This window comes from Acidisphaera sp. S103 (assembly GCF_009765975.1).
GTDB lineage: Bacteria > Pseudomonadota > Alphaproteobacteria > Acetobacterales > Acetobacteraceae > Rhodopila.
In genome coordinates this window covers 172,543-220,729 of sequence record NZ_LMUJ01000064.1, presented here as the reverse complement: position 1 = coordinate 220,729, position 48,187 = coordinate 172,543, and the positions used below count along the sequence as shown (strand labels likewise).

Annotated in this window: 28 protein-coding genes (1 of these 28 cut by a window edge); 16 read left to right on the top strand and 12 right to left on the bottom strand. The window is 67.8% G+C overall.

From position 1 onward, the window contains the following. The 6 genes from GSQ89_RS23150 to GSQ89_RS23125 all read right to left on the bottom strand — a co-directional run. The coding region (locus tag GSQ89_RS23150) for a condensation domain-containing protein (protein WP_254073321.1) at positions 1–748 on the bottom strand (748 nt) is incomplete at its 3' end. Positions 749–810: 62 nt separating this feature from the next. Next, a complete protein-coding gene (locus tag GSQ89_RS23145) occupies positions 811–5,247 on the bottom strand; it encodes a non-ribosomal peptide synthetase (RefSeq protein WP_158929669.1) in 4,437 nt (1,478 codons plus the stop codon). Next, positions 5,244–11,612, bottom strand: coding sequence for a type I polyketide synthase (locus GSQ89_RS23140; RefSeq protein WP_158929667.1), 6,369 nt, complete (start codon positions 11,610–11,612; stop codon positions 5,244–5,246). The genes GSQ89_RS23145 and GSQ89_RS23140 overlap by 4 nt, the downstream gene beginning before the upstream one ends. Then, positions 11,609–18,925: a type I polyketide synthase gene (locus GSQ89_RS23135; protein WP_158929665.1), complete on the bottom strand. Its 7,317-nt coding sequence runs from the start codon at positions 18,923–18,925 to the stop codon at positions 11,609–11,611. Before GSQ89_RS23135 ends, GSQ89_RS23140 begins: the two co-directional genes overlap by 4 nt. After that, positions 18,922–27,186 (bottom strand): type I polyketide synthase, encoded by an 8,265-nt coding sequence (locus GSQ89_RS23130; protein ID WP_158929663.1) that lies wholly within the window; start codon positions 27,184–27,186, stop codon positions 18,922–18,924. The genes GSQ89_RS23135 and GSQ89_RS23130 overlap by 4 nt, the downstream gene beginning before the upstream one ends. Positions 27,187–27,254: 68 nt before the next feature. After that, a complete protein-coding gene (locus GSQ89_RS23125; protein WP_174254913.1) occupies positions 27,255–27,470 on the bottom strand; it encodes an MbtH family NRPS accessory protein in 216 nt (71 codons plus the stop codon). Positions 27,471–28,386: 916 nt separating this feature from the next. Between GSQ89_RS23125 and GSQ89_RS23120 the strand changes: the two genes are divergently transcribed. From GSQ89_RS23120 to GSQ89_RS23095, 6 genes are read left to right on the top strand one after another with little or no spacing between them, the layout of a single operon-like run. After that, positions 28,387–28,914 (top strand): YcjF family protein, encoded by a 528-nt coding sequence (locus GSQ89_RS23120; protein WP_158929661.1) that lies wholly within the window; start codon positions 28,387–28,389, stop codon positions 28,912–28,914. Between the two features lie 18 nt (positions 28,915–28,932). Then, positions 28,933–29,139: a hypothetical protein gene (locus tag GSQ89_RS23115; protein WP_158929659.1), complete on the top strand. Its 207-nt coding sequence runs from the start codon at positions 28,933–28,935 to the stop codon at positions 29,137–29,139. Positions 29,140–29,145: 6 nt separating this feature from the next. Further along, positions 29,146–30,777 (top strand): ATP-binding cassette domain-containing protein, encoded by a 1,632-nt coding sequence (locus tag GSQ89_RS23110; RefSeq protein ID WP_158929657.1) that lies wholly within the window; start codon positions 29,146–29,148, stop codon positions 30,775–30,777. Further along, positions 30,774–31,859, top strand: a complete 1,086-nt coding sequence (locus tag GSQ89_RS23105; RefSeq protein WP_158929655.1) for a prohibitin family protein — start codon at positions 30,774–30,776, stop codon at positions 31,857–31,859. Before GSQ89_RS23110 ends, GSQ89_RS23105 begins: the two co-directional genes overlap by 4 nt. Beyond that, entirely contained in the window at positions 31,840–32,616 is a 777-nt protein-coding gene (locus GSQ89_RS23100; RefSeq protein WP_158929653.1) for a thioesterase II family protein, read from the top strand. Before GSQ89_RS23105 ends, GSQ89_RS23100 begins: the two co-directional genes overlap by 20 nt. 3 nt (positions 32,617–32,619) lie before the next feature. Continuing rightward, entirely contained in the window at positions 32,620–34,299 is a 1,680-nt protein-coding gene (locus GSQ89_RS23095; protein WP_158929651.1) for a cyclic peptide export ABC transporter, read from the top strand. Here GSQ89_RS23095 and GSQ89_RS23090 read toward each other — a convergent pair. The 3 genes from GSQ89_RS23090 to GSQ89_RS23080 are packed head-to-tail and all read right to left on the bottom strand — an operon-like array spanning position 34,273 to position 36,531. After that, a complete protein-coding gene (locus tag GSQ89_RS23090) occupies positions 34,273–34,953 on the bottom strand; it encodes a 4'-phosphopantetheinyl transferase superfamily protein (protein ID WP_158929649.1) in 681 nt (226 codons plus the stop codon). The genes GSQ89_RS23095 and GSQ89_RS23090 overlap by 27 nt on opposite strands. After that, entirely contained in the window at positions 34,950–35,765 is an 816-nt protein-coding gene (locus tag GSQ89_RS23085; RefSeq protein ID WP_158929647.1) for an amidohydrolase, read from the bottom strand. The genes GSQ89_RS23090 and GSQ89_RS23085 overlap by 4 nt, the downstream gene beginning before the upstream one ends. Positions 35,766–35,769: 4 nt before the next feature. Further along, the gene (locus GSQ89_RS23080; protein ID WP_158929645.1) at positions 35,770–36,531 is read right to left on the bottom strand and encodes a hypothetical protein; all 762 of its coding nucleotides are present in this window, start codon (positions 36,529–36,531) and stop codon (positions 35,770–35,772) included. Between the two features lie 284 nt (positions 36,532–36,815). Here GSQ89_RS23080 and GSQ89_RS23075 point away from each other — a divergent pair, with 284 nt between their 5' ends. The 10 genes from GSQ89_RS23075 to GSQ89_RS23030 all read left to right on the top strand — a co-directional run bounded on the left by GSQ89_RS23075 (position 36,816) and on the right by GSQ89_RS23030 (position 46,880). Further along, the gene (locus GSQ89_RS23075) at positions 36,816–37,721 is read left to right on the top strand and encodes an NAD(P)-dependent oxidoreductase (protein WP_158929643.1); all 906 of its coding nucleotides are present in this window, start codon (positions 36,816–36,818) and stop codon (positions 37,719–37,721) included. Positions 37,722–37,740: 19 nt separating this feature from the next. Further along, a complete protein-coding gene (locus GSQ89_RS23070) occupies positions 37,741–38,520 on the top strand; it encodes an SDR family NAD(P)-dependent oxidoreductase (RefSeq protein WP_158929641.1) in 780 nt (259 codons plus the stop codon). A gap of 53 nt (positions 38,521–38,573) precedes the next feature. Beyond that, positions 38,574–39,737: an acyl-CoA dehydrogenase family protein gene (locus GSQ89_RS23065; RefSeq protein WP_158929639.1), complete on the top strand. Its 1,164-nt coding sequence runs from the start codon at positions 38,574–38,576 to the stop codon at positions 39,735–39,737. A gap of 65 nt (positions 39,738–39,802) precedes the next feature. Further along, entirely contained in the window at positions 39,803–40,369 is a 567-nt protein-coding gene (locus tag GSQ89_RS23060; protein WP_158929637.1) for a carboxymuconolactone decarboxylase family protein, read from the top strand. Positions 40,370–40,408: 39 nt separating this feature from the next. Next, positions 40,409–41,617, top strand: a complete 1,209-nt coding sequence (locus tag GSQ89_RS23055; protein ID WP_158929635.1) for an acyl-CoA dehydrogenase family protein — start codon at positions 40,409–40,411, stop codon at positions 41,615–41,617. A gap of 179 nt (positions 41,618–41,796) precedes the next feature. After that, complete coding sequence (locus tag GSQ89_RS23050; RefSeq protein WP_158929633.1) at positions 41,797–42,624, top strand: amidohydrolase; 828 nt, start codon at positions 41,797–41,799, stop codon at positions 42,622–42,624. Positions 42,625–42,648: 24 nt separating this feature from the next. After that, positions 42,649–43,485: an SDR family oxidoreductase gene (locus GSQ89_RS23045; RefSeq protein WP_216856342.1), complete on the top strand. Its 837-nt coding sequence runs from the start codon at positions 42,649–42,651 to the stop codon at positions 43,483–43,485. 89 nt (positions 43,486–43,574) lie between these two features. Further along, positions 43,575–45,173, top strand: coding sequence for a GMC family oxidoreductase (locus GSQ89_RS23040; protein ID WP_158929631.1), 1,599 nt, complete (start codon positions 43,575–43,577; stop codon positions 45,171–45,173). 69 nt (positions 45,174–45,242) lie between these two features. After that, positions 45,243–46,031 carry a class II aldolase/adducin family protein gene (locus tag GSQ89_RS23035; protein WP_158929629.1) on the top strand — a complete coding sequence of 263 codons (789 nt, stop codon included), beginning with the start codon at positions 45,243–45,245 and terminating at the stop codon, positions 46,029–46,031. 51 nt (positions 46,032–46,082) lie between these two features. Then, positions 46,083–46,880 (top strand): ThuA domain-containing protein, encoded by a 798-nt coding sequence (locus tag GSQ89_RS23030; protein WP_158929627.1) that lies wholly within the window; start codon positions 46,083–46,085, stop codon positions 46,878–46,880. A 206-nt stretch (positions 46,881–47,086) separates the two neighbouring features. On the opposite strand, the gene GSQ89_RS23025 is transcribed toward GSQ89_RS23030, so the two are convergent. The 3 genes from GSQ89_RS23025 to GSQ89_RS23015 form a co-directional block, all read right to left on the bottom strand. After that, the gene (locus tag GSQ89_RS23025; protein ID WP_158929625.1) at positions 47,087–47,551 is read right to left on the bottom strand and encodes a nitroreductase family deazaflavin-dependent oxidoreductase; all 465 of its coding nucleotides are present in this window, start codon (positions 47,549–47,551) and stop codon (positions 47,087–47,089) included. 71 nt (positions 47,552–47,622) lie between these two features. Beyond that, positions 47,623–48,072 (bottom strand): hypothetical protein, encoded by a 450-nt coding sequence (locus tag GSQ89_RS23020; protein WP_158929623.1) that lies wholly within the window; start codon positions 48,070–48,072, stop codon positions 47,623–47,625. 7 nt (positions 48,073–48,079) lie between these two features. Continuing rightward, positions 48,080–48,187: the final stretch of a GMC family oxidoreductase gene (locus GSQ89_RS23015; protein ID WP_158929621.1), read on the bottom strand. The gene runs 1,491 nt beyond the window's last position; only the last 108 of its 1,599 coding nucleotides appear in the window; its start codon lies off the right edge, out of view — the gene reads right to left on this strand; its stop codon occupies positions 48,080–48,082.

The following is a 48,187-nucleotide window of genomic DNA, read 5'->3' as shown; positions in this document are numbered from 1 at the left end:
CCGTTCGCCCCACCCCCGCCAGCGCATCGCGCCAGAAAGCCAGTCCCGCCCGATCCTGCCGTAAGGCCTGCGCCGCAACCAGGTCAGGCAACTGCACCCGTAGCGGCGGCAGCATCTCGCCATCATAGGACCGCCCGAGTTCGTCGAGGAAGACCGGCAGCGACCACCCGTCGAACGCGATATGATGGAATGCCGCCAGCAGCGCATGACGTTCGGCACCCAACCGCACCAAGCGAGCCCGCAGCAGCGGCGGTGCGGTCAGATCGAAGTGCCGCCGGTTGTCCTGCGCCGCCAGTTCGGCCAGCACAGAGTCAGGATCGGGCATCGCCGACAGATCGGTGACCGGCATCGCGAACAGCACCAGCGCATGCACCACCTGGTACGGTTGCCCGTCGCGTTCGACAAACGCGGTGCGCAATGCCTCATGCCGATGCACCACCGCCTGCAACGCCAGCCGCAACCGTTCCGCATCCAACGGTCCGTCGATCCGCAGGTTGACTGGCGTCACATAGCCATGGCCCGCCAGTCCGGCCCGCTCCACGAACCACAACCTGGCCTGGCCGGGCGACGCCGGCAGCCCTTCCGCCGGCCGTGCGACGGGACGCGACAGATAAGTAATGATTTCGTCACGCCGGGCGCGCAATTGCTCGATCGCCGCCGGGTCGAGCGCGCCCCGCGGCGCGTTGTAGCGCAAGCGGCCGTCGGCCAGCGTCAACTCGATTCCCTGGTCGCGAAGCCGGGCAACCAACGCGGCCACGTCCATTGACTGTGAGGGCAGGGGGGGTGTTCGCGATAAATCCGATGCGACGTTCAAATCTCACCCTCCTCACGCCCTGCCCGCAGCGCATCGATCTCACCCGCCAGCCCGGCGACCGTCGGTGTCCGAAACACCGCATCGAGCGCCAGACGCATGTCGAAACGATCCCGCAACCGCGACACCAGCCGGCTGGCCAGCAGCGAATGCCCGCCGAGGGCGAAGAAATCGTCGTCCGCGCCGACCCGGGGCGCGCCCAGCAGATCTCGGTAGAATTCCGCCACCACGTCCTCGGTCGGTGTCAGCGATCGCATTCCGACGGGTGCGGATGCTGTCACCGAGGCGGCGAGCGCCCGCATATCCAGTTTCCCGGCGCTGGTCAGCGGCAGCCCGGGGACGCGATGAATGGCGGCCGGCAGCATCCAATCCGGCAGCAGCGCCGCCAGATGCACCCGCAGTTCCGCCGCGTCCCAGGTGGCCAGCGGGGCGGCGGGAATGGAGGCCAACGTCAGCGGATCGGCGGCGATCGGCTGCATCGGGATCAGTGCCGCCTCCACACCGAACCGGAACAGCGCGTCGAGGGTCGTACCCTCGCCATGCGCGACCGCCACTTGCCAGCCCGGCGGGGCCAGCCGCCGCAAAGACGCCGGTGTAAAGCCAACCCCCGCCGCGCCAGGGCGAGCCGCCCCACGCAGCCCCGCCACCGTTCGTGCCAAGCCGGCCAGCCACGCATCCGCCAGCCCGCGGAACCCGACCGGCGTCCCGTTCCGCAACATCGCGGCAATCGCCCCCGCATCCAGGCCTTCGCCCCGATGCCACACGTCAGGCGACCGATCGGCCGCGGCGGGACCCCCGCTGCGGGTGAGGACCACGGTGTATCGATACCGCGTCAGTTCGTTATCTGCCTCAAACAACTGGGCGGACACAGCGACCTCGGATATCTCTGGCATCTGTCCAGCCAGGGCGGCGAAAAACGCCGGATCGAGGTGCAATTCCGCGTCGGCGCGTATCCCTGCCTCTGCCTCGGCAAGCACCGCGTCGGCCGGCGTGGATCGGGCCAGGGCGAAATCGATGTGAAACAGGTCCCGCCGGCGCAAGTTACGCAGATCGGCCAGCACCACGCGTCCACCGGGCCGAACCCGCGCCAGCGCCCCACGCAGCACACGCACCAAATACGCCGCATCCGGGAAATACTGGACGACGGAACTCAGCAGCACGCAGTCGAAATCGTCCGGCATGCCTTCCAGGTCGTCGGCGGCCCGCTGCTCCAGCCGCACATTGGTCCAACCGAGCCGATCGAGCTGCGTCTGAACGCTCGCTTGTGCCGTCTTGCTGATCTCGCAACCGATATAGGCCTCGACCCGCGGCGCGATCGAGAACAGCAGCATGCCGGTGCCGTGACCGATCTCCAGCACCCGCCTTGGGCTGCCGGCCAGCGTATGATCGACGATTTCTGTGGCCCAGGCGCGCATCACCGGTTCCGCGATCGGCTCGCCCGTCGCGGTGTTCCGCCAGCCGGCGGTGTCGAACAGCGGATCGGCCGAGGTGCCGGTTTTTCCGTAGATACGTTCGTCAAACACCGCAGCCCAGTCGGCGACCCGCCCATCCGCGTCCGTCGCGGCGCGCGGCACGGCATAGGCGACCAGCCGCCGGCCGGCGAGACCGTCCTCGACCGCCACGGCGGCGTCCGCCACGCCGGGATGGCGGCGCAACGCGGTTTCGACCTCGGCCGGTTCGATACGGAACCCGCGAATTTTGACCTGCCGGTCCACCCGTCCGAGGAACTCCACCGAACCGTCCAGGCGGCGGCACGCGACGTCGCCGGTGCGATACAGACGCGCCCCAGGCGGCCCCCAGGGATCCGGCCGGAACCGGTCCGCCGTCAGTCCCGGCGCGCCGATATACCCCCGGGCCATGCCTGTTCCGGCTATCAGCAACGCGCCGGGAATGCCGAACGGTGCTGGTGTCTCCAGGTCTCCGGTTTCGACGATGTGCAGTTCGGCACCGCGGATCGGTCCGCCGATCGGGATGGTCACCGCGTTCTCCGCGACCGCCGTCACGTTGTGCCAGGACGCGAATGTGGTGGTCTCGGTCGGGCCGTAGACATGCAGCAGCCGGCCGGGCGGACCGGCGATCAGGATGCGGCGCACCAGGGCGGGGTCGCAGGCCTCGCCGCCGAACAGCAGGGTGCGCAGCCCAGCGAAGCCGTCCGGCGCGTCCTCCGCCACGCGATGCAGCAGCGCGGTCGTTACAAACGCAACCGACACATCCCCATCCCGCAGTGCCGTTGCCAGCGCCCCAGGCTCCAGCACCGCCGAACGCCCGATCACCAGGATCGTTCCACCATTCAGCAGTGGCCCCCAGATCTCGAACGTCGCGGCATCGAATGCCGGGCTCGCCAGGTGCGCCACCCGATCGCCCGGTTCGATCCGCACGTAGTCGGTGTCCAGTACCAGATGGGCAACCGCCGACTGCTGCACCGCGATGCATTTGGGCACGCCGGTGGACCCGCTGGTGAACGCCAAATAAGCCAGCCGTTCGGGCCCCAATCCGTCGGCGACAGGACCAACCGAAGCCTCCGTCTGGTCCGCGAGCGCCGCGTCATCCAATATCAGGTGGGCACTCGCCGCGGCCATCGCCGCCTGCCGCCGCGCCGCGGGCCAAGCGGGGTCCAGTGGCAACAGCGCACCGCCGGCTTTCGCGACCGCCAGCGTGGCAATGACACTCGCCGCCGAACGCGCCAGGCACATCGCGACAGGCGTTTCCGCCGTCACCCCCAGCCCGCGCAGCCTCAGCGCCAGCGCGTTGGCCCGACGATCCAGGGCCACGAACGACAGCGTGGTCCCGCCATCCACCACCGCCACGGCGCCGGGATCACGCCGCAGGGCAAGGGCGAAGAGATCGGGAAGGGTAGGGGCCGTCGGCATCACAGTGCGGCCTGAGGTATCCCTCCCCGTGTCATGGCCGGGCTTGGCCCAGCCATCCACGTCTTGGGGTGGTGATCCCGGTAAAGTCTTGGGTGGCCGGGGCAAGCCCGGCCATGACACGGAGGGCGGGACTGAGGGCATGCTCGGCCACGACGCGGCGGGAAGTGGCGCAGTGTAAGAGCCATCCCCCAACCCAAGCCGCATCGCCGGCGCCGATGGTGCCGCCACCGCCGACTCCAGCAGCGCCGTGAAATGGTCCGCCAGCAGCGCCATCCGGTCCGCGTCGAACCGGTCCGCATCGTAGATCAGCCCGCCCAGGATTTGGTCGCCGTCACGCCAGGCATGGCATTCCAGGTCGAACCGGGCCGTCGTTTCCGTCGTCGTCAGTGCGCCCACCCGCAACGAGGGCGACAAATCCGGCAGCCGGAACGGCGCCTGCCAGGCGAACATCACCTCGAACACCGGGTTACGAGCCAGCAACCGATCCGGCTGAGCGCGTTCCACCACCTGCTCGAACGGAATGTCCTGCGCTGCCATCGCCTCGGTCACCGAACGCCGCACCCGCGTCAGCGACTCCACGAAGCTCGGTTTTCCCGAAAAATCCGCGTCGATCACCAGGGAGTTGACGAAGAACCCCAGCAGATCCTCGGTCGCCGCGCCGTCTCGTCCGGCAATGGGACATCCGACCAGCGGATGCGCCGCCTGCTCATGACGTGCCAGTAACAACAGGAAACCGGTCAGCAGCAGCGTGAACGGCGTCACCCCCTGCGCCTGGCCAAGCGCCAACAGTCGAACGGACAATTCGGGAGTCAACGCAAACCGCTGGATGCGTCCCTGACGAGGCCGCCCGGCCGGCGGCACCCGATCGCCTCGCAGCTTGAACGCCGGCAGCGCCGCGATCCGAGCCGCCCGTTCCGCCAGCCGTGCCTGCTGCGCTGCCAACCGGGCTGGACTGCGCTGCCACACGGCGAAATCCGCATACTGCACGGGCAGCGGCGGCAGCGGCGATTCCAAGCCGGCGAGGCAAGCCGGGTACAACGCCGCCAGATCACGCCCGAGCACGTCGACCGACCAGCCATCGAACGCGATATGATGCACGGCAATGGCCAGCACATGCCGCTCGGTTCCCGTACGCCACAGTCTGGCCCGCAACATCCGCCCCTCGGCCAGCGGGATCGCGGTCGCGGTGAATGCCGTGGCTGCTGCCATCGCTGCCTCCGGATCGGCGTCATTGCAATCCAGCGGCACGGCATAAGCCGGCCCCTCTTCCTGCAGTGGCTCCCCGCCCCGTTCGACGAACCGGGTCCGCAGCACCGCATGCCGGCGCACCACCGCTTCGAGTGCCGCCCGCAGCGCCGTGGGATCGAGCGGTCCCTCCAGGGTCGCCACCAGCGGGATCACATAGCCGCTGCCGGTATGCCCCAGATGATCGAGGAACCAGATCCGCCGCTGCGCGAACGACAGCGGCAACGGCCCGGTCCGCGGTGCAAGCGGTATACCGCCCACCGCCTTTTCCCGCAGCAGCCGGCTCAGCAGGGCGCGTCTGTCTTCCGTGGCAGCGCTCATTCCGCTGCCTCCGACAGGACGCGCAACGCGGCCTCCACCTCGGCATCCGACATCGCGGCCACCTCGGAGGAGATGCCTGCCGGCTCCAGCAACGTGGCTACTTCCGTGGCCAGAGAGGCAGCACTCGCCTCGCCAACCAGGTGAACCAGCGGCAGATCGACACCCAACCGGTCGCGCAACCGGTTGCGCAGGGCAATCGCCATCAGGCTGTCGAAGCCGAAACCGGCCAGTGGCGCGTGGGTATCCGGCAGTGCGGCCATGCCCAGCACCTGCGCCGCCAACAGCGCAACGGTTTCGCCCAGATCAGCGGTCTCCGGCAGCACAAACCCCGCCGCCCGCGCCGTCACCAAATGCCGCAGCAACGGCATCGGACCCCGGGTCTCCCCGAACGCTGCCCAGTCCACCGGCAGCACCACCGCCTGCGTGGCATCCTCGGCCAGCAGCCGCTCCAGCACGCTCAGCGCGTCGTCCGTCCCCAGGCCGGAGACGCCCGTCATCGAGACACCCCCGCGAGCGGCGGCAATCCCCGTCTCCCGCCATATCCCCCAATCGATTGACAGGGCATGCAGGCCCAGGCCGCGGCGATGCCACGCCACCGTATCCAGCACCGCGTTCGCCGCCGCGTGATTCGCCTGCCCGGCATTCCCCATCACCCCGGCAACCGAGGCAAACAGCACGAAATGATGCGGCGGCAGCCCGACCGTGGCCCGGTGCAGGTGCAACGCCCCCGCCGCCTTCGGTGCCATCACCTTGGCCAGCATCGCCGCATCCATGTGCCGCAGTGCCGCATCCGCCACCACCCCGGCGGCATGTACCACGCCCGCCAGACGGGTGCGTTGCGTGATACCCTCGACCAGACCAGCCACCTCGGCGGCTACCGAGACATCCGTTCGGGGCAACGCCACCGACACCCCGCGTTCCCGCAACCGCTCCACCAGCGCCAGAGCCTCAGGCCCTGGTGCCGAGCGTCCGGCTAACACCAGATCGCGCGCACCCCGATCCGCCAGCCACGAGGCAACCGCCAGCCCCAGCCCGCCACGGCCGCCCGTGATCAGCCACGCCCCGTCCTTCAGTGCCAGCCGTTCGGCCGGCTGGGGCCAAGGACGGCGGCGTAAGCGCTGAACATACCGGATTCCACCGTGCCAGGCCGTCCGGTCCTCGTCATCCTCCGCTGCCAGTGCCGCGACCAAGGTGGCGGCAGGGTCGGGATCGGCCGGATCGAGGTCGATCAGCCGGCAAGCCCCGCCGTCTTGCTCCAGACCGGCAACCAACCCGAGACCCCAAAGCGGTGACCCCGCGAGACGCGTCCCATCCCGCCAGCCACAGGTCGCCAGCCAAACCCGTCGATCCGTCGCCCCTTGCAGCAACGCCAGCGCGTCTGCCGCGGCAGCCTGCATCCCGTCTGCCGTATCCGGCCGCCCGAGCGCCCGCAGATCCAGCACGACGTCGCCATCGGCCAAATCCCGTCCGCCGATGCGATCGCGAACCGCCCGAACCACGTCGCCATCGCCGAGCACCGCCACCCGTTCGGATAGCAACGGCCGCTGAGCCACGATCACCGCCTGATCCAGCAACAAAGCCTCCGGCGACCGCAGCACCGCCGTGTCCCTCAGCCCGGCCGCGTCCACAGCCGCGCGCCAGGCCTGTACCGGCAGCAGCGGATGATCCACCCGCAGCGCATCGTCGAAGCGCCACCAGCCATCGGTCAGGCCGAACGTCGCATCCACCCAGGCCGCCGGCTTGATGCCTTCCAACAACGCCAGCCAGCCGCCCGGCGCCAACAGTCCGAACAGATGCGACAGCGCCGCCGGTATGTCGCGGCAGGCGTGCAGCACATTCGCCGCCACGATGATGTCGAACTTGGCACCGCCGAATCCTTGCGTCGTGGGATCCCGCTCCACATCCAGCACCTCGGTGCGAACCTGGGGGAACCGAGCGGCCGCCCTGGCCAGTAAGGCCGGCGAGACATCGGTGAACACGTACTCGGTCCCCGGCGGCAACGCGGCCAGCATCGAAGCTGTCGTGCCACCGGTGCCGGCCCCAACCTCCAGCACGCGCAACCGGTTCGACTGACCCGCCGTCGCATCGCGCAGCAACCCCGCGAGCAACCCATTCATCCGCCGCGCTGTCGGCGCTTCGGCATACAGCCGCCCCGCGCTATCGTCGGCGAATAGCGGCGCCAGCGGATCTATCTCACCCCGCAGAATGGCCGGCAGCGCCGCCCCGCAGCGCCGTAGCAGAGCGAACTCGGTCGCGGCCTCGGGATGGGCAGCCGCGAGCCGTTCCCCCAGCACATCCGCGGGAACCGCCGCGGCCTGCCCCAACGCCCGCAAATGCCCAGCCGCCCGCATTCGGTTCGGAGCCGTCACTTCGCCCGCCGCTTCCGCCGCGAACGCCCGAGCCAACCGGTTCAGGGCGTCACGCGCCGCGGCAAGATCCGGCATTTCCGGGTCTGCCGCGGGCACACCCGCAATCGCATCCGGCCGAGGCAGCCGGATCGGCTGCGCCGGTTCCCAAACCGGCTCATACAGCCACCGTTCCGGTGCCAGACTGTCGTAAGGCACCGGTTTGGCAAGAACGTCCAAAGCCGCCTGGCGCAGTGTGGCGGCAGCCTCGTTCGTGCGTCGAGCGGAGAACAGCAGGTAGCGGGCACCACCCTCCCGCAGCAGGCGTCCCAGCCGCACGAAGCCGCGAAACGCTTCCTGCACGGCCAAACGACGGTCCGGCGGCAGATCGGCGCCAATCCGATCCACGTTCGCGTCGAAATCATCATCATGCAGGAAATCGGCGACCGCCTCGCTCAGGCAGGTGGCTGTCTCCAGCCGCAGCCCGGCACTGGCCAGCCACCCCGCCCAGTCTTCGGCCGCCGGCAATTCCGACAGAGTCTTGCCATCGGCAATGGCCGTTCCCGCCGCCATCAGATCGGCCAGGACCAGGTGTCCCCCCGGTGCGATCACCGTCTCCAGGCGACGGAACAGCGCCCCCGGATCGGCCATGTGATGCACGGCTTCAAAACCAACGATCAGATCGAACGACCCGTCCGGCGTCTCGCGCGTCGAGTCCCGGTGATAGACCGCAACCCGGTCATCCACCCCGCGCGCCGAGGCCAGCCGGTGTGCGACCTCCGCCTGTTTGGCCGAGGCCGTATGACCCACACCCCGCAATCCGGGAAAACGCCGGGCCAGGGCAACCAGATCGCCCCCATACCCGCACCCGAGGTCGAAAACCCGTTGCACACGCGTCAGATCGACATCCCGGAACGCCAACGTCCGCATCCGCCGCTGCGCCGCCAGCATCAGCTCCAGATGGTCCGGATTCTGATCCGGATCGCGAATGGTTTCCAACCAGGAAAACCCCGGCACGACCGCCGCGAACGGCGCATAGGTCAGATGCAGGTCCATCGCCGGATCAGCCAGCCCGCGCGCTGTCAGCGCCGCATAAGCCGTCGTCAGATCATCATAAAATGCCCCGACATCAGCCGCTCGGTTGTCGCCCGACAGCCACGACACTGGCTGATCAACCCAGTAACGAACCCGATCCCAGGTATAATTCGGCAGCGACACGATCCGATGCGGTTCCGGTAGCACCCGTGCCCAGGCCGGCTCCACTCCCCGCACCCAAAGTGCCGCCGTCGCCCGTTGCACCGCGACCGGATCGGGGACGTCCGGCGACAACCCCGCCACCGTCGGCAATCTCGGCCGCAACCGTCGCGCCAAACCCGTCAGCGTCGGATGCGGCCCGATCTCCATCGCTACAGGCTCGTCCTGGGCGGTCTGTTCCACCGCTCGCACAGCATTGTCCAAAGCCGCGGCGAACCGCACCGGCTGGCGCAGATGCCGTGCCCAGTGCGACGGCCAGTCGACCTCGCCCAGTATTTCCCCGGTCAGGGTGGATGCCAATGGGATGCGCGGTGTCGCGTGCCGAATGCCTGCCGCCAGGGCCGCCAGTGGTACCATGGCCGGCTGCGTCAGCGGCGAGTGATACCCTTGCCCCCCGGCCAACCGCTCGGTGGTATGCCCCGCCGCTGCCAGCGCCTCGCACAACGCCGCCAATCCCTCGGGATTGCCCGAGACCGTGCTGCCCGCCGCCCCATGCAGCGCAGCCAACCCCACCTCGGCCTCCAGCCCCGCCGGCAATCCCATGAGCACGGCGGTGACTTCGGCTTCGGAGGCGGTCGTCGCCGCCATCCCTCCCGGCGCCAGCGCGTCGCACAACTGCCCCCGCCCGGCGACCAGACGTGCCAACCCGTCCAGATCGAGCACACCGGCGACATAGGCCGCCGCGTATTCCCCCAGCGAGTGCCCCAGCACCGCTGCCGGCACCACCCCGCGCGCCCGCCACAGTGCCGTCAGGGCCACCGCGAGCGCGATATGCGCCGGTTGCGCCAGGCTGGGCCGCCGTAGCCACGCGGCCGCCTCCGCCCCGTGCAGCACGTCATGCAACCCGGGCGTCCCGTGTGGCAGATACCGCGCGAACGCCGCGCAGACGCCATGCCACGCCTCGGCGAACGCCGGGTCCCCCAGCAACCCCCCGCCAGCCCCCGGACGCAATGCCCCCTGGCCGGTGAACAGCCACAGCACTGGCGCCGGGGCGGAGACCGCGGCTCCACACTCGATACCCCATGCCGAGGAAGAGCCATCGCGTCCGGTCGGGGAAGACCCCCCACGCAGCATCGCCGCCGCGTCAGCCGCACTGGCTGCCACCACCGCCCGCCGCCACGGCAGCGCCGCTCGACCGGTCGCCGCCGTCCAACATGCCGCAGCCCAGTCGTCAGCCGAATTCGTCGAAATCCGGCCTGCCTCGGCTCCACCGATCGAGGCCAATTCTGCCAGCCGTTCCGCACTTGCCGTCGCCAGCCCCGCCAGCGACGCCGCACTTCGTGCCGACAGCACGAACACGCCCGTCCGATCAACGGCGGCATCAGTCTGGCCATGACGGCCGTGCGGCATATCCGCCAGGGCGACGACACCTCCTCGCGCCAATCCTGCCGGCGCTGCCCCCAACACCGCGTGCGCATTGGTCCCGGAGAGCCCAAACGAACTCACCCCCACCAGCGCGTCCGCTGCCAGCGGCACCATCTCCCCCGGCAGCGCCAGCCCGCTAGACCCCCAATCCACGTGCGGCGTCGGCTGTCCGGCGAACGGATGTGGCGGCACGACCCCGTGATGCCGCACCAGCGCCGCCTTGACCAAGCCGACCAGCCCGGCCGCGCTCTCGGTGTGCCCCAGATTGGTCTTCGCCGATCCCACCAGCAGCGGCGCCTCGCGACCCCCGAACACCGCAGTCAGTGCCCCCGCCTCGATCGGATCGCCCAGCGGGGTCCCTGTGCCGTGCGCCTCGATATACCCGACCGAGGCCGCAACCGCCCCGGCATCCGCCAGCGCCGCCCTGATCACCGCCGCCTGCGCCGGCCCGTTCGGCACCGTCAGCCCGCCCGAGGCTCCATCCTGCCCCAGCGCACTGCCTTGCAGCACCGCCCAGACCTGCCCGGGACTGGCCTCCGCCAGCCGTCCCAGCACCACCACGGCGCAGCCCTCGGCCCGCCCATATCCGTCCCCCAGCGCCGAGAACGCCTTGCACCGTCCATCCGGGGCCAGCATCCCCGCCCGTGACAGTCCCACCGAGTTGGCCGGCGTCAGGATCAAGTTGACTCCGCCCACCAGCGCCAGTTCGCACTCCCCGGCACGCAACGCCCGCAACGCCAGATGCAGCGCCACCAGCGAGGAGGAGCAGGCGGTATCCACCGACACCGCGGGGCCGGTCAGTCCCAACGCATAGGCAATACGACCCGAGGCCACCGAATGCTGCGTGCCGGAGGCATGATAGGCATCGATCCCGCGCAGCCCACCTGCCGCCGCCAATTGCCCGTAATCGGACCCGCAAATGCCGACATAGACGCCCACTCGTCGGCCGCGCAGCCGCAGCGGATCGATCGCCGCGTCCTCCAACGCCTCCCAGGCGCACTCCAGCAGCAGCCGCTGCTGCGGGTCGAGGCCTACCGCCTCCCGAGGGCTGATCCCCCAGAACGCCGCATCGAACCCGTCCACCGGCCCCAGCCAGCCGCCCCGCAGCGACCGCACCGTCCCCACCCGAACCCCCGACGGATCATGCAGATCGGCCAGTGTCGCCGCATCCACCCCCCACCGTTCCCCAGGCAGCTCCGACGTCAGGTCCGAACCGGATGACAACGCTGCCCAGAAACCCGCCGCGTCACAAATCCCACCCGGCAACCGCAGACCTATCCCCAGCACGCCGATGGGCGGGCGTTCACCCCGCCGCAACGACGCGACCTCCGCCTCGAGTTGCTCGATCCGCGCCAGTGCGCGCCGCATCCGATCCGCCTGAACGCTGGTCGAACCGCTCATCGGGCCAGCGCCCCATCCAGCCGCATATCCAGCAACGCCCCCAGCGCCGCCTCATCCATCGCTTCGAGGTCAGGCTCCGCGTCGTCGCCGGCCAAATGCGCCACCAGCCGCTCCACCGTCGGATGATCCAGGGCGATGCTGGACGCCAGCTTCCGCCCCAGACCGTTCTGCAACCGGTTGCGAAACTCCAGGCTGGTCAGACTATCCATGCCCTGATCGAAAAACGCCCGCCGAGGGTCCGCTGCCCCCGGTCCCGGCAATCCCAGCACGGTCGCCAGAGCCAGCCGCACCTGTGCCTCGATCGCCGCGCGACCAGATGGCGGCGCCTTCGACGCCAGCACCGCTGGCCGCGCCTCACCTTCAGTCCGAACCGGCTCTGCGACCTCGGCGAAGAACGGATCCGCGCGCCGGCCGGCCAGCAGCCGCTCCCAGTCCATGCGCCCCACGACGACATGCGGCAGCCCCGCGCCCAGAGCGGCACCAAACGCGGCAACCCCCTCTGCTGGGCTCAACGCCATCAGCCCGCGTGCCGCCAGATGCCGCTCCACCGCGTCCGTCACCGCCGTTCCGGTCCCGGCCCAAGGCCCCCAGGCGATACTGACCGCCGGCAACCCCAGCGATTGCCGGTGCTGTGCCAACGCATCCAGCGAGGCATTCGCCGCCGCATGCGCCGCCTGTCCGGCATTGCCCAGCGTCCCCGCCGCACTGCTGCACAGGACAAACAGGTCAAGCGCCCGGCCCCGAGTCAGTTGGTGCAGCGCCCAGGCACCCGCCACCTTGGGTGCCAGCACCCGCTCGAACACCGCCCAATCGCTACTGGAAAGCAGCGAATCATCGACGACACCCGCCGCATGCACCACCCCGCGCAACGGCACCGGGCCGGCATCGATTTCATCCAGCAGCCGCTCCAGCGCCGCCTGATCGGTGACATCCAGCCGCACTACGCGCACCGAGGCAGCGGCGGTCCGCAGTCCCTCCACCTCCGCCGCCTGAGCCTCGCTCGCTGCTCGCCGCCCGGCCAGCACCAAATGCCGCACCCCACGCGCCACCAAGTGCCGACCCATCAACAGTCCAAGCCCGCCAAACGCGCCGGTCACCAGCACCGAACCCTCTGTCACGCCGGCCGTCACCACCAGCTTGCCCGGATACCGTGCCCCTTGCAGTCGCCGCAGCGCCCGCGTCGAGCGATCCACCCGCGTCACCGGCAGCCGAGGCAACCGCCCCTCCAACACATCCGCCATCACTTCGGAAAATACTGACCCCAGCCGTTCCGGAGCCCGGTCGATCTCGCCCGCCAGGTCCACCGCGTGGAAGCGCACATCCGGCCGCCGCCGGCCCACCTCGGCCGCGTCCACCGCATCCACCCGCCCGAGTTCCAGAAAACAGCCGCCCTGGGTCAAACACCCCAACGAAGCCAGCCCCGCTGCCCGGCCCAACGAGGACAGCACCACATCGACCGGCCCCACCGCTGCCAGTGCTATCGGATCGCGTGAATCAACGATCCGTGTCACCCCCAGCCCGCGCAGGAACGCATGCTTGCGCCGCGAGGCCGCCGCCACGACCTCCGCCCCCGCCTCCCGAACCACATGGACCGCCGCCAACCCGGTCCCGCCCGCCGCCGCATGCACCAAAACACGCTGGCCAGAACGCAAACCCGCAAGATGCCGCAACGTCCAAGCCGCCGTCAGATAGGCCACCGGCAGACCCGCCAGACCGGCATCGGCAACCCCGCTGACCGGCATCGTCAACGCCGCCGACGCCCGCACCTTGGGTCCGAATGCCCCCGATGCGATCGCCAGCACCGTGTCCCCAATCCCCAACCCGGAAACCCGAGGCCCAGTCGCAACAACCGTCCCCATCGCCTCGATCCCAGGCGATGCCGCCGGGTCTGGATAGGCCCCCAAATGGATCAGCAGATCACGGAAATTCACCCCGGCGGCTGACACCGCCACATCCACCTGCCCAGGCCCGGGCGCCGCATCATCCAACCGTCCAACCGGCAACGGCCGAGGCGCAACATCCCGCACCAGCCGCGCCACAAACCGCCGTCCGCCGCGCCAGGCCACCTGGGCCTCTTCACCCGGCGCGCCAATCAGCTCCGCCAGCGCGTCAACCACCGACCCATCGCCGTCGACATCCAGCAACCGAGGCGCCAGTTCCGGATGCTCCAGCCGTAACACCCGACCGAGGCCCCACAGCGCCGCCTGAACGGGGCAGGGCGGTCCATCAGCCCCGGTATCGACCGCGCCTCGGGTCACCAGCCACAGCGACGCCGAAACCCCGGCCTCCACCAGCACCTGCACCAGCCGCAACGCCGGTGCGCAGACAAACGCCTGCGCATCCAGCGGATCCACATCCCCCGAGACCGTCAGCGCCCCCAAATGCACGACGCCTGCCACCGGAGACGCGGCCAGTGCCGCCCGCAAAACCCCCGCATCGGCCCGAACCGGCACCACATCCGCCGTTGCGCCACCAGCCCGCAACCGTTCCGCCAACGCCTGCCCCGGCCCGGCGTCATCTCCCAAAATCAGCCAATGTCCCGCCACCGGCCGAACCCGCGCCAGGATGATCGCCTGCCGCCACGGCGTATCCCCCGCGTCCAGCACGCCGATCGAGTCGAATCCCGCCTCCTCCAGCAACCAAGACCAATCGGCCGGCGGCAGCATCGGCGGCTTCGCGCGCAGTTCCGGATCGGTGAAGCGCCACCATCCCTCGGTCAACCCGAACGTCAATTCCCCCCAGCGCGGTGGCTCGGTGCACTCCAACAACGCCAGCGTCCCGCCCGGCGCCAGCAACCCCCGCACATGCCGCAACGTCGTCCGCAAATCCCGCGTCGCATGCAGCACGTTCGCCGCCACCACCAGGTCAAAACCCTCGGCGCCCAAGCCCTGTGCTGCCGGATCGCGTTCGATATCCAGCGCCGACGTCGAAAACCCCGGCCGGCCAAACCGAACGGCCGCGTCACTCAGCAGCGCGCTTGAAACGTCGGTGAACACATACCGCGCCGAGGCCGGCAACAGCGGCAGCAGCGCCCCTGTCGTCCCCCCGGTCCCCCCGCCAATTTCCAATACCCGAGGCCCCGCATTCCCACCCAGCAGCGCCGCTGCCGCCTCCGCCAACTGCGCCGACAACGGCGTAGCCCACATCGAGTCCCGATGCACCCGCGCCGCCCCGCCGTTGCCGAACAGCAGCACAAGCGGATCCGCCACCCCACGCAACACATCCGGCAGCGCGCGACCGCACACCTCCAGCAACGCCGCTTCCGGTCCGTCGCCCCCCGATCCCGCCAGGCCCTCCGGCCAGGACACCACTCGGAACCCGCCGTCGCCAAAGCGTATCGCGCCGTCAGCCTCCAGCATGCCCAAAAGCCGGTCGAACAACGCCTGATGGCGCGGCACCACGCCAAGCACGGCCGCGCCCGGAATCAACGAACCCGCACCCATTGGCACACCCAGCGCCGCCAGCGCCGCTGCGGCATGTCCGGCTGCCCGCCGCTCCAACCCGTCCAAAACCGCTGCATGCCCGCCCAACGCAGCCAGCCGGTCCGCGAGTGCCGATGCTTGATCGGCTGCAACAGCACAGGGCAGGGGAGGTGCCATCCATTCCCGCCACGTCACCGTCCAGGCAATGTCCGCCAGCGGATCGGAGGACCCCCGCGCCCGCAGCCGCAGTCCATCGACACGGCCGAGCGCCTCGCCGTTCGGCGTCCAAACGCTGAGGTCGGCCAGAATGTCGGCGCCGTCCGAGGCCCTGCTCCGTGCCTGCACCCGGAAAGCCGCCGGTAGCGGCCCCAGCGCCACCTGGCCGACCGTCGCCGGCACAAGCAGCCTCGCATCCGGTGCCAGCAAAGCCGCCGCCTGCAAAGCGGCGTCCAGCCGCAGCATTGGTGCCAGCGGCCCTGCCGCCTCGACCTCAATTTCTGCCGTGATGCTGCCGTCCTGGTGGGCATAGCGCCGCAGCCCGCGATAGGGCTCTGCCAATTGCAGCCCGGATTCCGCCAACGCGGCATGGAACGGCGCCGCATCGATAACCGCGTCCACCGGCCGATTGTCATCTGCAAGTAACAACGAGGCCCCCGGACGCAGCCGCCCGGTCGCGTGGCGCGTCCATCGCGCATCCGGCGCCTCGGCCTCAGCCGCCGGGGCAGCGTGGATTTCCCACGCCGCGCCCTCATCCTCGAGGGTCATCTGGAATTGCACCGCCATCGGACCGGGCAGCCACAACGGCCGCTCAAAGGCGGCGTCCGCGATGGCGACGGTAACCGACGGCCAGCGCAACATTGCCGCTGCCTGTGCCATTGCCAGCATCGCCGCCGCCGGCAACACCGGCTGCCCATCGATGCAATGACCGGCCAAGATCGGCTGCCGCGCCGGCTCGAGCCGTGCCAGGAACCGCCAAATCGTCCCCGGCCCGGGCTGGCGGTCGCCGAGCAGTGGATGCGCCTGCGGACGTGCCGTCGCGTCCGGCGTCGGCTCTTTCCAGTAACGTGTTCTCTCCCACGCATACCGCGGCAATGAGGTCAGCCGATGCGGCTCCGGCAACGCCCGGGTCCAAACCGGCTCCGCCCCCCGCGTCCAAAGCATTGCCGTCGCCCGCTGCACGGCGACTGGATCGGGGACATCCGGCAGCAACCCCGCCACCGTCGGCAATCCCGGCCGCAGCCGCCGTGCCAACCCCGCCAGCGTCGGATGCGGTCCGATCTCCAGCGCCACAGGCGCGGCCTGACCGGTCTGCCCCGCCGCTTGCACGGCGCTGTCCAGCGCCTCGGCAAACCGTACCGGCTGGCGTAGATGCCGTGCCCAGTGTGTTGGCCAGTCAACATCGACCAACACCCCGCCAGTCAGCGTCGACACCAACGGGACCCGCAGCGCCTTATGCTGGATTCCGGCTGCCAGAGCAGCCAGCGGTGCGACCACCGGCTCGGTCAGCGGTGAGTGATACGCTTGCCCTCCCGCCAGCCGGTCGCTGGCATGGCCCATCACCGCCAACGCCTCGCACAACGCCGCGAGTGCCGCCGGGCTGCCCGAGACCGTGCTGCCCGCCGATCCATGTAGCGCCGCCAGCCCGACCGCGTTGACCAGTGCCGCCGGCAGTTTTGTCAGCGCGGCGGCGACCTCGGCCTCGGAGGCGGTCGTAGCCGCCATCCCGCCCGCCGCCAGCGCCTCGCACAACCGCCCGCGCCCGGCGACCAGACGCGCCAGTCCGTCAAGTTCGAGCACCCCGGCGACATAAGCCGCCGCGTATTCCCCCAGCGAGTGCCCCAGCACCACCGCCGGCACTAGCCCCCGCGCGCGCCACAATGCGGCCAGGGCCACCGCGAGCGCGATATGCGCCGGTTGCGCCAGGCTGGGCCGCCGTAGCCACGCGGCCGCCTCCGATCCGTGCAGCACGTCGTGCAACCCGGGTGCCTCGGTCGGCAGATACGGCGCGAACGCGGCACAAGCGTTTTGCCACGCCTCAGCGAAGGCTGGTTCGGTGTTCAGCAACCCGCCTGCGGTTCCCGGCCGCAACGCCCCTTGGCCAGTGAACAGCCACACCAACGGCGCTGGGCTGGAGAACGCCCCGCCATTCTCCACACGCCAGGCCGAAGAAGAGTCCGCGCCCCCGCCCGGCGAAGAGGCTTCCCGCAGCACTGCCGCGGCCTGCGCCGCGCTGTTCGCCACTACCGCCCGCCGCCACGGTAACGCCGCCCGCCCGGTCGCCGCCGTCCAACATGCCGCAGCCCAGTCGTCAGCCGAATTCGTCGAAATCCGGCCTGCCTCGGCTCCGCCCATCGAGGCCAGTTCTGCCAGCCGTTCCGCACTTGCCATCGTCAGCCCCGCCAGCGACGCCGCACTTCGTGCCGACAGCACGAACATTCCCGGACGCCCCGCCGATGCGGCAGCGTCACGCCGATCGACATCCCGGGTCACAACCGCAAGGGCAGGGGCATCTCCCCGCGCCAATCCTGCCGGCGCTGCCCCCAGCACCGCGTGCGCATTGGTCCCGGAAAACCCGAATGAACTCACCCCCACCAGCGCGTCCGCTGCCAGCGGCACTATCTCCCCCGGCAGCGCCAGCCCGTTGGATCCCCAATCCACATGCGGCGTCGGCTGTCCGGCGAACGGATGTGGCGGCACCTTCCCGTGATGCCGCACCAGCGCCGCCTTCACCAACCCGACCAGTCCGGCGGCTCCCTCGGTGTGTCCCAGGTTGGCCTTCGCCGACCCTACCGGCAGCGGCGCCTCGCGCCCCGAACCGAACACTGCCGCCAGCGCCCCCGCCTCGATCGGATCGCCCAGCGGGGTCCCGGTGCCATGCGCCTCGATATACCCGACCGAGGCCGCAACCGCCCCCGCATCCGCCAGTGCCGCCCTGATCACCGCCGCCTGCGCCGGCCCGTTCGGCACCGTCAACCCGCCCGAGGCTCCATCCTGCCCCAGCGCACTGCCTTGCAGCACCGCCCAGACCTGCCCTGGACTGGCCTCCGCCAGCCGTCCCAGCACCACCACGGCGCAGCCCTCAGCCCGCCCATATCCGTCCGCCATTGCGGAAAACGTCTTGCACCGCCCATCCGGCGACAGCATCCCCGCCCGCGAGAACCCCACGGAGTAGGTCGGCGTCAAAATCAGGTTCACCCCGCCGACCACCGCCAGTTCGCACTCCCCGGCACGCAACGCCCGCAGCGCCAGATGCAATGCCACCAGCGAGGACGAGCAGGCGGTATCCACCGACACCGCCGGCCCGGTCAGCCCCAGCGCATAGGCAATCCGCCCCGAGGCCACCGAATGTTGCGTTCCGGAGGCATGATAGGCGTCGATCCCGCGCAGCCCACCTGCCGCCGCCAATTGCCCGTAATCGGACCCGCAAATGCCGACATAGACGCCGACCCGCCGGCCACGCAGCCGCAGCGGGTCGATCGCCGCGTCCTCCAACGCCTCCCAGGCGCACTCCAGCAGCAGCCGCTGCTGCGGATCCAGACCTACGGCCTCCCGTGGGCTGATCCCCCAGAACGCCGCATCGAACCCATCCACCGGCCCCAGCCAGCCGCCCCGCAGCGACCGCATTGTCCCCGCCTGGCTGCCCGAGGGATCGTGCAACTCGGCTAACGCCGCCGCATCCATCCCCCAGCGGTCCGCCGGCAGTTCCGACGTCAGGTCCGAACCCGACGACAACGCCGACCAGAAACCGTCCGGATCGCTGATCCCACCAGGCAACCGCAGGCCTATCCCCAACACACCGATGGGGGGACGCCGATCGGCTTCAGCCGCATCCAACCGCGTCCGCAGCGCGCTGATCGTCAGCGCGGCCCGTTGCAGCGCCCGATCGTTCATTCCGCTGCCTCCGAAAGCCCGAGCCGCTCGGCTTCGCGCTCGATCAGCGCCAGCGCTTCCTCGTCGTCCATTGCCTCGACAGGATCGGGCTCGCCGTCGCCCAACAACCACGCAACCAGCGCCTCCACATTCGGATGATCGAACGTAATGGTCGCTGGCAAGGGCCGCCCGAGGCTCACCTGCAACCGGTTGCGCAACTCGACGCTGGTCAGGCTGTCGAGGCCCATCGCGAAGAACCCTTGCCGAGGATCCACCATCTGCCCAGGCGGAACAGCCAGCACCGCCGCCAGATGCCCGACAACATGCGCCGTCATCGCCTCCCGGCGGTTCTCCGGCGACGGGTCAAAAGCAACGGCATCGACCCGCGCCCCCGCCAACTCGTCCCACGCCACATCCATCACCGCACCATGCGCTACGCCGGCCCCCATCAGGTGCCAAAGCGCATCGAGGCACGCCTGCGGCGGCATCGGCCGCAGCCCGCGAAACGGATTGCGCACCGCGACCGTCCCGACCTCTGCCCAGGCTCCCCAGTCCACGCAAAGCCCTGGTTGCCCACGTGCCCGCCGACCGGCCGCGACCGCCGCCAGCACCGCATTCGCCGCCGCATGCGCGGCCTGCCCGGGATTGCCCAGTAATGCCGCCGCCGACCCGAACAGCACCAGCACCTGATCGCCGTCCAACAGCCCGTCCAACTGCATCGCCGCCACAGCCTTCGGCGCCAGCGACCGCCGCAACGCCGCCGCATCCAGCCGATGCAGCGTCGCGTCCTCCAACACCCCCGCCAGATGAAACACCCCGCAAGGCCGCACCTCACGGATCAGCGCCGTCAGAGCCGCCGGATCGGCGACATCGACTCGCATGGCGTCAATCCGAACCCCGTCACGGCGAAGTGCATCGAGCGCCACCGGATGACGCCCAACCAACACCAGATGCCTGGCCCCGCGCTCGATCAGCCCCTTCGCCAGCCGCAGCCCCAGCCCGCCAAACCCACCCGTGATCAGCCAGGGACCATCGACACCGGGATGCCATGCCGCAGCCCCCAGCGGAGACCCATCCTGCACCACCCGTGCGGCAAACCGCTTCGATCCCCGCAGAGCCACCTCGACCGCCGCCCCGGGATCGCGCAAATACCCGGCCAGTTGCGCCGCGTCCTCGACATCGACCAGCCGCAAATCGAGCCCCGGCTGCTCCAGCCGAACCACCCGGCCCATTCCCCACACCGCCGCCTGCTCCGGCGTCGCGACCCGATCCCCCGGCACCGCCGCCACGGCCCCCTGCGTCACCAGCCACACCGGTCCCGGCGGCCGAGGCAGCGCCACGATCCGTTGCAGCACAGCCAGCGCATCGGCAGGGTCGTCCGAGGCGCAAACCAGCACCCCATCTGCAACCACGTCCTCGCTGAACCGATCCGCCCCAAGCCCGGCCATCGCGTGGGCCAACCGACCATCACCCGCTACCAGCCATCGAGGCGCCACCTGCCGCCGCGCCAACACCAGCGTTTGCGGAAACAAGCCAATATCGGGAGACGGCAGCACCGCCGGCTCGAACCCGGCCTCCCGCAACACGCGATCCCATGCTGCCGCATCCAGCAGCGTCTCTTCCCGGGGCGCCGGTCCCTCAAGATGCCGGCGCCATCCATCCAGAAGCCCGAACGTCAGGTTCACCCAGCCACGCGGGGCGGACCCTTCCAGCAGCAACAGCATCCCGTCCGGCCGAAGCATCCCGGCGATCCGCCGCAGCGCCCCCGGCAAATCCCGCAGCGCATGCAGCACGTTCGCCGCCACCGCCAGGTCGAAACGCTGCCCGTCCACCGGCCCGACGTCGCGATCCAAATCGACCACCGCCGTCCGTAAACCAGCAAACCGCGACGCCGCCGAGGCGGTAAATCGCGCCGACACATCGGTGAACACATACTCACACCCCGGCAACGCCGGCAGCAGAGCCGCCGTCGTCGCTCCCGTCCCGGCGCCAAACTCAATCACCCGCAGCCCCGGCCGAGCCAACGTCGCCACCGCCTTGGCCGCCAGCCGATTCATCGCGGCAAAATCCGGCGCTTCGGCATAAACCCGCGCCGCCAGCGCCGAGTCCCCATCGGGGAACAGCAACGCCAGAGGATCGGCCCGCCCTTGCGCCACCGCGAGCAGATACGGACCCGTCCGAGCCAACAGCGCCGCCGCCGGATCATCAGCAGGGCCAGGCAAAGCCGGCACCCGCAGGACCCGTCCTGCCTGGTCGAGCGCTCCCACATCCCGCAGTGCCGCCAAGAAATCGGCAACCAGCGGCCCACGCGCCGACAGACGCCCCATCGCCGCGTTTAGATCCAGCGCATCGCCCGGTATCAACGGCTTTCCGGCTGCGGCAAAAGCAGCGGCGGCCCATCCGGCGGCCGCCTCATCCAGACGATCCGAACCGCTTTCCGGCACCGACAGCGGCGCCACCAAAACCGAGGGCGCCACTGCCGTCGGCGCCGCCACCGCCTGCCAGTCCAGCCGATGCAGCAGCCGGGCGTTCGCCTGTCCCGCCCCCCCTTCGAGCAGCGCCGCGCGACTGATCCGGCGGAAGCGGAAACCGCGCGCCTCCAGCACGGCCCGCCCGCTCGCGTCCACCAGCCACAAATCGGCAATCCGCGTGATGGCATCCGGCTCATCCGCCGCACGCCGCCGGACGATCGCCCGGCAACGACCTACAGGCGGGTCATGCAGCACGATGTGCTGAACCCCATGCGGCACGAACAGCGCGTCATCCCGAGCCAGCGCCGGCGTATCGAACCACACCCCCTGCACCTGGAATGCCGCATCAAGCATCGCCGGATCGATCGCCAACTCACCTGGCACCGCGTCGGCCAGGCGACCCACGGCGACGTCTCCCGCCACCTCCGCCGCCAGCAGCCCGCGCATCGCTGGCCCGAACGTGTAGCCGGCCGCCGTGAACCCCGCATAGAACGCATCGCCGCCGATCCGCACCGCACCCACCGGCTCGGCCGGCGGAACCGAACCAGCAACGACTTCGAGGCGTCCTTCCAAGTGCGTGGCCCAGATCGCGTCCGGATCGGCCTCTTCCGCCACCGTCAGCAGCCGCACCGAACTTGGCCCTACCACGACCTGCGCCAGTCGCGCGCCGGAGTCCGGCAGGATCAGCGGCGAGGGAAAAATCAAATCCGCCAGCGCCGCCGGCCGGCCAAGCTGCCGCAGCGCCGTCAACAGGATCGCAATATGGCTGGCCGCCGGCACCACCACGCGCCCATGCAGCCGATGATCGTGGAAGAACGGCGCCATGCCGACTGTCAGGCGAGCCTGCCATCGCGCCTCGTCCGCGCCCGGCAGCCGCACCCGCTGGCCCAGCACGCCACCGGTCGCGACCGGGGCAGGGACCTCGACCGTCCCCGGCAAATCCACCCAGAACCGCTGCCGAGCCAACGGCGTGGCCGGCAACGCCGCATCCGGATACGGCCCGCGATAAATCGCCCGCCAGTCCAGCACGGCCCCATGCCGATGCAGTGCCGCCAGCGCCTCGGCCAGCGAATCGCCGTCCGGCACCAACGTCGGCTCGCACGCCGCCATCCCGCCTGCCCGAGCCAACCCGCACAGCACCGGCTGCGGTCCGAGTTCGAGCAACACGTCCGCCCGCATCCCGACCATCGCCTCGGCAAAGCGCACCGGCGCGCGCAGTTGCCGCACCCAATAGTCCGGGTCCGACAAATCCGCGTCCATGTCGCCCGTCAACGTCGAGCAAACCGGCAGCCTCGCCGGCTGCAACGCCACCTCCTCCAGCACCGCCGCGAACGGCGCCATCGCCGGTTCCATCAACGGCGAGTGGAACGCGTGGCTGACCCGCAGCGGCATCGCCGTGATCTCCGCCGCCGCCGCTCGCGCGGCGATCGTCGCCACCGCCGCCGCCGTCCCCGAGACCACCGTCGCCCGAGGTCCATTCAGCGCCGCCAGCCCTGCTTCCCGCGTCAACCCGCTCAGCAGCCCGTCCGTCGTCGCCGCGTCCGCCCGCAACGCCAGCATCGCGCCACCGGCCGGCAGCGCCTGCATCACCCGCCCGCGCAACGCCGCCAGCCGAAGCGCATCTTCGAACGACAGCACGCCCGCCGCATGCGCCGCCGCGATTTCCCCTACCGAGTGCCCCAGCACCACCGCCGGCCGCACCCCCCAGGCCTCCAGCAACGACAGCAGCGCCAACTGCACCGCACAGATCGCCGGCTGCGCATTGCCGGTGTCGTCCAGGTCGTCCGCCGTCAGCAGCGCGTCCACCGACCGTCCCAACAACGGCCGCAACACCGCATCCGCCCGATCCAGCGCCGCTCGGAATGCCGGCTCGCGCGCCGCCAACGCCAGTCCCATGCCGCGATACTGGCTGCCTTGCCCAGTGAACAGAAATCCCACCCGAGGCTGACCGACGCCGGCGGCCAGCGACTGATTCTCCGCTAACGCCGCCAGCCCAGCCCGCAACGTCGCGACATCGCGCCCGACCACCGCTCCGCGCACCGGCAGCATCCGTCGCCGCGATGCCACCACGCACAAATCCCGCGGCTCGGCACCATCATCGAGCCCTGCCGCCCAAGCGGCCGCCAGCCGCCGCAACCCGGCCACATCGCGCGCCGCCAGCGGCATCACCACCGTCGTCCGATCCGTGCCAACCGGGGTCACCGCGGGCGCTTCCTGGACCACCAGATGCGCGTTCGTTCCGCTGAACCCGAACGCGCTGACCGCCATCCGCCGAGGCCGTCCCGCGCTTCCTGGCCATACTTGCGTCCCGTCCGCCAGGCGCAGCGGCAGCGGCGCCACTGCCGCATTCGGTGCACGCAGATGCGCGATCCCTGGTACTCGTCCGGCCCGCAACGACAGTATGCACTTGACCAGCCCGGCGATCCCCGCCGCCGCCTCCGTGTGCCCGATATTCCCTTTACCGGCCGTCACCAGCAGCGGCGCCCGGCGCCCGGTGCCGTAAGCCTCCGCCAACGCCGCCGCCTCGATCGGATCGCCCAGCGGCGTTCCGGTGCCGTGCGCCTCGACAACATCGACGTCGGCCGCCGCAAGCCCCGCGTCATCCAACGCCGCCGCGATCACCGCCCGCTGCGCCGCCCCGCTGGGCGCCGTCAGCCCATTGCTGGCGCCATCCTGGTTGATCGCACCACCGCGCAGCACCGCCAGCACGCGATCCTCGTCGGCTCGCGCTTGGCCGAGCCGCTTCAGCACCACGATCCCGACGCCCTCCGAACGAGCATAGCCGTCGGCCGCGCTATCGAACGGCCGGCACCGCCCATCCCCCGCCAGCATCCCGGCATCCGCGAACGCCCGCGTCAGGTCCGGCATCAACATCAGGCTGACACCACCCGCCAGAGCCATCTGGCTCTCGCCGCGCCGAAGGCTCTGGATCGCCAGATGCACCGCCACCAACGACGAGGAGCACGCGGTATTCACCGCCAGCGCAGGACCACCAAAGCCAAATGCATAGGCCAGCCGCCCCGCGGCGATCGCGTTGCTCGTCCCAGTCGCGAAATGACCGTCCGGACGCACGCCGGCGCTCAGCAGTCGCCGCTCCCAATCCTGCGCGAACAATCCCAGGAACACCCCGGTTGGACTGCCCCGCAGCGCCTCAACATCAACGCCCGCATGCTCCAACGCCGCCAGCGAGACCTCCAGCAGCAGCCGCTGCTGCGGGTCCATACCGCGCGCCTCCCGCGCCGAGATCGAGAATGCAGCCGGATCAAAGTCGGCAACGCCATCCAGGAAGCCACCCCGAGCGCCGGTATCCGCCCAGCGCTCCGCCGGCACTGGCCCGGTCGCGTCAACCCCGGTCTCCAGCAACCGCCAATAAGCATCGGCGTCCGAAGCCCCGGGAAACCTGCAGGCCAGGCCGATGACCGCGATGTCCTCTCCCCGCGTCGGCGGGATCGGCACCGTGACCGGCGGCAGCAAGGCAGGCACCTGCACGGGCGTCGAAGCCGCAACCGTCGGCACCCCCTGTGCCAGCTTCGCCGCGATCTGCGTCACCGTCGGATGGTCGAAGAAAAACGATGCCTCCAGCCGCAGCCCCAGCCGCCGATTGAGCAGCGTCCGCAGTTCCAGCAGATCGGCCGAATCCAGCCCCAGATCGCGCAAAGCCCGAGCGGGGTCGAAACGATCCGCCCCACCCCGCATCACCGCTCGCACGCAATCCGAGACTTTTCCCAGCACCTCCGACACGTCCGGCCCCGCCGAGGCCGCCCCATGCCCGCCGCCAATGTCGTAAGCAATCAGCACCCCATGCCCGGCGTTCGCGGTATCGGCCGGCCGAAATCCCAGTACGACCCCCACGACCGAGGCACCTCGTCCCACATGAAACCGCAGCGTTGGATCGGCCGGCAGCCCATCCGCATCCCGCGCCGCCATCCAGGCTGCATAGTCCCCGCGACCGTCCCAATCCCGGCACCGGGTCAACCCCGCCACCGCCTCAACCCCTGGCGTCAGTGCCGCCCATTGCAGCGCGAAATCGGCCAGCGCGTCCCCCAGCCCCCGATCCTGCGCCTCCGGCCGCACCATAAGCCCCAGTAGTTGCAGTACCGGCCCATCCGCTCGGTGCAGATCATGCAACGATTCCCACCGAGCCCCACGCAGCACGTCCAGCGAGGCCACGCGTTGCACATGCAGCGCCCCGACCACTGCCCCGGCTTGTTCCGCCACCAGAATGCCGCGCGGCCGGCCCAACCGAATCCGCAACGTCGCCGCATCGTGACGCAGGGCCTCGACCGGCCAACACGCTTCCTCCAGCGCCAGCAACGCCGGCAGGTCGGCCAGCCGCCCCGGCCGTACCCGCCACGGCCGCGGCCGCAAATGCTGCAACTGAATCCGGGCAAACGGATGTACCCGCGGATATTTTCGGAATGCCGCGCTCGAACCGAACAGCCCGGCCTCCGCCGCTGCCAGCACGAAACTATCGGACTGCACCAACTGCTGGCCGGAAAACGCGTGATACGCGTCGAAATGCGGGCTTTCCGTATCGTCGCGCGCTCGCGCCGCGACCGCCGGCGGTAGACGATGTACCTCCAGCAGCAACAGCCCGTGCGGCCCGAGCACCTCGCGCCAACGTGCAAAATGCTCCATCAGGCTTTGCATGGCGCAACCTGGGGGCACCAGCGACCCATTCGGCGCCACCACCGTGCAGGCATCGCCGTCCGCCGCGCGCGCCGTCCAATCGCCCAGCGGCGCCTTGGCCGGCCGGTCATGGTCCAGAAACGATCGTAGGTGCAGGACCCGCGTCGGGTCGACGTTCCGTGCCGTCAGGTCGGCAACCAGTCGCGCCGGGTCGGCGATGTCGCCCTGCATCAGCAGATGCGGCAATCCGTCCAGCGTCAGGCTGGTCGCCTCCAGCGATTCCGCGTTGAAATCCACGCCCACCAGCAGCAACGGATGCGTATCGAGATGCTGCCCGCGCCGGCACCGCTTCACCACATTCCATGCCCGCCGCAGCAACGTGCCGTCACCGCAGCCCATGTCGACCAGAGCGGTCGGCTGTGCATCGAGATCGACGGCATCCAGCAGGTCCGTCAGCACCGTTTCCAGATCGGCGAAATAGCGGCCATGTTGGAAGCCGCTGGACACGACGTTGGCGGTGCGGTCGACATGCCGTTCCTGCCCCGCATCATCTCGCCGCATCACGCGCGCCGGGTCGCCGAACAGCATTTCCGGCAACGCGCGCAACAATGCCGCGTAGGATGCGGCCGTGCCCGTCACCTGACCGCGTTCGGCAACGAACGTCCCCAACGCCGTCGGGCGGCCGGCCCGATCGGCCCATCGGAGCGCAACGAAGCAGTCTCGCAATGTTCCGGTTGCCGTACCCGCGCGCAAGGCCGCGCAGGCCGATCCATTTATTAAAGGTACCGCGATCGCACCTGACAAATGGTCCGCCAACTCCCCGCCAACGTCCCACTGCCGCGCGATCAACGGTACGAAACGATCCAGCAGGTCGGATGCCGCCGAGCCTGGTGACGACCAGTCACAGGCATAGGCACCCAGCAGATCGTCCGGAACCGCATCCGGCCGCGCCCCCGGCAGCAGGATCAACCGACCATCTGGGGCGATCTCGAGCCACCCAAGCGAAGCGAGCAGATCGATCGCCGCGGCCAGATGACCGGTGTTCGCGCCCAAAACCTTGGCCAGTGAAGTGCAAGTAACGCTATCGTGAGAACATTGCTCGAAGACGCCACGACGCACGAACGCTCGGATTACGGGCACCGCCACGAAACCATGGGAATAGCGTATCAGCGTGTCGAGCAATGCAGGCGCTCCAGACAGAAGAAGTCCATGGCCCGAAGGCCGGCGAATGGACCGGGTTCGACCGGGGGTCAGTCGGGCGCGATGCTCTCCATGGCGCGTCGGAGACTGAGCGGTCGCATGTCAGTCCAAACTTCGTTGATATATGATAGACACTCGGCTTTTGGGCCGGTTTTCCCGACGCGGCGCCAGCCCGCCGGCGGATCGCTGGCGGCGGGCCAGATCGAGTATTGCTCTTCGTGATTTATGACAACATCGTAAGAGGTTGTATCCTCGTCCTCATCCATCCCGATGTCCCCCGATGTATTTCCTGACAAACCAGCAGCACCGGTCATCCCATGTCAAGCGATATTGAAAGCAAGCTAACGGAATCCCGATTATCTTTCGAACCGTGATTTAATCTCATCACGTGGCGTTAAATTACCATTCTTTTAGTGTGAAATGGCAGTCTGGAGTCACGCTAGACTAACGCTCTACACCGAAAGATGAAAAACAGGCATAATGTTAAAAAATGAGAACGAAGCTGTCCGCATGAAGGCCGAAACGACACGCAGGGGCTGACCCGGTGGACGGTTCGTTGGAATGGACCTATCCGCTGCGAGAACGATCACGCCAGTGCCGGGCAACTGACCCCGAGCGATTTGACTTTAGAGATTTTATACATGTCTCGATCGCGGTGCCGTTGCATGATGTACCAAATGAGGTGAGCCGAACGAATTTTCTGGATCGGTGCCCGATGTTGCTTGGATGCCTGGAATCCGGTGAGAAAAATCGTAAGGGTGTGAAAAGTGGATTCACCCGATGATTTGTCCATTTGTCACTTGCTTCGTCTATATTTAATTGATCGTGTCTCAGTAAGACGGTGCGGACGGCAAACGTCGACGAAGTGAAGCCTGCAAGACACTGTCTGCCATGACAGTGACTGAACTTGAGGTAACCCAGAGGCCATGATTGATCGTAAAAAGCATGGTTTGTTCCCGCTTTTCACGCGATCGTCGAAGCGGTGGGGTCCGTCCAGGTATCGATTGCACGATCCACTTCATGACGAATCTGATTCAATATATCAAGAACAACCTCCGCCGCACTTGAATGCTTGACCGCGCCGCGACCGCTCGGGCATAAGGCCACGGTGAATGCTGTGAACGGCGAACGTCCGAGGTCAGATATAACATGGCCCGCAACCCACGTGTCCGGAGAGCTGAGATGAGCGAAACCTCCACGAACGAGCCACCGCCGGGCGATCCCAAAGTGGTCGAGACCCCGGCGGAGGCACCGGAGCGGGCAACGCTGGCGTCCGGCGTCGTTCGCCGTATGTCCCTGTGGTCCGCCGGCGCGGGTGTGATCCCGGTGCCCGGTGTCGATCTGGCGGTGATTGTCGGTCTGCAAGTGAAGACTGTACGGGAACTGGCGTTGATCTACGGTGTGCCGTTCGACGAAGTCCGCACCAAGGCCATCGTTGCCTCTCTGATCGGCGGTTTGCTGCCGTTTAATGCGGCAGTCGGCGTCGGCGGCCTCGCCAGCACGCTGTATAAGGCGATCCCCGGCGTCGGCGCCGTTCTCGGCATGATCACCATGCCCGCTGCTGCTGCCGCCGCGAACTACGCTCTCGGCCGCCTGTTCATCGAACATTTCGAATCCGGCGGCACGCTTCTCGACTTCAATGCCGAAAAGATGCGGGCGCGTTTCCGGGCCGAAATGGAAAATCCGCAGACGCGTCGCGCTGCCGCCTGAGGCGGCGGGAAAGGGTCAATGGGGGTATCGCCTGCGCTCATCGCTGTCGGCTACGGACTGGTATGCCTCGCGGTCGGACTGTGTGGGCGCTATCGGCGCGGTGGATTCGTCCTGACGACGGTACTCGCCGTGGTGCTGACGCCGCCGATCGTGCTAGCGGCGCTCTACCTCCTCGGCCCCAAGGTCCCTACGCCGCGAGTGTCCACGTCCCAGCAGTCGCGCTGAGCCGGTATGGCACTCCTGGCCCTGCTGCAAGAGCAGTCCGGTCGGCGCCTCGTGCGCCTGGCCGTGCTGTCCGGCGTCGCCGGTCTCGGCAACGCCCTGGTTATGGCGGTCGCCAGCCACACCGTTTCCTCGGGTGAGGCGACCCACCGGCGGTTGGCGCTATTCGTCCTGGCGGTGATCATCTACGTCATCGCCCAACGCGGTGTCGTCCGCGGCTCCGCGCGTGAGATCGAGCAAGTCGTCCATCATCTGCGCATGCAACTGCTCGACCGCGTCCGCAACGCCGACTACGGCGCGCTCGGCCGGTTACAGCCCGCCGAGGCCTATGCCGCCGTCACCCGCGACACCCAGGCCATCAGCCAGGCGGCGACCGCGCTGACCTTGGCATCGCAGGCGGCGATCCTGCTGTTCTTCACCCTGATCTACCTGCTGTGGCTGTCGCCGCTGGAATTCGCCGTCCTGGGGGCAACCGGGGTGCTGCTGGCGATCTTTACCTCATGGCGCACCACGCAGGACCGAGCCGCCCTCGATTCCGCCGTCGGTCAGGAACGGATGCTGCTGGCGGACGTCACCGGCCTGCTGGACGGCTTCAAGGAGGCGAAGGTTTCATCACGCCGCCGCCACGCCCAACTGGGCGGCATCACCGCTGCCAGCGACGTCATCGCGGACGCCAAGGCCGCGGTCGGCGGACGCGCCGCGGCCGGCGCCGTGGCGGTGCAGACCGGCGTCTACCTTGCCCTGGCCCTGCTTGTGTTCGGCCTGCCGCTGGTGACGGTGATCGATCCGTCGGCGCAACGCCAGACCGTGACCGCGCTGCTGTTCGCCGCCGGCAGCATCAGCCTGCTGGTGCAAGGCATCCCGATCCTGTCCGCCGCCGACGAAGCCGCCGAAAGCCTGGCCCAACTGGCGGCCCGCCTGCCACCGGAACAGGCCGGCCAGGCACCATTGCCCAATGGCCCGGCCGAGCTGGAGGTCCACGCCGCCACCTACACCTGGCGAGACGCCGCCGGCCGGCCGCTCTTTCAGCTCGGCCCCTTGGACCTTCGCATCGCCGCCGGCCAGATCGTGTTCATCACCGGCGGCAACGGCTCTGGCAAATCCACGCTGCTGAGGTTGATCAGCGGCCTGCTGCTGCCCGAAACCGGCACGGTATCGTGCCGGGGCGAGACGGTGACCGCCGACAACCTGCAAACCTACCGCGACGGCATCGGCGTCATCCCCTCGGACCCGCATCTGTTCCGCCGTCCCTACGGCCTGGCCCGCGATCCCGCCCATGTCGCCGCGCTGCTGGAGGACTACGGCCTGACCGGCAAGGTCGCGCTGCTACCGGACGGATCGTGGGATACCGTCGCCCTGTCTGGCGGCCAGCGCAAACGTCTCGCCATGGTGTCGCTGCTGCTCGCCGCACCGCCGATCGTCATCCTCGACGAATGGGCGGCCGACCAGGATCCGGCCTTCCGCCGCCGCTTCTACGAACACATCCTGCCGGAGCTTCGGACCCGGCAATGCGCGGTGCTGTGCGCGACGCATGATTCGCGATACTTTGCGGTCGCGGACCAATGCTACATCCTGCGTGACGGCCGTCTGATGCCGACCACACCGGACGGGCCGCCACGATCGCCGGAGGCCGCCGCTTGAAGTCGCTTGCCTGGTTGGACGACTACCTGGAACGCTATGCGCTCAACATCGCGCTGGCGTTGCTGCTGGTCTTCGTCGCGGTGGCGGGCATCCTGCCGTTCACCGTCTTCACCGTGCGGCCGGGCGAGGTCGCGGTGATCTGGAGCCGGTTCGGCGGCGGCACCGTGACCGACTACGTCTATCTCGAGGGCACCCATGTCAAATGGCCCTGGAACATCGACTACATCTACAACGCCCGTACGCAGACCGACACCGGCGACTACAGCGCGCTGTCGTCCGACGGCATCAACGTCGTCGCCCAGGTGTCGTTCCTCTACAAGATCGTGGTGCCGGACACCGGTCTGCTGCACAAATATGTCGGCCCGAATTATCTGAACGTGTTGGTCAGGCCGGTGATCGGCGCCGCGCTTCGTTCCGTCATGAGCCGGTTTTCCACCGAGACGCTATACGGCCAGCAGCGGGATGAGATCCAGCGGCAGGTCGTTGAATCCGTCAATGCCCTGGGTGCCGGAATGGTGCCGGCCGGCGACCAGACATTGCGCATGGTCCTGTTGAGCAACGTGCTGATCCGCCGCGTCACCCTGCCGCCCGATCTGCAGGCATCGATCGACCGCAAGATGATCCAGCACCAGGCGGCGCTGGAATACGTCTACCGGCTCGACCGCGAACGGCTGGAGGCCCAGCGCAAACGCATCGAGGCCACCGGTATCCGCGACTTCCAGCAGATCGTCGGCGCCAACCTGACCGAACCCTATCTGCGCTGGCTGGGTATCGACGCGACCTTGCGCCTGGCGCAGTCGCCCGGCAGCCGTCTCGTGATTGTCGGCGGCAAGGACGGGTTGCCGATCATCCTGAACCCATCGGGCGATTCACCCGCCGCCGGCGCGTCCACCAACGCCCCGACAGCCGGGACCGACCCCGGCAACGCCAACCCCGGCGAACCGGCCGCGCCCAACCTGCCCGGCGGTGGCGGCAAGGCCGATCCGGCGCCGTCCCAGGGTGCATTGCCGTCGCTGCCGACCGAGGGCATGTCGCTGCCATTCTCAACCCACGTGCCGTCCGATGTCCCAACACGCCATTAATGCCACGACCGAACGCTGGATCGTGACGGACCCGCGCCCAGGCCAGCGGCGGCTCCGCCTGTTCCTGCTGCCGCATGCCGGCGGCGGCGCCAACACCTACCGCCTGTGGCCGGCGATGATGCCGCCCGACATGGACGTCCGGCCCGTCCAACTGCCGGGGCGGGAACGGCGGTTTTCCGAACCGGCGATCGCTCGCATGGACACGCTGCTGGATGCACTGGTGCCCGCGCTGCGTCCGCTGCTCGATCGTCCCTTCGCGCTGTTCGGCCACAGCATGGGGTCGTGCATCGCCCATGCCCTGGCGCTGCGACTGGGTGACCTCGGTCTGCCCCAACCCTTCCTGCTGATCGCGTCGGGGCGGGAGGCACCACATCTGCCCCGGCGCAAGCCCAGCCTGCACACCCTGGCGGAACCGGAATTCCTCGAGGGGTTGAAGCGCCTGAACGGTACCCCGCCGGAGGTTCTGCAAAATCGCGAACTGCTCGATCTGGTGCTGCCGATGTTGCGGGCGGATTTCACCTTGGTGGGCGAATACCGGCCGGCCGCCCCGCCGCCCTTGGCCTGCCCGATCGTGGTACTGGGCGGCGAGACCGATGCCGAGACGACGCCGGAGGGACTGGCGGCCTGGTCCGCCTGCACCACCGGACCGTCGCGTGTCGCCACGCTGCCCGGCGGCCATTTTTTCACCGATACGGCGCGCGCCCAGGTCGTGGCCCGTGTGACCGAGGCGCTGCATCAATACGGCCGGGATGGCTGATCCGTGACCGACCCGGCGGAGGCCAGGCGCCCAGTGTCGCGGCTGTGGCAACTAATCGGCCCGGAACTGCGCGCACGCCCAAGGCCGCTGCTGCTGCTGTCAGCCATTGCCGGCCTGGCCAACGCCGCGATCCTGGGCGTGCTCGGCACCGTGGGCCGCGGTGGCGCCAGTCATCCGCTGGGCCAGCTTGCGCTGCTGCTGGGCGCCGTCGCCGTCTACGCCGTCGGCCAGATCCGCGTCGCCAAGGTCACTGAACGGGAAGTCGAGGGCATCCTGTCCCGCCTGCGGCTGAACCTTCTGGACCGCGTCGCCCGCACCGACCTCGCCACCTTCGAGCGGTTCGGCCGGGCCCGTCTGGTCAGCGTGCTGGCGGGCGATGTGCAGACGATCTCGGCTGCCGCGGTGCCGGTGGTCAGCGGTGCCCAGGCGGCGTTGCAACTGCTGTTCGCGGTGATCTACCTATTCCTGCTGTCCACCACCGCCTTCGCCCTTGGTACGCTGGGGGTGACGCTGGCCGCCTTCGCCTACCTGCGCCGGCTGCGCCTGATGGGCGCCGCCTTGGCCGAGGCCGGCAAGCAGGACCAGGAAACCCTGGAAGGACTGGAGGACGCGCTGCGCGGATCCGCCCAGTTGAAACAGAACGCCGCCATGAGCATCGCCTTACGCGCCCATGTCGACGGCATGAGCGCCCGAGCGGCTGGCACACGGCGGCTGGCGCAGGAGGGCATCGGCGGCATGACGCTGTTCGGCCAGATGATGTTCTTCCTGCTGCTGGGCGCGATGATCTGGATCCTGCCGCGCTATGGGCTGGGCGGCCCCACGGTGGCCAAGGCGACCATGGTGCTGCTGTTCGTCCTGGGCGCGATCGGTAACCTGTTGCAAGGCGTAACGACGGTGGCGTTCGCCGAGGCCGCCGCCGATCGCCTGCTGACCCTGCAACACCAACTGTCACTGCTGCCGGTCGAACCCGAACCGCACGCCGAACCCGAAGCCGAACCACCGCCACCTGAGTTCGAAAGCCTCGCGCTCCGCGGCGTCACCTTCCGTCACCAGGCAGCCGACGGCAGTCCGGGTTTCGGTATCGGCCCGATCGACTTCGAACTGTCGCGAGGGCAGGTGATGTTCCTGTCCGGCGGCAACGGGGCAGGGAAGAGCACGCTGATCAAGGTGCTGGCCGGCCTGTATCCGCCGATGGCCGGCGTGGTCGCGCTGAACGGGCGGACGCTGGCACCCGGCGACATCGCGCTGCGCGAAATGATGGCCGTGGTGTTCTCGGACTTTCATCTGTCGCCGCGACTGTGGGGCGTCCCGCCGGAGGACATGGCGCGCGCCCGAGACCTGATCGCCTCGGTCGATCTGGAGGGCATCGTCACCGTGCGCGACGGGGGGTTCAGCACCACCGCGCTGTCCACCGGCCAGCGCAAGCGCCTCGCCCTGGTCGTTGCCCTGCTGGAACGCCGACCCGTGCTGGTGTTGGACGAATTCGCCGCCGACCAGGACCCCGAATTCCGCCGCCGGTTCTACCGGGAAATCCTGCCCGCGCTGCGGGCCGAGGGCCTGACCATTCTCGCCGTGACCCATGACGACGACTACTTCGACGCGGCGGACCGCCGGTTGGTGATGGACGAAGGGCAGTTGCGGGAAGTCACACCGTCCTTATCCGACCAGGTCGGCAACGGATAGTTCTGCCCACTCCACATCCGATGGCGCGCACCCCGCTGCCAACGCCAGCCAATGCGTGCCTAGCCATTCGGTGCGCAGCCACCACGTCGACGCCGCGCCATAGCCATCCGGCATCGCCTCCACACGCAACGGATTGCCCCGCAGCACGACTTGTTGCAGCGGCAACGACAATCCCTCGCCAATGGCCTTGGCCAGCGCCTCCTTGGCGACCCAAAGCTGCAGCAAGCGCCCACGCCGGTCAGCGAACCCATCGAGATCGGCGACTTCCTCCGGCGCCAGCGCGAGCGACGCGAGAGCGGCCTCATCCGGATCGCGGCCGGCAGCCTCGACATCCACCCCAACGTCCTGTCCCTGCGCCAGAGCGACCGCCACCATCCCATTGGTGTGCGACAGGCTGAACCGGATATCGTCGCACGGCGGATCAAGATGCGGCTTCCCATAGGCATCCGCCACGAACCGCCACGGCCGAGCACCCGCCTGCAAGTCCAACGCATGCCGCAACAGCGCATGCGCGACAACATACGTCCGCCGGTCCCGATCGAAGGCGAAATGGGCGGCACGCGTCCGTTCCGCGTCGTCCAGCCGATCGAGCAAGCCCGCGACGTAACGGTCGTCATCCGCAGAAACAGCAGTCAGGAACAGGCCCAGTTTCACGCCGGCGGCAGATCCCAGCCGATCCAATCGCAGAACGCTCGTCCCATCACCAGCTCTAGGTCACGCCCGGACAGCCAGGGCAGTTCCTCCGTAAACAGCGTGACGCATTGCCGCCAGGAGCACGACATCCGAGTGATATCCGTCCCCCAGAACATCCGCTCCGGTCCGAACGCATCGAACACGCGGTGCAGGTGCGTATGAATACCCCGGAACGGATATTCGTCGATGGCATAGCCCGCCTGGCCCGTCGCCTTGACGGCGATGTTCGGATACCGCGCCAGCGCAAGCAATTCCGGCTGATACCGATAGGACTCCGGTGCCTTGGTGGCGCGCGGAACGCCCAGATGGTCGATGATCAGTTTCAATCCTGGATGCCGTTCGGCGATCTGCCCGACCAGCGGCAGGAACGTCGCCGCCGCCAGCGACACCGGCACGCCGGCTCGCTCCGCCGCCGGCCACAGCCAGTCGAGCGTGCCGTCGGTCGGCCAAGTCCGCTCATGCGGCTGCACGAAGTAGAAGCGCAAACCCAACATGCCGGGCCGGCTTTTCCATGTGTCCACCAGGCGTCGGCTTTCCGGCCGTTCCACCGGAAACCACCCCAGGATGGCGAAACGATCCGGATTCGCACGCACTGCCTCGACCGCCAATTCATTCGAATCCGGGTCCCACATCGGCGGCTGAATCACCGCTCGGTCTACCCCCGCCTCATCCATGCCGGCGAGCGCTTGCTGCATGGAAAACGGTTCCTGCCGGTGATGCGCCGGTGGCGTTCCCTTTTCCCAGATGTGGATCTGCGCATCGACGATCAGCATGACGCTACAGATACTTCGCCGGACGGATCATTGCTCGCCACATATGCGCCACCGGGCTGTTGTCGAACCCCAGCCCCTGTTCCGGCTGGCGGAAATTCCGCCCGATCACATCGGTGAATTCCTCAAGCTCCACCACGACATTCGGATCGAACGAGTAGATATCGTGCACCGTGATCATCCGGCCCGACATATACCATTTATGGTTGCGCATCCGGTTGTAGTCATCCTCGACATACGGGTCGGGCTGATAGTCGGCGCCAAAAGCCTTGATGTAGGCTTGCGGATACTCATAACCCACCGACGCATCGGGATAGAACCGCAGCACCTGGTGCGCCCTGATGGCCCAGGTCACTTCCTCATCGACATAGGGTTCCACCAGTTGCGCACCCCAGTAGCCATGGTCGCCGCGGATGAAGCCGATCGTCGAGATATCATGCAGCAGGCAGGCCAGCACCATGTTGTCCGGCAGCCCGGCCTTGACCGCGTGCCGAGCACTTTGCAGCAGGTGCGCCGCCGGTCCAAAGCGGTATTTGAAAAAGTCCATCAGGGTCGGCTTTTCCGGCATTGCCGGCAGCCGCGGGTCGTCGCCCATCAGCACCCGCGCATTCGGGTTCTTGGCCATCAGGGCATTGGCATTGGCCGGCGGACCCATGTCGCCCTCGGCCATGCTGTAGAGCCGCGACTTGATGACGATATGGTCCAGCTCCCGGCTCATCTTGTCTTCCAGGGCATCGGCGCGCTGCGAAAGCGTTTGGGTATCGTTCATTGGCTGTCTCCCTGGACGACAGAGTAGCTTGGTGAGGGAAGAAAGGCCAGGGCGCCGCCCTGGACCCGCCAAGGGGCGAGGCCCCTTGGAACCACTACTTTGGGATTGGGGTGGGGAGGGGCCGACGTCGATGTTGCAACAACCGAGTTGGCCCCTCCCCACCCCAATCCCAAAATAAATGGATTTCAAAGGCTCCGCCTTTGACGGGGTTCGAAGGGGCAGCGCCCCTCGCCTTGCTTCCCCGACCCGACTACCCTGCGCCGGAACCTGAGAGGAACCGGCACATGGATAAACCCCGCATCGGCTATATTGGCCTTGGCGTGATGGGTGGCGCGCTCGCCCGTCGCCTGGTGCGCGAGCACAAGCTGACCGTTTTCGACCTATCCCCGGAACGGTGTGCGGCGTTTGCCGCGCTAGGCGCGACGGTGGCCGCCTCGCCGGCCGAGGTGGGGGCTGCATCCGACATCGTGCTGACCTGCCTGCCCACGTCGGCACAGGTGAAAGAGGTGATTTTCGGCGACAACGACGGCCTGATCCGCGGCCTGCAGCCGGGCGCCCTGATCGCCGATCAGACGTCCGGTGCCACTGTCGCCACACGTGCCATGGCGGCTGATCTGGAGAAACTCGGCATCACCCTGATCGACGCCCCGGTCAGCGGCGGGCCGCAAGGCGCCGACGCCGGAACGATCGCCATCATGGTCGGCGGTTCGGCGGAGCAGTACGCCCGCGTCGCGCCGGTGCTGTCCGTGATCAGCCCGAACACCGCGCATGTCGGGCCGCTGGGCGCCGGCCACACGTTGAAGGCGGTGAACAACATGATGTCCGCCGCCAACCGGCTGCTGGCGTTTGAAGCCGTGGGCATCGCCGCCGCCAACGGCCTCGATCCCGCCATCGTGGTGGACATGATCAACAAATCCTCCGGCCGTAACAGCGCAACGTTGGCGGTATTCCCGAACAACATCCTCACCGACAATTTCGAGGCCCGTTTCACGATGGCGCTGATGGAAAAAGACGTGGCCCTGGCAGCGGAACTGGCCGGTGCCAGTTTCGCGCACCTGACGCTGACGCCGCTGATCCTGCGCAATTATCGCATGGGCATCGAACGGTTCGGCCGCAACGGCGACATCCACGAAATGCTGCGCTTCTATGAGGAAGCGGGCGGCACCAAGATCGCAAAGAAGCAGCCGTAAGCCACAAGGAGGAAACACCATGAACCTAACCAACAAAGTCGCGCTGGTCACCGGCGCGGGGCAGGGGATCGGCCGGGCGGCGGCGATCGCGCTGGCCGAGGCCGGTGCGCATGTCGTCGTCGCCGACATCGCCGGCCAACACGCCCACGCGACCACCGAAGCCATTACCTCCAGGCAACGCCGCGCGTTGGCGGTGCAGGCCGATGTCGGCGACCTGCAAGAGATCGACCGCATGGTGCGCGAAGCATTGGCGGCGTTCGGCCAGATCGACATCCTGGTGAACAACGCCGGCGTGACCCGCCGAGCGGACATCATGGACGTTACGGAGCAGGATTGGGATCGCATTCATCGCGTCAACGCGAAGGGCGTCTTCTTCTGCCTGCAACGTGTCGCGCGGGAGATGATTGTTCGGAAGGGCGGCCGCATCATCAACATCGCCTCGATCGCCGGGAAGGGCTATGTGGGCGCCTCCAACGCCGCCTATGCCGCCAGCAAAGGCGCCGTCATCAGCATGACCAAACTCGCGGCCCTGCAACTGGCAAAACACGACATCACCGTCAACTCGGTCTGCCCGGGCGTGACCCGCACGGCGCTGTCCGACGCTAATCTGTCCGTGCGCGCGCAACAGGAAGGCGTATCCATTGAAGAAATGGAACGACGCCGAGCGGCGTTCGTGCCGTTGAATCGGGTGAACGACCCCGAGGACATCGCTGCCATGGTCGTCTTCCTGGCATCCGCCGGCGCGCGCAACATCACCGGCCAGTCCTTCAACGTCGATGGCGGCCTGATCCTGGATTAGTCTGGTCGGGCGGCGAAACTTTGGTCAGGGTGCGAACAGGAGAGAACGCACCCATGACCGAAGACCAAGATATCGTCGCCGTCGCCAAACGTCTGGCCCCCGCCGTGCGGGACGCTCGCGACCAGGCGGAACAACTGCGCCAGACGCCGCCTGCCCTGGCGGCGGAGATCACGCGGGCAGGCATCTACCAGATGTACCTGCCGCGCTCGATGGGCGGCCCTGAAACGCCGCCTTTGACTGCCTTCCGCGTCGTCGAGGAACTGTCGAAAGCCGACGGATCGGTCGGTTGGTGCGCCATGATCGCCACCGCGCTGTCGATGAATACCGCGCGCCTGCCGGCCGAAGTCGGGCGAGACCTCGCCGGCACCCCAGCCGACTACCGCGGCGCCGGATCCGCTCGTCCCGGCGGCCGAGCGTGGGCGGTACCGGGCGGCTATCGCGTTAAGGGCCGTTGGAATTTTGCCAGCGGCATTCAGAACGCGCGGTGGCTATACTGCACCTGCATCATGATGGACGGTGACAAGCCGGAGCAGACGCCAACCGGCACACCGGTCCTGCGCGCGGTGTGGGTGCCCCGCGAGTCCGTGACTATCGTCGACACGTGGTCCGTCATGGGCATGCGCGGCACCGGCAGCCAGGACTTCACCGTCGACGACGTCATCGTGCCAGCCGCTCGCAGTTGCCCGTCGGACTCGCCGCCCCTCGAAACCGGCCCGCTCTACAACCAGCGCGCCTGGTACGTGCATCTGTGGACACCGTCCGCCGCGAACGCCCTGGGCATCGCCCGCGGTGCAATCGACAGCCTGGCCGAAATCGCCGCCATCGAGGCGTCCACCATGTCCGCCAACCTGCTGCGCGACCGATCGATGGTGCAAACCCGCATCGCCGAGGCCGACGCCATAGTCAACGCCGCCCGAGCCTACGTCTTCGACGCCGTCGGAACGCTGTGGCAAACGCTATCCGCCGGCGAGACCCCATCGGATCACGCCATCGCCCAGGGCAGGCTGGCGATCGTGCATGCCATGCATGAATCCGTTCGTGCCGTGGACAAGGTTTTTCACGCGGCGGGTACCAACGCGATCTACACCCGCCTGCCGCTGGAATGCGCGTTTCGCGACGTCCACGTCGCCGTGCAGCATGCCGCCGCCCTGCCGCTCTACTTCGAATCTGCCGGCAAGGTGCTGCTCGGTTTGCGTCCCGGCGACCCCGGCTGGTGACAGCCAGGGTTGCGCCAAGGCGCAAGCCGAACCACCATCGGCAAAACGACAAAGGGAGAGCGGCGATGACGTCACGCGTACCGATGGTTTCGTTGGAACGTGCCCGAGAACTCGGCGACGCCATGGGCCTGCCCGCGCGCCGCACCCAAAGCGAGGCATTCCGCGTCGTCGCCAACAATCCCGGCGTCGCCAGGGTGGCCTTCAGCCAGTTGATCCAACTGCTGGAGAACAACAAGTTCGATACGCGCCTGCGCGAACTGATGATCATGCGGATCGGCTGGGTCACCGGATCGGCGTACGAATGGACGCAGCATTGGCGCGTGGCCACTACCGCCGGCATCCCGCCCGACGACATCCTGGCCGTGCGCGACTGGCAAAATTCCCGCCGGCTGACCCCGGCGGACAGGGCGATCCTGGCCGCCACCGATGAATGCCTCGCCGGCAAATCCATTTCGGACGCCGCCTGGTCCGAGATCGCCAAACACGTCACCGATCCCGGCCAGCAGGTGGAATTCATCATCGCCATGGGCAACTGGATGGCGTTCTCGATGCTGTTTCGCAACTTGCGCATCCCGCTGACGAGCGACCTGACCCCCTGGCCACCCGACGGCCTGGCATCCCCAGCGGCGTAAAAGGGCATTCCCAACAAGAAACGACGGCAGGAGTAACCCATGGACGAAGAGACTCGCTTGTCAGCCGATATCGACTCCCAGCCCCTGGTCCAGGCCGCCGCCGCGATGCGGCCCATGCTGCGCGACTACCATGAGGAGATCGAGCGCGAACAACGCTTGCCATCAGCACTGGTCGCGCAACTGCACGCCGCCGGCTTCTACCGGATGGTGATCCCGCGCGCGCTGGGTGGCCTGCAGGTCGATCCGCTGACCTATCTGCGCGTCGTCGAACTGCTGGCCGAGGGCGCCGGCTCCGTCGGCTGGAACGTCTGCAACAACAGCATCGGCCAACTCGTGACGCTCGGTTTGCCCGACGAGGGTGTGCAGGAAGTCCACGGGTCCAGCCCGTCCATCATTGCCGGCACCGCCGTGCAGGGCGGCGGCGAGGCAACACCGGTGGAGGGCGGCTACCGCATCAACGGCCATTGGACCTTCGGCACCGGCTGCCAGGAAAGCGCCTGGATGCTGGGCAGTTTCCAAATCCTCGACGACGGCCAGCCGCGCCGCCGCCCCGATGGCGCTCCGCTGTTCTGGCGCGGCGTCTTTCCCCGTGCCGAGGCCAACGTCGTCCCCGGAAGCTGGGACGTGACCGGCCTGCGCGGCACCGGTAGCTTCGACTGGAAGGTGGAAAATGTCTTCCTGCCGGAACGCCGCACCATGGTTCATGCCGGCGTGCCGCTGGACAACCAATGGGCGCGCTGGCCCGGCATCACCTACGCCCTGCCCAGCCAGGCTTGGGTCGGCCCCCACCACAGCTCTGTCATCACCGGCATCGCCCGAGCCGGCATCGACGCGCTGCTCGAACTGGCCGTCGAGAAAATGCCCCGCGGGCGCACCGGCCGCCTTTGCGACAATCCGCAAGTCCAGGACGCCGCCGGCCGAGCCGACGCGATGCTGAACGCCGGCCGCATCTACCGCAGCGCGATGATCGCCGAACTGTGGAATACCATCGCCGCCGGCCGCGAAACCACGCTGGAGCAGCGGGCCCGCTGCCGCTTGGCGGCCGTCTACGCCGCCGACAACGCCCGGGACGCGATGGATTTGGTCTATCGCCACGGCGGCAGCACGTCCTTCAAGCGCGAGACTCGCCTGGCCGAATGCTGGCGCGACCTGCACGTCGTCGGCCAGACGGCCACGATCGCGCCGGAGTGGTATCCGATCGGCGGCCGGGCGTTCCTCGGCATGGACCCGGGGTCTCGGCTACGGTAATTGTCTTCCAATAACAGCCCCAGTCGTGCTGGCGCCGTAGCGAAGTGTTGTCGATCTCTATGTTCTCCGGCGTTGTTCGGATGAAAACGCGACAATGTCCGTCGGACGCCGCCTGTATGCCGGACATTCTGTTTAAGCTACCCTTCTCCGACGCATAGACAACGAAGGGGAGGAACGCCATGCAGATCGTTGACGCCCAAATCCACACCTGGGGAACCGGCCTCCCCAGCAACTTGTCGCACCGGCAGATCACCCACTTTACCCCCGCGGAGGCCATCGCTCTGATGGACGAGGGCGGGGTGGACGCCGCCGTTATCCATCCCCCTGGCTGGGATCCCAACGCCACCGAAATGGCCGTTCAGGCCACCCGGGACTACCCCGGCCGCTTCGCCATCATGGGGTCTCTACCCCTCGATCAACCCAGCTCTCGCACCCGCATCGCCACCCACAAAAATCAACCCGGCATGCTGGGTCTGCGTTACACCTTCCTGCACGACCCCGCCCGCCAGTGGCTCGCCGACGGCACCATCGACTGGCTCTGGGCCGAGGCCGAGAAAGCCGGCATCCCCATCGCCATGCTGGCAACGGACTCCCTGACGGACATCGCCCGTATCGCCCAGCGCCATCCGGGCCTGCGCCTGACCATTGATCATCTCGGCGGCCGAGGCGGCCTGACCACCCTAAAAGACGCCGAGGCCATGACCCACATACCCGCGCTGCTGGCCCTGGCAAAATTCCCCAACGTGGCGGTCAAAGCCACCGGCGCGCCGGGCTATTCCAGCGAACCCTACCCGTTCCCGAAAATGCACACCTACCTGAGACAAATTTACGACGCCTTCGGTCCCCACCGTATGTTCTGGGGCACCGACATCACCAAAATGCCGTGTTCCTGGCACCAATGCGTAACGATGTTCACGGAAGAACTCCCCTGGCTCAACGACCAGGACAAAAAACTTATCATGGGCGGTGCGCTCTGCGCCTGGTGGGGCTGGAATCGCAGCGCCTGAACAAAGCAAAAGGAAACGATCCCAATGGCCCAAAAACCCATCGCCGTTGTCGTCGGTGCCACCTCCAAATGGCAATCCGACGGCCGTAACACCAAGCTGGCGCACGGCAAGACCCTGGACGACAGCCACCTGCCCGTCGGAGTCCGCTGGGGCATTGGCGGCGCCATCGCACAGAAATTCGCGCAGGAAGGTTTCCGTGTCGTGCTGACCACCCGCGCGCGAGCCAACGCGGCGGCGCTGGCCGATGCCATCAAAACGCAAGGCGGTGACTGCATGATCGTCGAGATGGATCTTGTTTCCGAACAGTCCATCGCATCGGCGTTCGCCACGATCCGCCAGGAGGCCGGCGATCCGGACGTGCTGGTTTACAACGCCGGTTACCTGGAAGGCCGCGATCTGCCGCCGGAGAAAGAACTGCTCGAATACATTTCGGTGGAAATGCTGGACACCGCCATGCATATCGCCAGCCGGGGCCCCTTTCTCGTCGCCAAGGAAGTGCTGCCGGCGATGCGGAAGCGCGGCGCAGGGTCATTTTTCTTCTCCAACAACTCCAGTTCGCTGCGCGGGCGCAAGCGGCTGACGGGACAGTCGCTGTATTATCCCCGGGTGATGATGCGCACGCTGGCGCAGGTGCTGACCGAGGAATACTCCGAACACGGCGTGCATGTGGCGAATGTGGTGATCGACGGCACCATCGATTCGCCCGGCACCAGGGCGCTGCCGAAATCGCAGAAGCAGCCTGATATGGTGATGAACCCGGTCAAGATTGCCGAGGCGTTCTACTACCTGCATACCCAGGACCGGTCCTGCTGGACCCATGAGCTGCAACTGACGCCGTTTCCGGCGAAACCGAGTTACTAGAGCGTTTTGTTTGATCGCATGATTCACGCGCTCTGGACGTTCCGCCCAGCGCGATCATGCTCTAGAAGACGCCGTCGGGGGAAACAAAAATGGACAACCAGGTCTTCGACTATATCGTGGTCGGCGCGGGATCGGCGGGATCGGTGCTGGCCAACCGCCTCAGCGCCAATGGCAAGCACAAGGTGCTGGTGCTGGAAGCCGGACGGGAGAGCCATCCCTGGTCGCGCATTCCGGTCGGTTTCGCCAAGCTGATCGAAAACCCGGCTGCCAACTGGCTGTATTCGTCGGAGCCCGACGCCGGCACCGGCCAGCGCCGTGTCCCCATCCCGCGCGGCAAGCTGCTGGGTGGATCGTCGTCGATCAACGGCATGGTATTCGTGCGTGGCCAGTCGCAGGACTACGACACCTGGGCGCAACTGGGGAATCGTGGCTGGAGCTACCGCGAGGTGCTGCCGATTTTCCGCGACATGGAAAGCTACCAGGGCGAGGCGGACGACGAATATCGCGGCCGCGACGGTCTGCTGAAGGTCACCGAAAGCAACGAATCCGGCCCGCTGTACGACGCCCTGATCAAGGCCGCCGGTCAGGTCGGCATCAACTACACCAAGGACTATAACGGCGCGTCTCAGGACGGCATCGGCATGACCCAGGCCACCATCCGCAAAGGCCGCCGCATGAGCACGGCGGTCTGCTACCTCGACCCCGCCCGCAGCCGTCCGAACCTGACGATCCAAGCCAACGCGTTGACGGAATCCCTGCTGCTGGAAGGCAAACGCTGCGTCGGGGTGCGGTACACGCTGAACGGGCAATCCGTCGAAGCGCGGGCGAACCGGGAGGTGATCGTCAGCGGCGGATCGATCAACTCGCCGCAATTGCTGGAACTGTCCGGCATCGGACAGCCGGACCGACTGCAAGGCCTCGGCATCGAAGTCCGGCACGAGTTGAAGGGCGTCGGCGAGAATCTGCGCGACCATTACGCACCGCGCATGAAATGGGCGGTCTCGCCCGGCCTCGGCATGACCTACAACGACAAGGCGCGGGGCTTGGGTCTGGTCTGGCAGGCGCTGAAATACGGTCTGACCCACAAGGGCTTGCTGGGTCTGCCCGCCGCGCCGATCAGGGCCTATATCCGCACGCGGGCGGGGCTGGATGCGCCTGATGCGGCGATTTCGTTCGTGCCGTTCCTGGTGGGGGCGAATTTCCAGCTGGCGAAACAATCCGGGATGACCGCCATCATGAACATCCTGCGTTCGGAAAGCACCGGCAGCATCCACGTATCTTCGAAATCGCCGAACCGGCCGCCGGCGATTCGTTTCAACTTCCTCAGCGCGCAACTGGATCGGGAGGTTACCCTGGAGGCGATGCGCATCACCCGCCGCATCATGGACGCGCCCGCCATGCAGGGTATCGCCACCAGCGAAATCACGCCCGGTATCAATATCCAGTCGGATGATGAATTGCTTGACTGGACCAGGAACAATGCCGAGACCACCTATCATCCCGTTGGCACCTGCAAGATGGGATCGGACCCGATGGCGGTGGTGGACGACCAGCTTCGGGTGCATGGCATGGAAGGACTGCGCGTGGCCGATGCCTCCATCATGCCGACGCTGACGTCCGGCAATACCAACGCGCCGTCCATCATGATCGGTGAGAAGGCATCGCGGCTGGTGCTGGCAGCGGCGTAGTTTGTTGACTAAGCGGGCGAGCCGTCCCAGGCTGGGTCTCGATCGCATGCATTCAGGAAGGAAAAACCCATGTCCGCCGCAACGCAAATCACCAATCTCCGAGAGAACAAGCATGGTTTCTCCCCGCAGGAATGGGAAGCCAGGCTCGATCTCGCCGCCGCCTATCGCCTGGCCGCCCGCTTCGGCTGGCACGACATGCTGGGCAATCATTTCTCGCTGCGCGTGCCCGGAACGACCGATCAGTACCTGATTAATCCGCTGGGCCTGTTCTTCGAGGAAATCACCGCGTCTTCGCTGGTGAAGCTGGACACCAAGGGCAATATCCTCAGCGACAGTCCGCATGGCATCAACAAGGCCGGCGAAGTCATTCACGGCGCGGTCCTGGCCGCTCGGCCGGACATCGCTTCGGTGATGCATCTGCATTCGTCCGCCGGCGCCGGGATTTCCGCGCAGAAGGATGGGCTGCTGCCGATTTCGCAGAACGCGCTGATCCTGATGAGCCGCGTGCGCTACCACGACTATGAAGGCCCCGCGAGCGACGACGACGAACGCCGCCGCCTCGTCCGCGACATCGCCGACGGCAGCATCCTGTTCCTACGCAATCACGGCACCCTGACCGCCGGCCGCACCATGGGTGAGGCGTTCGTCCTCCTCGGGCGCGTGGAGCGGGCTTGCGAAATCCAGTTGGCGGCACAGGCCGGATCGGGCATCCACTTCCCATCCCAGGACGCGATCGACCGGACCAGCGCCATCGGTGCCAAGATGTACAGCGAGGGCAGCCGGTCGCCCGGTGCGCATCTGGAATGGGCCGCGTTCCGCCGCAAGCTGGATCGTGAGGATCCGGGTTACGCGGCGTAGGATCACGCGTGGCGGCGGTCGAAGCCGCCACGCCTTCCGCGAGGAGTCCCCATGACAGACAGCAAACCCCGCCGAACCCATCTGATCGCCGGCGGTTTCCCACCCGGTTCGGCCGCCGGGCATGACCACGATTATGCGCGATTGCGTCTGCTGGAATTGCTCGCGGAGGCGAACGTTCCGGCGTCGGTCGGCAACGATTTTTCCGATGTCGAAAAATGGCTGCCGGTCAGTCGGTTGCTGGTCACCTACGTGGCTGGTCCCCATCCCGATGCCGCGCAGTGCCGAGCAATCCGGACCTGGCTGGAATCAGGCGGTCGTTGGCTGGGCCTGCATGGCACCAGCGGCGGCCGTGCGGAGCGGGTCGAGGGGGTGCGCCAGCGCCGCACGGTGAAATCGGAGCACCACGCGCTGCTGGGAAGTTTCTTCCTGACCCATCCACCGTATTGCGGGTTCCGTGTTGACGTCAGCGACGTCGATCATCCGCTGACCCGTGGGATCGGCGGTTCGTTTCTGGTCGAGGACGAACCGTATTTCATCGAACTGCAAGACCCGGGATCAACCCGGATATTGCTGACCGCGGAGTATGGCCCCGACGCTGTGTCGCCTGCCATCGGCACCCTGTATCCCGCCGATACGTCGCTGCAGCCCGACGGCCGGACCCGTGTTCTCGGCTACACGCGCGATGTGGGTCAGGGTGGTGTGACGTACTTTGCGCTTGGGCACTGTCATAGCCCAGCGTCCCGTCAGGCGCAGGCGGGGGATCCGACGCCGGCCACACTGCGGGGTGCGTGGGATACCGACGCCTTCACCACGCTGCTGCGCAATGCCATTTCTTGGGGCACCGCGTAGCGTCAGAGGCACATCGTAACGTATACGTTATGGGTGAGACGCGCCCCATAGGCATCAGAATGGCGATGCCGGGAAAAAGAATTTGCCAACCGCCACCCTCTCACTGTGATGGCCCGGCGAAGTCCGGGCCATCCGCGCTTCGTCCGTCGATGCGAAGGTGGCCGGGACACGCCCGGCCATCATGGTGACGGAACGGTGGTACCGCTCTAACCGACGGGATCCAGCACCACCACGGGGATTTCCCGATCACCCGCTTTGACCTCGTAGTCGGCATAGGGCGGAAAGAAGGCAACCGCATCCTTCCAAAGCCGAGCGCGTTCCTCACCAGAAGTCGTCCTGGCATGCGCCTTCATCTTTTTGGTGCCGACCTGGATATCGACCTCCGGGTTGCTCTGCAGATTGCGGTACCAACCGGGATGTTCCGGCGCGCCGCCCTTGGAGGCGATCACGAAGTAGCTCTTGCCGGTTTCCCCGTAGAACAGCGGGAAAATGTAGGACTGTCCTGACTTACGCCCTTTCGTGATCAGCAGCAGTGATGCCACCGTCAATTCGCCGATGTCGGGACGGGTCATCTTGTACATATGCCCGTCGGTGCCGCCGCTGGCCAGATAGCGGTCGGTGTGTTCCTTCATCCATTGCGGCAGGTTGGGTGCGAGTATTGCATCGGCCATCGCCATATCTCCTACTACGTTCAGCTTCGCCGACCATAGTCGCTCCCCGCCCATCGGCCAACCGCCCCGCTTTACGGCACGTCGCGCCACATTTTCGGCCGTGTACGCACGGGGTCCAGCAACGACCAGTCGCCCTGTTCCAGCACGTGTCCCTTGGGGAACGGCGGTCGGGGTTCCATACCGAGTGAGTGGATCACCCGGTCGTCGCGGTAGTAGCATTGCAGCACCGACCGCGACAGGGCGGCCAGCGGCGCGCCGGCTTCGGCCTGGAACGATGCGGCCACCGCTTGGCGGCGTGTTTCGTCGAGGTCGGCGAACGGGCTGCCTCCCAGCGCCGCGAGCCTGCCGAGCGCCAGCCGCACATCAGCGAAATCGCGGCCCAGGGACGCCACAATGTCGGCGAAGATGGCGGCGTCGTCGGCGCCGGGCACGTCAAATTCAGCATTGGCCGGGATCATCACGCCGGCGACACATCGCAGATCGCGGGTTTCCTCGGCCGAAAGGGTTATTTCGTTCTGCATATCCGCCTCAATCGAACAGAGTGGCCAGGCGCTTCTTCATGCTGTCCGCGACATACAGCGCCAGCGCCTGGATGGTGGAGGTAGGGTTCACGCCGCCGGACGTGACCCAGATGCT

What these genes read in the sequence shown, in the direction of transcription:
- GSQ89_RS23145 (WP_158929669.1), bottom strand. Translation starts at nt 5,247, where the DNA reads ATGAGCGCTGCCACGGAAGACAGACGCGCCCTGCTGAGCCGGCTGCTG.
- GSQ89_RS23140 (WP_158929667.1), bottom strand. Translation starts at nt 11,612, where the DNA reads ATGAGCGGTTCGACCAGCGTTCAGGCGGATCGGATGCGGCGCGCACTG.
- GSQ89_RS23135 (WP_158929665.1), bottom strand. Translation starts at nt 18,925, where the DNA reads ATGAACGATCGGGCGCTGCAACGGGCCGCGCTGACGATCAGCGCGCTG.
- GSQ89_RS23125 (WP_174254913.1), bottom strand. Translation starts at nt 27,470, where the DNA reads ATGGATGAGGACGAGGATACAACCTCTTACGATGTTGTCATAAATCAC.
- GSQ89_RS23120 (WP_158929661.1), top strand. Translation starts at nt 28,387, where the DNA reads ATGAGCGAAACCTCCACGAACGAGCCACCGCCGGGCGATCCCAAAGTG.
- GSQ89_RS23115 (WP_158929659.1), top strand. Translation starts at nt 28,933, where the DNA reads ATGGGGGTATCGCCTGCGCTCATCGCTGTCGGCTACGGACTGGTATGC.
- GSQ89_RS23110 (WP_158929657.1), top strand. Translation starts at nt 29,146, where the DNA reads ATGGCACTCCTGGCCCTGCTGCAAGAGCAGTCCGGTCGGCGCCTCGTG.
- GSQ89_RS23100 (WP_158929653.1), top strand. Translation starts at nt 31,840, where the DNA reads ATGTCCCAACACGCCATTAATGCCACGACCGAACGCTGGATCGTGACG.
- GSQ89_RS23085 (WP_158929647.1), bottom strand. Translation starts at nt 35,765, where the DNA reads ATGCTGATCGTCGATGCGCAGATCCACATCTGGGAAAAGGGAACGCCA.
- GSQ89_RS23080 (WP_158929645.1), bottom strand. Translation starts at nt 36,531, where the DNA reads ATGAACGATACCCAAACGCTTTCGCAGCGCGCCGATGCCCTGGAAGAC.
- GSQ89_RS23075 (WP_158929643.1), top strand. Translation starts at nt 36,816, where the DNA reads ATGGATAAACCCCGCATCGGCTATATTGGCCTTGGCGTGATGGGTGGC.
- GSQ89_RS23070 (WP_158929641.1), top strand. Translation starts at nt 37,741, where the DNA reads ATGAACCTAACCAACAAAGTCGCGCTGGTCACCGGCGCGGGGCAGGGG.
- GSQ89_RS23065 (WP_158929639.1), top strand. Translation starts at nt 38,574, where the DNA reads ATGACCGAAGACCAAGATATCGTCGCCGTCGCCAAACGTCTGGCCCCC.
- GSQ89_RS23060 (WP_158929637.1), top strand. Translation starts at nt 39,803, where the DNA reads ATGACGTCACGCGTACCGATGGTTTCGTTGGAACGTGCCCGAGAACTC.
- GSQ89_RS23055 (WP_158929635.1), top strand. Translation starts at nt 40,409, where the DNA reads ATGGACGAAGAGACTCGCTTGTCAGCCGATATCGACTCCCAGCCCCTG.
- GSQ89_RS23050 (WP_158929633.1), top strand. Translation starts at nt 41,797, where the DNA reads ATGCAGATCGTTGACGCCCAAATCCACACCTGGGGAACCGGCCTCCCC.
- GSQ89_RS23045 (WP_216856342.1), top strand. Translation starts at nt 42,649, where the DNA reads ATGGCCCAAAAACCCATCGCCGTTGTCGTCGGTGCCACCTCCAAATGG.
- GSQ89_RS23040 (WP_158929631.1), top strand. Translation starts at nt 43,575, where the DNA reads ATGGACAACCAGGTCTTCGACTATATCGTGGTCGGCGCGGGATCGGCG.
- GSQ89_RS23035 (WP_158929629.1), top strand. Translation starts at nt 45,243, where the DNA reads ATGTCCGCCGCAACGCAAATCACCAATCTCCGAGAGAACAAGCATGGT.
- GSQ89_RS23030 (WP_158929627.1), top strand. Translation starts at nt 46,083, where the DNA reads ATGACAGACAGCAAACCCCGCCGAACCCATCTGATCGCCGGCGGTTTC.
- GSQ89_RS23025 (WP_158929625.1), bottom strand. Translation starts at nt 47,551, where the DNA reads ATGGCCGATGCAATACTCGCACCCAACCTGCCGCAATGGATGAAGGAA.
- GSQ89_RS23020 (WP_158929623.1), bottom strand. Translation starts at nt 48,072, where the DNA reads ATGCAGAACGAAATAACCCTTTCGGCCGAGGAAACCCGCGATCTGCGA.